48 protein-coding genes and 1 pseudogene (1 of these 49 cut by a window edge) are annotated in these 56,533 nt (G+C 65.6%); 20 read left to right on the forward strand and 29 right to left on the reverse strand.

Translation table 11 applies throughout. The features are described 5' to 3' along the window. Positions 1 to 95: 95 nt before the first annotated feature. The gene (locus tag AC6LJW_RS19580; protein WP_056561042.1) at positions 96 to 1,223 is read right to left on the reverse strand and encodes a branched-chain amino acid ABC transporter substrate-binding protein; all 1,128 of its coding nucleotides are present in this window, start codon (positions 1,221 to 1,223) and stop codon (positions 96 to 98) included. Between the two features lie 267 nt (positions 1,224 to 1,490). On the opposite strand from AC6LJW_RS19580, the gene AC6LJW_RS19585 reads away from it, so the two are divergent. Continuing rightward, entirely contained in the window at positions 1,491 to 2,084 is a 594-nt protein-coding gene (locus AC6LJW_RS19585; protein WP_056561039.1) for an RBBP9/YdeN family alpha/beta hydrolase, read from the forward strand. 101 nt (positions 2,085 to 2,185) lie between these two features. On the opposite strand, the gene AC6LJW_RS19590 is transcribed toward AC6LJW_RS19585, so the two are convergent. The 5 genes from AC6LJW_RS19590 to AC6LJW_RS19610 all read right to left on the reverse strand — a co-directional run bounded on the left by AC6LJW_RS19590 (position 2,186) and on the right by AC6LJW_RS19610 (position 7,425). After that, entirely contained in the window at positions 2,186 to 2,686 is a 501-nt protein-coding gene (locus AC6LJW_RS19590) for a Dps family protein (protein ID WP_105238812.1), read from the reverse strand. Positions 2,687 to 2,859: 173 nt separating this feature from the next. Then, positions 2,860 to 3,810 (reverse strand): LysR substrate-binding domain-containing protein, encoded by a 951-nt coding sequence (locus AC6LJW_RS19595; RefSeq protein ID WP_056561033.1) that lies wholly within the window; start codon positions 3,808 to 3,810, stop codon positions 2,860 to 2,862. A 79-nt stretch (positions 3,811 to 3,889) separates the two neighbouring features. Then, positions 3,890 to 5,977: an ATP-dependent DNA helicase RecG gene (gene recG / locus AC6LJW_RS19600; RefSeq protein ID WP_427987318.1), complete on the reverse strand. Its 2,088-nt coding sequence runs from the start codon at positions 5,975 to 5,977 to the stop codon at positions 3,890 to 3,892. 39 nt (positions 5,978 to 6,016) lie between these two features. After that, complete coding sequence (locus AC6LJW_RS19605) at positions 6,017 to 6,403, reverse strand: Rid family detoxifying hydrolase (RefSeq protein ID WP_056561027.1); 387 nt, start codon at positions 6,401 to 6,403, stop codon at positions 6,017 to 6,019. Positions 6,404 to 6,498: 95 nt separating this feature from the next. After that, positions 6,499 to 7,425, reverse strand: a complete 927-nt coding sequence (locus AC6LJW_RS19610) for a LysR family transcriptional regulator (protein ID WP_056561024.1) — start codon at positions 7,423 to 7,425, stop codon at positions 6,499 to 6,501. Positions 7,426 to 7,521: 96 nt separating this feature from the next. On the opposite strand from AC6LJW_RS19610, the gene AC6LJW_RS19615 reads away from it, so the two are divergent. The 3 genes from AC6LJW_RS19615 to AC6LJW_RS19625 are packed head-to-tail and all read left to right on the forward strand — an operon-like array spanning position 7,522 to position 10,260. Beyond that, positions 7,522 to 8,880 carry an acyclic terpene utilization AtuA family protein gene (locus tag AC6LJW_RS19615; RefSeq protein ID WP_498088051.1) on the forward strand — a complete coding sequence of 453 codons (1,359 nt, stop codon included), beginning with the start codon at positions 7,522 to 7,524 and terminating at the stop codon, positions 8,878 to 8,880. Beyond that, positions 8,877 to 9,260 (forward strand): AtuA-related protein, encoded by a 384-nt coding sequence (locus AC6LJW_RS19620; RefSeq protein WP_498088052.1) that lies wholly within the window; start codon positions 8,877 to 8,879, stop codon positions 9,258 to 9,260. The genes AC6LJW_RS19615 and AC6LJW_RS19620 overlap by 4 nt, the downstream gene beginning before the upstream one ends. A gap of 37 nt (positions 9,261 to 9,297) precedes the next feature. Further along, positions 9,298 to 10,260, forward strand: a complete 963-nt coding sequence (locus AC6LJW_RS19625; RefSeq protein ID WP_056561016.1) for a Bug family tripartite tricarboxylate transporter substrate binding protein — start codon at positions 9,298 to 9,300, stop codon at positions 10,258 to 10,260. Between the two features lie 192 nt (positions 10,261 to 10,452). On the opposite strand, the gene AC6LJW_RS19630 is transcribed toward AC6LJW_RS19625, so the two are convergent. Then, positions 10,453 to 11,229 (reverse strand): ferredoxin--NADP reductase, encoded by a 777-nt coding sequence (locus tag AC6LJW_RS19630; protein WP_427987324.1) that lies wholly within the window; start codon positions 11,227 to 11,229, stop codon positions 10,453 to 10,455. 347 nt (positions 11,230 to 11,576) lie between these two features. Here AC6LJW_RS19630 and AC6LJW_RS19635 point away from each other — a divergent pair, with 347 nt between their 5' ends. From AC6LJW_RS19635 to AC6LJW_RS19645, 3 genes are all read left to right on the forward strand, one after another. Further along, positions 11,577 to 12,620, forward strand: coding sequence for a Fe(3+) ABC transporter substrate-binding protein (locus AC6LJW_RS19635; RefSeq protein ID WP_056561010.1), 1,044 nt, complete (start codon positions 11,577 to 11,579; stop codon positions 12,618 to 12,620). A 143-nt stretch (positions 12,621 to 12,763) separates the two neighbouring features. Further along, the gene (locus AC6LJW_RS19640; RefSeq protein WP_498088053.1) at positions 12,764 to 14,434 is read left to right on the forward strand and encodes an ABC transporter permease; all 1,671 of its coding nucleotides are present in this window, start codon (positions 12,764 to 12,766) and stop codon (positions 14,432 to 14,434) included. A gap of 5 nt (positions 14,435 to 14,439) precedes the next feature. Beyond that, the gene (locus tag AC6LJW_RS19645; protein ID WP_056566461.1) at positions 14,440 to 15,216 is read left to right on the forward strand and encodes an ABC transporter ATP-binding protein; all 777 of its coding nucleotides are present in this window, start codon (positions 14,440 to 14,442) and stop codon (positions 15,214 to 15,216) included. A 27-nt stretch (positions 15,217 to 15,243) separates the two neighbouring features. Here the strand turns inward: AC6LJW_RS19645 and AC6LJW_RS19650 are convergent, their stop codons facing one another. Continuing rightward, entirely contained in the window at positions 15,244 to 16,221 is a 978-nt protein-coding gene (locus tag AC6LJW_RS19650) for a Bug family tripartite tricarboxylate transporter substrate binding protein (protein WP_498088054.1), read from the reverse strand. A gap of 207 nt (positions 16,222 to 16,428) precedes the next feature. On the opposite strand from AC6LJW_RS19650, the gene AC6LJW_RS19655 reads away from it, so the two are divergent. Both AC6LJW_RS19655 and AC6LJW_RS19660 read left to right on the forward strand, forming a co-directional pair. After that, positions 16,429 to 17,175, forward strand: a complete 747-nt coding sequence (locus tag AC6LJW_RS19655) for an SDR family NAD(P)-dependent oxidoreductase (RefSeq protein WP_498088055.1) — start codon at positions 16,429 to 16,431, stop codon at positions 17,173 to 17,175. 55 nt (positions 17,176 to 17,230) lie between these two features. Next, on the forward strand, positions 17,231 to 17,695 hold the full coding sequence (locus AC6LJW_RS19660; RefSeq protein ID WP_427987791.1) for a RidA family protein: 465 nt from the start codon (positions 17,231 to 17,233) through the stop codon (positions 17,693 to 17,695). A gap of 6 nt (positions 17,696 to 17,701) precedes the next feature. On the opposite strand, the gene AC6LJW_RS19665 is transcribed toward AC6LJW_RS19660, so the two are convergent. The 5 genes from AC6LJW_RS19665 to AC6LJW_RS19685 form a co-directional block, all read right to left on the reverse strand. Continuing rightward, a complete protein-coding gene (locus AC6LJW_RS19665; RefSeq protein WP_056560997.1) occupies positions 17,702 to 18,607 on the reverse strand; it encodes a LysR family transcriptional regulator in 906 nt (301 codons plus the stop codon). 54 nt (positions 18,608 to 18,661) lie between these two features. Next, positions 18,662 to 19,534: an alpha/beta fold hydrolase gene (locus tag AC6LJW_RS19670; protein WP_427987794.1), complete on the reverse strand. Its 873-nt coding sequence runs from the start codon at positions 19,532 to 19,534 to the stop codon at positions 18,662 to 18,664. Between the two features lie 308 nt (positions 19,535 to 19,842). Further along, positions 19,843 to 20,433, reverse strand: coding sequence for a CGNR zinc finger domain-containing protein (locus AC6LJW_RS19675; protein WP_498088056.1), 591 nt, complete (start codon positions 20,431 to 20,433; stop codon positions 19,843 to 19,845). Between the two features lie 103 nt (positions 20,434 to 20,536). After that, positions 20,537 to 21,442, reverse strand: coding sequence for a pirin family protein (locus AC6LJW_RS19680; RefSeq protein ID WP_056560988.1), 906 nt, complete (start codon positions 21,440 to 21,442; stop codon positions 20,537 to 20,539). 102 nt (positions 21,443 to 21,544) lie between these two features. After that, on the reverse strand, positions 21,545 to 22,243 hold the full coding sequence (locus tag AC6LJW_RS19685) for a pirin family protein (RefSeq protein WP_056560985.1): 699 nt from the start codon (positions 22,241 to 22,243) through the stop codon (positions 21,545 to 21,547). A gap of 182 nt (positions 22,244 to 22,425) precedes the next feature. Here AC6LJW_RS19685 and AC6LJW_RS19690 point away from each other — a divergent pair, with 182 nt between their 5' ends. Then, positions 22,426 to 23,337: a LysR family transcriptional regulator gene (locus AC6LJW_RS19690; protein ID WP_056560983.1), complete on the forward strand. Its 912-nt coding sequence runs from the start codon at positions 22,426 to 22,428 to the stop codon at positions 23,335 to 23,337. Between the two features lie 15 nt (positions 23,338 to 23,352). On the opposite strand, the gene ntrC is transcribed toward AC6LJW_RS19690, so the two are convergent. From ntrC to rdgB, 5 genes are all read right to left on the reverse strand, one after another. Further along, positions 23,353 to 24,858 (reverse strand): nitrogen regulation protein NR(I), encoded by a 1,506-nt coding sequence (ntrC, locus tag AC6LJW_RS19695; RefSeq protein WP_056560980.1) that lies wholly within the window; start codon positions 24,856 to 24,858, stop codon positions 23,353 to 23,355. Further along, entirely contained in the window at positions 24,858 to 25,922 is a 1,065-nt protein-coding gene (gene glnL / locus AC6LJW_RS19700; RefSeq protein ID WP_056560977.1) for a nitrogen regulation protein NR(II), read from the reverse strand. Before glnL ends, ntrC begins: the two co-directional genes overlap by 1 nt. Before the next feature lie 186 nt (positions 25,923 to 26,108). After that, entirely contained in the window at positions 26,109 to 27,521 is a 1,413-nt protein-coding gene (gene glnA / locus AC6LJW_RS19705) for a type I glutamate--ammonia ligase (RefSeq protein WP_056560974.1), read from the reverse strand. A gap of 182 nt (positions 27,522 to 27,703) precedes the next feature. Next, a complete protein-coding gene (gene hemW, locus AC6LJW_RS19710) occupies positions 27,704 to 28,924 on the reverse strand; it encodes a radical SAM family heme chaperone HemW (RefSeq protein ID WP_056560971.1) in 1,221 nt (406 codons plus the stop codon). A 34-nt stretch (positions 28,925 to 28,958) separates the two neighbouring features. After that, a complete protein-coding gene (rdgB, locus tag AC6LJW_RS19715) occupies positions 28,959 to 29,582 on the reverse strand; it encodes an RdgB/HAM1 family non-canonical purine NTP pyrophosphatase (protein WP_056560968.1) in 624 nt (207 codons plus the stop codon). Between the two features lie 202 nt (positions 29,583 to 29,784). Between rdgB and AC6LJW_RS19720 the strand changes: the two genes are divergently transcribed. Then, positions 29,785 to 31,638: an EAL domain-containing protein gene (locus tag AC6LJW_RS19720; RefSeq protein WP_369818936.1), complete on the forward strand. Its 1,854-nt coding sequence runs from the start codon at positions 29,785 to 29,787 to the stop codon at positions 31,636 to 31,638. 150 nt (positions 31,639 to 31,788) lie between these two features. Here AC6LJW_RS19720 and AC6LJW_RS19725 read toward each other — a convergent pair. Next, positions 31,789 to 33,318 (reverse strand): annotated as a pseudogene (locus tag AC6LJW_RS19725) (methyl-accepting chemotaxis protein); the annotation flags it as partial. Positions 33,319 to 33,454: 136 nt separating this feature from the next. On the opposite strand from AC6LJW_RS19725, the gene AC6LJW_RS19730 reads away from it, so the two are divergent. Both AC6LJW_RS19730 and AC6LJW_RS19735 read left to right on the forward strand, forming a co-directional pair. Further along, positions 33,455 to 34,615, forward strand: coding sequence for an acyl-CoA dehydrogenase family protein (locus tag AC6LJW_RS19730; protein ID WP_056560962.1), 1,161 nt, complete (start codon positions 33,455 to 33,457; stop codon positions 34,613 to 34,615). A gap of 16 nt (positions 34,616 to 34,631) precedes the next feature. Next, positions 34,632 to 36,005: an MmgE/PrpD family protein gene (locus AC6LJW_RS19735; protein ID WP_498088057.1), complete on the forward strand. Its 1,374-nt coding sequence runs from the start codon at positions 34,632 to 34,634 to the stop codon at positions 36,003 to 36,005. A gap of 272 nt (positions 36,006 to 36,277) precedes the next feature. Here AC6LJW_RS19735 and rph read toward each other — a convergent pair whose 3' ends face one another. Beyond that, positions 36,278 to 37,012 (reverse strand): ribonuclease PH, encoded by a 735-nt coding sequence (gene rph, locus AC6LJW_RS19740; protein WP_056560956.1) that lies wholly within the window; start codon positions 37,010 to 37,012, stop codon positions 36,278 to 36,280. A 184-nt stretch (positions 37,013 to 37,196) separates the two neighbouring features. Between rph and AC6LJW_RS19745 the strand changes: the two genes are divergently transcribed. Beyond that, positions 37,197 to 38,129 (forward strand): YicC/YloC family endoribonuclease, encoded by a 933-nt coding sequence (locus tag AC6LJW_RS19745; protein WP_056560953.1) that lies wholly within the window; start codon positions 37,197 to 37,199, stop codon positions 38,127 to 38,129. 38 nt (positions 38,130 to 38,167) lie between these two features. On the opposite strand, the gene AC6LJW_RS19750 is transcribed toward AC6LJW_RS19745, so the two are convergent. Together AC6LJW_RS19750 and AC6LJW_RS19755 are read right to left on the reverse strand one after the other, a co-directional pair. Next, positions 38,168 to 39,727 (reverse strand): amino acid permease, encoded by a 1,560-nt coding sequence (locus AC6LJW_RS19750; RefSeq protein ID WP_082578944.1) that lies wholly within the window; start codon positions 39,725 to 39,727, stop codon positions 38,168 to 38,170. A gap of 158 nt (positions 39,728 to 39,885) precedes the next feature. Then, complete coding sequence (locus tag AC6LJW_RS19755; RefSeq protein ID WP_369818934.1) at positions 39,886 to 41,385, reverse strand: AMP nucleosidase; 1,500 nt, start codon at positions 41,383 to 41,385, stop codon at positions 39,886 to 39,888. A gap of 367 nt (positions 41,386 to 41,752) precedes the next feature. On the opposite strand from AC6LJW_RS19755, the gene AC6LJW_RS19760 reads away from it, so the two are divergent. After that, positions 41,753 to 42,349, forward strand: coding sequence for a C40 family peptidase (locus AC6LJW_RS19760; RefSeq protein ID WP_056560950.1), 597 nt, complete (start codon positions 41,753 to 41,755; stop codon positions 42,347 to 42,349). A gap of 96 nt (positions 42,350 to 42,445) precedes the next feature. Here the strand turns inward: AC6LJW_RS19760 and AC6LJW_RS19765 are convergent, their stop codons facing one another. Then, entirely contained in the window at positions 42,446 to 43,216 is a 771-nt protein-coding gene (locus AC6LJW_RS19765) for an SDR family oxidoreductase (RefSeq protein ID WP_056560947.1), read from the reverse strand. Positions 43,217 to 43,454: 238 nt separating this feature from the next. Between AC6LJW_RS19765 and gmk the strand changes: the two genes are divergently transcribed. Genes gmk through AC6LJW_RS19780 form a run of 3 tightly spaced genes read left to right on the forward strand, consistent with a single transcriptional unit; the run spans position 43,455 to position 46,652 of the window. Beyond that, a complete protein-coding gene (gene gmk, locus AC6LJW_RS19770; RefSeq protein ID WP_082578802.1) occupies positions 43,455 to 44,087 on the forward strand; it encodes a guanylate kinase in 633 nt (210 codons plus the stop codon). Between the two features lie 44 nt (positions 44,088 to 44,131). Then, positions 44,132 to 44,335 (forward strand): DNA-directed RNA polymerase subunit omega, encoded by a 204-nt coding sequence (gene rpoZ, locus AC6LJW_RS19775; RefSeq protein ID WP_006219679.1) that lies wholly within the window; start codon positions 44,132 to 44,134, stop codon positions 44,333 to 44,335. Positions 44,336 to 44,357: 22 nt separating this feature from the next. Beyond that, a complete protein-coding gene (locus AC6LJW_RS19780; RefSeq protein WP_056560941.1) occupies positions 44,358 to 46,652 on the forward strand; it encodes a RelA/SpoT family protein in 2,295 nt (764 codons plus the stop codon). A 60-nt stretch (positions 46,653 to 46,712) separates the two neighbouring features. On the opposite strand, the gene glnQ is transcribed toward AC6LJW_RS19780, so the two are convergent. The 3 genes from glnQ to glnH form a co-directional block, all read right to left on the reverse strand. Then, complete coding sequence (glnQ, locus tag AC6LJW_RS19785) at positions 46,713 to 47,441, reverse strand: glutamine ABC transporter ATP-binding protein GlnQ (protein ID WP_056560938.1); 729 nt, start codon at positions 47,439 to 47,441, stop codon at positions 46,713 to 46,715. Next, positions 47,438 to 48,094 (reverse strand): glutamine ABC transporter permease GlnP, encoded by a 657-nt coding sequence (glnP, locus tag AC6LJW_RS19790; protein WP_056560935.1) that lies wholly within the window; start codon positions 48,092 to 48,094, stop codon positions 47,438 to 47,440. Before glnP ends, glnQ begins: the two co-directional genes overlap by 4 nt. 104 nt (positions 48,095 to 48,198) lie before the next feature. Beyond that, a complete protein-coding gene (glnH, locus tag AC6LJW_RS19795; RefSeq protein ID WP_056560932.1) occupies positions 48,199 to 48,951 on the reverse strand; it encodes a glutamine ABC transporter substrate-binding protein GlnH in 753 nt (250 codons plus the stop codon). 168 nt (positions 48,952 to 49,119) lie between these two features. On the opposite strand from glnH, the gene AC6LJW_RS19800 reads away from it, so the two are divergent. Further along, entirely contained in the window at positions 49,120 to 50,154 is a 1,035-nt protein-coding gene (locus AC6LJW_RS19800) for a C45 family autoproteolytic acyltransferase/hydrolase (protein ID WP_056560929.1), read from the forward strand. 25 nt (positions 50,155 to 50,179) lie between these two features. Here the strand turns inward: AC6LJW_RS19800 and AC6LJW_RS19805 are convergent, their stop codons facing one another. From AC6LJW_RS19805 to nudC, 3 genes are all read right to left on the reverse strand, one after another. Further along, positions 50,180 to 53,803 carry a hydantoinase B/oxoprolinase family protein gene (locus tag AC6LJW_RS19805; protein ID WP_498088058.1) on the reverse strand — a complete coding sequence of 1,208 codons (3,624 nt, stop codon included), beginning with the start codon at positions 53,801 to 53,803 and terminating at the stop codon, positions 50,180 to 50,182. Positions 53,804 to 53,891: 88 nt separating this feature from the next. Next, positions 53,892 to 54,401 (reverse strand): winged helix DNA-binding protein, encoded by a 510-nt coding sequence (locus tag AC6LJW_RS19810; RefSeq protein ID WP_191578669.1) that lies wholly within the window; start codon positions 54,399 to 54,401, stop codon positions 53,892 to 53,894. A gap of 136 nt (positions 54,402 to 54,537) precedes the next feature. Next, the gene (gene nudC / locus AC6LJW_RS19815) at positions 54,538 to 55,308 is read right to left on the reverse strand and encodes an NAD(+) diphosphatase (protein ID WP_056560922.1); all 771 of its coding nucleotides are present in this window, start codon (positions 55,306 to 55,308) and stop codon (positions 54,538 to 54,540) included. Positions 55,309 to 55,602: 294 nt separating this feature from the next. On the opposite strand from nudC, the gene AC6LJW_RS19820 reads away from it, so the two are divergent. Beyond that, positions 55,603 to 56,533, forward strand: partial view of a TRAP transporter substrate-binding protein gene (locus AC6LJW_RS19820; protein ID WP_056560919.1) — the 5' portion only. The gene runs 44 nt beyond the window's last position; 931 of the gene's 975 nt are visible here — the first part of the coding sequence; its start codon is at positions 55,603 to 55,605; the stop codon falls past the right edge of the window.

The raw sequence follows: 56,533 nt of genomic DNA on the forward strand, positions 1-56,533 counted from the left end.
GGCCGCAAGCGATCAGCTTGCGGCCCGGTTTTTTGTGGCGCAGGACAAGCGCCTTTCGCGTGCGGCGAGCCTGCGGCGGCCCGCCGTCCTGCGATTTACTTGTAGACGGTCTTGGAGCCGTCCTTGTGCCAGGTGAACACGTCGAACTGGAAGTTCGTCAGGTCACCCTGCTTGTTCCACGACACCTTGCCAATCGGCGTGTCGAAGGAATTGGCGTGCAGGTACTTGGCGACCTTGGTGGGATCGTCCGAGCCAGCGCCCTTGATGCCGTCCGCGATGACCTGCGTGGCCGCGTAGGCGGTCATCTGGAACGCGCCGCTGGCGTTGCGCTTCTTGGCTTCGAACGCCTTGACGATGTCGGCGTTGGCGGCGTTCTGCGTGAAGTCGGCCGGCAGCGTCAGCAGCATGCCTTCGACGGCGTCGCCCGCGATGGCGTTGATGTCCGGGTTGCCCGTGCCTTCCGGACCCATCCACTTGGCCTTCACGCCCTGCTCGGCCGCCTGGCGCAGCAGCAGGCCCATTTCGGGGTGGTAGCCTCCGTAGTAGACGAAGTCCACGCCCTGGCTCTTGAGCTTGGTGATGACCGCCGAGTAGTCGCTGTCGCCGGCGTTGATGCCTTCGAACACGGCGACGGCCACGCCGCCCTTTTCCAGGTCGTTCTTGACCGCGGTGGCGATGCCCTGGCCGTACGACTGCTTGTCGTGCAGCACGGCGACCTTCTTGGGCTTGATCTTGTCGAGGATGAACTTGGCGGCGGCGGGACCTTGCTGGTCGTCACGGCCGATGGTGCGGAAGATGAACTCGTAGTTCTTGCCGTCGGTCAGGGCCGGCGACGTGGCCGACGGGGTGACCATGACCACGCCTTCGTTGTTGTAGATGTCGGCGGCGGCGATGGTGGCGCCCGAGCACACGTGGCCCACGACGAAACCGATCTTGCTGTTGACGACACGGTTGGCGGCGTTGGGACCCTGCTTGGGTTCGCAGCCGTCGTCGATGACCACGGTTTCCAGCTTTTTGCCATTGATGCCGCCAGCGGCGTTGATGCGCTCGACCGCGGTATCGACCCCTTCACGGACCATATCGCCATACTGCGTGACCGCGCCGGTGGTGGGGCCGACAACGCCGATCTTGATCGTCTGCGCGTGCGCGGCCGCGCCAAACGTCAAACCAGCGGCGACGCCCAGTGCTGCGATGACCGGGGTCAGACGGAAAACTGGCTTCATGAGTGGACTCCTCGAATGACTTGTAATCGTTGATCCATCAACGGGCTGACGGCCGGAAACGTAGATGTCATGCCCGTTGGCGGTGCATTTGCACGGCAAGCATACACTGAAATATCTCGGCTTTTGGGTGGGTTGGCGCAGGGTTTTCCGGGGTTTTGTGATGCACTGCGGCATCGTTCGGGGCGCCCCGCCTTATTCCGAACGCCGTATATGCAAAAGACCATTAATTCGTTTGAGTTACTAAACGGCGGCGGCATCATGTGCCGCATGAGACTCCAACCGATAATCGTCCCGGGCTGGAAAAACTCCGGCCCCGACCACTGGCAGTCCCGGTGGCAGGCCCTGTTGCCCAACGCTCGGCGCATCGAGCAGCACGACTGGGAAAACCCCAGCGCGGCCGATTGGATATCCCGCCTGACGGCCGAGGTCGACGACGCCCGCAGCCCGGTCCTGCTTGTGGCGCACAGCCTCGGCTGCCTGATCAGCGCCGCCCTCCCGGTCCCCTTGCGCGCCAAGGTCGCCGGCGCGCTGCTGGTCGCGCCCGCCGACGTCGAACGCGCCGATACGCCCGATTGCCTGCGCGGCTTCGCGCCCATCCCGCGCCAGCCGCTGCCTTTCCAGAGCGTGGTGGTCGCCAGCGACAATGATCCCTATTGCGCGCTGGAACGCGCGCGCGTCTTCGCGGCGGACTGGGGCAGCCGCGTCGTGGTCCTGCCCGGCGCCGGCCATATCAATGCGGACAGCGGCCTGGCCGACTGGCCGCAGGGGCTGAAACTGCTGGGCGCGCTGCGCCGCAGAGCGTCGTGGCGCATTCCGCCGCCGGCCAAACGTATTCCGCCCATTCCGGTTTACGACCTGTAGGGCACGCACGCAAGGCAAAAAAATGGCCGCCCCTCTGGGCGGCCATTTAGCTCAAGCCTAAAGAACCGGCCGCTTTCCTCGAGGAAAGCCGGCCGTCCCGATCACTGCAGCAGGCTGCGCAGCATCCAGGCGTTCTTTTCATGCACGTCCAGGCGCTGCGTCAGCAGGTCGGCCGTGGGCTGGTCGTTGGCGGCGTCGGCCTTTTCGAAGGCAGCGCGCGCGGTCTTGGCGACCGACTCGTTGCCGTCGACCAAGAGGCGCACCATTTCCAGCGCGTCCGGCACCGTTTCCGGTTCGGCGATCGACGACAGCTTGGCGTATTCGCGATACGTGCCCGGCGCGTAGTGGCCCAGCGCACGAATGCGCTCGGCGATGCTGTCCAGCGCGTTCCATTCTTCGGTGTACTGCGTCATGAACATCTGATGCAGCGTGTTGAACATGGGCCCCGTGACGTTCCAGTGGAAGTTGTGCGTCATCAGGTACAGCGTGTACGAATCGGCCAGCAACTTGGACAGTTCGCCGGCAACCGCGGCGCGGTCCTTGTCCGAAATACCGATGTTGATGCGCGGAACGCTCGAGGTCTTCTTGGTGGACTTGGCCATTGCTAGCTCCTATGGAAAAAGGCGGAAATAAGAATACCACTGCAAACACGACAGAACGGCCGTTGTGGCGAAGCCGTTCTCACAATGGGCTGCGACCGATTGACGCGGCGTGCGGACGCCCCGCGTGAGGACGCCCCGCGCAAAGGCCCCAATGGCCGGCTACGGCCGCCGCGTCAATCCTGCACGGCCGCTGCTTCGCCCGCCAGCATCTTCACCCCGGGCAGTTCGCATTCATAGACGGCCTGCGCCAGCGCCTCGATGGCGGCCAGGCGGGGAAAGCTGCGCCGCCATGCGAGCACCACGCGGCGCTCGGGCACGTGGCCTTCGAACGGCACGTAGCGCAACAGGCTGTTGGCGGGCGGATTTTCGGGCACGGCAGTGATCGGAAGCACCGTGACGCCGATGCCGGCCGCGACCATGTGGCGGATGGTCTCGAGCGACGAGCCTTCGAACGTGCGCTGGATGCCATCGCTGGCCGCCGAGAAGCGGGACAGTTCGGGACAGACTTCAAGGACCTGATCGCGGAAGCAATGGCCGCTGCCCAGCAGCAGCATGGTCTGCTGTTTCAGGTCCTGGGCGTCGATGGACTTGCGCTGCGCGAGCTCATGGTCGTTGGGCACGGCCACCACGAAGGGTTCGTCATAGAGCGGCTGCATGACCAGGCCGGCTTCGGGCAACGGCAAGGCCATGATGGCGCAATCGATTTCGCCCTGGCGCAGCAACTCCACGAGACGGACGGTGAAGTTTTCCTGGAGCAGCAGCGGCATCTGCGGCGTGCGGCCGATCTGAACGGGCACCAGCTTGGGCAGCAGGTACGGCCCGATGGTGTGAATGACGCCGACGCGCAGCGGGCCGGCCAGCGGATCGTGGCCCTGCCTGGCGATCTCCTTGATGCTGGCGCTTTCCTCGAGCACCTTCTGCGCCTGCGCGACGATGCGCTGGCCGATGGGCGTCACGCCGACTTCCGAGCCGCCGCGTTCGAACAGGGTCACGCCCAGCTCGTCCTCCAGCTTGCGGATGGCCACGGACAGCGTCGGCTGGCTGACGAAACAGGCCTCGGCCGCGCGGCCAAAGTGCCGCTCGCGGGCGACGGCGACGATGTACTTGAGTTCGGTGAGAGTCATGGTGGACTACGCCCCCGGGGTTATGGCGCCGGCCCCGTGGCCGGCGCTTGAGGATTCAAGAGGGTTGACGGGCCGCATGTCAGGTCCGCAGGAAGTCTTCGCGGCCGCGCATCCAGCGCGCCAGATGCGCCTCGACGGCGGCGGGATGTTCGGTGCGCAGCCACGCGGCAGCGTCGCGCGCGTCTTCGGCGATCGCGGCATCGGTTTCCAGGTCGGCAAACCGCAAGAGCGCCATGCCCGACTGGCGCGTGCCCAGGAATTCGCCGGGGCCGCGCTGTTCCAGATCGCGGCGGGCGATCTCGAAACCATCGGACGTTTCAAACATGGCGCGCAGGCGTTCGCGCGCGACCTGCGACAGCGGCGTCTGATAGAGCAGCACGCACACGGACTCGGCCGTGCCCCGCCCCACGCGCCCGCGCAACTGGTGCAGCTGCGCAAGGCCGAAGCGCTCGGCGTGTTCAATCACCATCAGCGAAGCATTTGGCACGTCTACCCCGACTTCGATGACGGTCGTGGCGACGAGCAGATCGATCTCGCCGTCGCGGAAAGCCTGCATCACGGCGGCCTTCTCGGCCTGCGGCAGGCGGCCATGCACCAGGCCGATCCGCAGGTCCGGCAGATCGGTCCGCATGCCTTCGTAGGTGTCGACGGCGGTTTGCAGTTCGAGGGCTTCGCTTTCCTCGACCAGCGGACAGACCCAATACGCCTGCTGGCCGCCGCGCGCGGCCTGCGCGATATGGGCGATGACCTCTTCGCGCCGCGCGTCCGAAACCAGCTTGGTCACCACGGGGCTGCGGCCGGGCGGCAGCTCGTCGATCACGGACACGTCCAGGTCCGCGAAGAAGGTCATGGCGAGCGTGCGCGGGATGGGCGTGGCGCTCATGTTGAGCTGGTGCGGCACGATGCGGCCGCGCACGGTTTCGCCCTTGCGCGTCAGCGCAAGGCGCTGGCCGACACCGAAGCGATGCTGCTCGTCGACGATGGACAGGCCCAGCCGGTGGAATTCAACATGGTCCTGGATCAGCGCCTGCGTGCCGACGACAAGCTGCACGCTGCCATCGGCGGCGGCGGCCACGGCTTCGCGCCGGGCCTTCGCGGTCAGGCTGCCGCTCAACCACGTGACGCTCACGCCCAGCGGCTGCAGCCAGGACAACAGCTTGCGATAGTGCTGCTCGGCCAGGATTTCGGTGGGCGCCATCAGCGCAACCTGCGCCCCGCCCGCGATGGCCTGCGCCGCCGCCAGGGCCGCCACGACGGTCTTGCCGCTACCTACGTCGCCCTGCAACAGGCGGTGCATGGGATAAGGCTTGGCAAGATCCGCCGAAATCTCCTGCACGACGCGCTGCTGCGCGCCAGTCAGCTTGAAGGGCAGCGTGTCGTACAAGCGTGCCACCAGCCCGCCTGCCCCGTTCTGCACGGGCAGCGATTCGGCTTCCTTGATGCGGCGCGCCGCGCGAGCGGCGGCGAGCGAGAGCTGCTGCGCCAGCAACTCGTCGAACTTGATGCGCCGCCAGGCCGGATGCACACGGTCCAGCAGGGCCTGTTCGGATTCACCCTGGGCGGGCGTGTGCAGCGCGCGGATCGCGGGTTCGAACGGCGGCAGGTCGTAGCGGGCGCGCGCCGCATCGGGCAGCGTGTCCGACAGGTTGGCGGTGTTCAGCGCCTGCGCAATGGCCCGCCGCAACGCCGGTTGCGGCAGCCCTTCGGTGGTGGGATAGACGGGCGTGAGCGCGGTGGGCAGCGGCGAATCCGCGTTGGTCAGCCGCGGATGCACCATCTCGCGGCCGAACAGCCCGCCGCGCACTTCGCCGCGGGCGCGCAGGCGCTTGCCCACGGTCACTTGCTTTTGCTGGCTGGGGTAGAAGTTCAGCCAGCGCAATTGGAGTTCGCCGCTCTCGTCCGCCAATGTGGCGGTGAGCTGGCGCCGGGGCCGGTAGAGGACCTCGGATTTGGTGATCTCGCCTTCGACCTGGCCGGCAAAGCCCGGACGCAAGGCGCTGATCGGAATGACGCGCGTTTCGTCTTCGTAGCGCAGCGGCAGGTGCAGCACGAAGTCCTCGGGCAGCACCAAACCCAGGTTACGAAGCTTGCGCTCCGTATCCGTCATCTTGCCGGCGCCGTTTTTGTCGGCGCCGGTACGCTTGGAGGCCACGGCTGCGGCCGTCATGTAGGAACGAACCCCTGGAATGAAACGTCCGGGCGCGCCTTACAGGACCATGATGGCTTCGACTTCGAACTGCGCGCCCTTCGGCAAGCTGGCCACACCGATCGTGGAGCGCGCCGGGAACGGCTGGGGAATGATCTCGGCCATGATGGCGTTGGCCGCCGTGAACTTGCCCAGGTCGGTCAGGAAAAGCGTGAGCTTGACCACGTTTTCCAGCGTGCCGCCCGCAGCCTTGATGACTTCCTGCATGTTGGCAAACGCCTGACGCACCTGCGCGTCGAAGTTTTCAGATACCAGGTCGCCGGTGCCGGGCTCCAGGCCGATCTGGCCCGAGAGATAGACAGTCTTGGTGCCGCTGACGGCAACCGCTTGCGAGTAAGGGCCGACGGCGGCGGGCGCGGTGTCGGTATGAATGATTTGCTTGCTCATGGGCGGAATCCTTCTAGTGACGGATAGAAGCTACAACTATCGGAGTTTATCCAGCAATAGACTTTTGCGAAAGTAGCGGTTCGCCGTAAGCGGGTTTAGGACTGATCTTGCGCACCCGGCGGATGCCCGGCGCCGCCGATATCGCCCCGATGCGCAATCAGCAATTCGGCCAGTGCCTGCGCAGCCACCGACAGACTGCGGCCCTTGCGGCGGACCAGATACAGCGGCCGCGTCAAAGCGCGGCCCGCCAGCGGCACAACGCGCAGGTCGTCGCTGCGGAAATGGAACAGCGTCATCGCGGGCACGACCGACACGCCAAGACCGGCCCGCACCAGACCCGTGACGGTCGCCAGGTGCTCGACCTCGAAAACGGGCAACGGCGCCTCCGCGCCCAGCGCTTCATCCAGATGTTTGCGCACACTGCTGCCGCGTGCAAGCTGGATGATCGGGTGCCGCAACACGTCGCGCAGCCGCACACGCGGTTGGTCCGCCAACGGATGGTCCACGCGGCACACCAGAAAGTAGCGATCCGCGTGCAGGAATTCGCTATCCAGATCGGTCATGTCGGGCCGCCGGGACGCCACGGCAAAATCGGCCACGCCGCTTTGCACCATGTCCAGGCAGGGATCGAGCAAGGCATCCCGCAGGTCAAGCGCGATGCCCGGATGATCATGCCGGAAGCGGGCCAGCAGATTCGGCAGCCATCCCGCCGCAAGGGACGGCAGCGCGGCCAGCGTTACCCTGCCCCGGCGCCGTTCCGCCAGATCCCGCAGATCGCCCATCGCAAGGTCCATATCCGCCAACAGCCGCCGCGCCGTGGCATCCAGCACGCGGCCTTCGGCAGTCAGCTCGACATGCCGCGTGCTGCGGTCAAAGAGCCGCACGCCGGCGCTGTCTTCAAGCGAACGGATCAGGGCGCTGAACGCCGGCTGCGTCAAATGGCAGCGCTGGGCGGCGCGCGTGAAGTGCCTTTCGTCGGCAAGCGCGACAAAGGCACGCAATTGGCGGGACGATAGATTCATGGCTTTCTTGTATTAATCAATCCGATTTTTCTATTTTACGGATGATCGCGCCTTGCCTATAGTCGTTCCAACCCCTTGAACGCGCCTGGACTGCTCATGTCTCAATCTCCCTTGCTCATCGGCTGCGCCTCCGGATTTTCCGGCGACCGCAGCGATGGCGCCGCGGCCGTGGTCCGCACCCTGGCCGCCCAAGGCGGCGGCACGCTGATCTTCGAGACGCTGGCGGAACGGACGCTGGCGTTGGCGCAGCTGGCGCGCAACGACGACCCCCGCCGCGGCTATGAACCGTTGCTGGACGAACTGGTGGGTCCGATCCTGGCGGATTGCCTGCACCACGGCATCAACATCGTCAGCAATTTCGGCGCGGCCAACCCGCCCGCTGCCGCGCGTCGCATCGCAGAACTGGCGCGTGAACAGGGCCTGCCTGCCCCACGCATCGCCGTTGTGCATGGCGACGCGCTGAACGGCGCCGAGCATCGCGACCTGCTGGCGCAGCGTCTGGGCGCCGCGCTGGACGGCCTGGACATCGTGAGCGCCACCGCCTATCTGGGCGCCTCAGAAATCGCCCAGGCTCTGGCCGCCGGCGCGCAGATCGTGGTTGCCGGCCGCGTGGCCGACCCCTCGCTGACGCTGGGTCCGGCGCTGGCGCATTTCGGCTGGGATCCCGCCGACTGGCCGCGTCTGGGACGCGCCACCATGGCAGGCCACATGCTCGAGTGCGGGCTGCAGGTGACCGGCGGCTATTTCTGCGTGCCGGGGCTGAAGGAAGTCCCGGACGTGCATACGGCCGGCTTTCCCATCGCCGAGATCCAGGCCGACGGCGAATTCGTGATCGGCAAGGCCGACGGCACGGGCGGTGCGGTCGATGCGCGCACCGTGAAGGAACAATTGCTGTATGAAGTCCATGATCCGGCCCGCTACCTGACCCCGGACGTGGTTGCGGACCTGAGCCAGGCGCGCGTCGTCGAGTTGGGCGGCAACCGGGTTGCCGTCCATGGCATCACGGGCCATGCCCGGCCCGCCGAGCTCAAGGTCAACGTCTGCTATCGCGGCGGCTGGCTGGCGGAAGCGGAGATTTCCTACGCTGGCGTGCAGGCCGAAGCACGAGCACGCCTGGCCGCCGATATCGTGCAAAAGCGTCTGGGCGCCGATTACAAGCTGCGCGCCGACCTGATCGGCGCGATCAGCATCCTGGGCGACGACGCGGGCGAAATGCGCCGTGCACTGCCCGACAGCCGCGCCCGCGACGTGCGGCTGCGGCTGGCCACGGAAAACGCCGATCGCGCGCAGGCCGAACGCGTGCTGCGCGAAGTGACCGCGCTATACACCTGCGGCCCGGCCGGCGGCGGCGGAGTTCGCACCGCCCTGCGCCCGCGCCTGAACATGATGTCCTGCACCATTCCCCGCGAAGCCGTAAAGAGCGGCTGGAACTTCCTGGAGGAGATCGCGCCATGAACCACACCCTGCTCGCCGTGCCGTTGTACCGGCTGGCCCACAGCCGCTCCGGGGACAAGGGAGATATCTCGAACCTGAGCCTCATCGCCTGGGACCCCGAATGCTATGACGTGATGGCCGCGCAAGTGACCGAAGCGCGCGTCGCACAGTGGTTCGCCTACCGCCATCCCAAGCGCGTGACGCGGTTTTCGCTGCCGATGCTCAACGCCATGAACTTCGTGCTGGAAGGTGTACTGGACGGCGGCGTCAACGACGCGCTGAACCTCGACACGCACGGCAAGAGCCTGTCTTTCAGATTGCTGGACATGACGGTGGAGGTCAGCTCCGGGCTGGCGAGCCGTCTGCCAGACATACCCGGCGACCGCCCAGCGGCCGCCTGATTTCAGTTCCGATAAAAAAACACCACAGGAGACACACATGCGCATCACGACCAAGGGCCGGCTGGCCCTGCTATTGGCCGCCGCCCTGCCCCTATCGGCCATGGCGCAATTTCCGGCCAAGCCCATCACCTTCATCGTGCCGTTCGCCGCGGGCAGCGCCACCGACCAGATCGGCCGTGCCATCGGCCAGGGCGTCACCGAACAGACGGGCCAGGCCGTCGTCATCGAGAACAAGCCCGGCGCCAGCGCGATGATCGGCGCGGCAGCCGGCGCGCGCGCAGCGCCAGACGGCTACACGGTCCTGATCACCACCAACACCACACATGCGGCCAACGAGCACCTGTACAAGTCGCTGACCTACGATCCCGTCAAGGATTTCGCGCCGCTCACGCTGCTGGGCAAGGGTGGGCAGATCATGGTCGTCAATCCCAGTTCGTCCGCCAAGACGGTGGGCGACTTCCTGGCCCAGGCCAAGCAGTCGCCGGGCAAGCTGAGCTTTGGCAGCGGCAGCTCCAGCAGCCGCATCGCCGGTGAATTGCTGCAGCAGATGGCCAACGTGCAACTGCTGCACGTGCCCTACAAGAGCAACCCGCTCGCCGTCACCGACCTGCTGGGCGGCCAGATCGACATGATGATCACCGACACCGCGACGGGCCTGCCGCAGGTCAAATCCGGCAAGCTGCGCGCGCTGGGCGTCACGGGCCAGGCGCGCTCGCCGCTGGCGCCCGACGTGCCGACCATTTCGGAGGCCGGCGTGCCCGGCTACGAGATGGGCTATTGGTTCGCGGCCTACGCCCCGGCCGGCACGCCGCCCGACGTGGTCAAGCGCCTGAACGAATTGCTGGTCAACGCCACCAAGGCCAAGCCGGCCCAACAGTTCTACGCGCAGACCGGCACCGACGCCGCCTCCTCCACGCCCGACGAGCTGACCAAGTTCCAGCAGGCGGAATCCAAGAAGTGGGGCGACATCATCAAGAAGGCCGGCATTCAGCCCGAATGATTTACGCAGGTTGAGTTGCCGGCGCTGCATACAGGTGTCTGACACCCATGAGTCGCCTTAGCAGGCTTGCGGCAGCTCTCCCCCGGGTGTCAGACACCGCTGGCTCGTGCAGCGGTAAAAACACCAAAGCAAAAAACCCATCGCGCATGCGATGGGTTTTTTGTTGGAGCCACAAAGCCGAAACCGCTTGGCTTATTTGTCCACGAAGGCGCGTTCGACGACGTAGTCACCCGGCTGGCCCACGCCCGGCGACACGACGAAGCCGCGGCTGTCGAGCATGGCGCTGATGTCAGCCAGCATATGCGGGCTGCCGCAGATCATGGCGCGATCGGTTTCGGGATTGATTTGCGGAATGCCGATGTCGGCGCACAGTTTGCCGTTTTCGAGCAGCTCGGTGATGCGGCCTTGATTGCGGAAAGGCTCGCGCGTCACGGTGGGGTAATAGACCAGCTTGTCGCGCACGATATCGCCGAAGAATTCGTTGTTCGGCAGCTCGTTTTCGATGTAGTTGGCGTAGGCCAGCTCGCTGACCCACCGCACGCCGTGCACCAGGATGACCTTGTCGAAGCGTTCGTAGATGTCCGGGTCTTTGATGATGCTCATGAAGGGCGCGAGACCGGTGCCGGTGCCGAACAGGAACAGGTGCTTGCCGGGCTTGAGGTCGTCCACGACCAGGGTGCCGACGGGCTTGCGGCTGACGAGGATGGTGTCACCCTCTTTCAGGTGCTGCAGGCGCGACGTGAGCGGGCCGTTCTGCACCTTGATGCTGAGGAATTCGAGGTTTTCTTCGTAGTTGGCGCTGGCGATGCTGTAGGCCCGCAGCAGCGGCTTGCCTTCAACTTCGAGGCCGATCATCACGAAGTGGCCGTTGTGGAACCGCAAGGCCGAATCACGCGTCGTGGTGAAGGAAAACAGGGTGTCGTTCCAGTGGTGCACGCTAAGTACGCGCTCAGTGTTGAAAGCAGCCATGTCGTATTCAGTAAGGGCGGGCGGTGGCCGGGCGAAGCCCGGCTATGCCGCGAGGTCATTCCGAGCCGCAAAAAAAGGCCGCGGTCGGCATTAGGGTTGTCCCTATTCTACAGGGACTTGATGATAACTGCTCTCATTATTCCGTAATACCCTTATTCCAACTTGACGGGGATCAACGTCTTGAACCCTATGCTTACTGATAGTTGAACGGGTCAATGCTTCCTGTTATCGTCGCGTTCTCACTTGATAATCATTTTCGTTAGCAGACCGCTTTTCGCGGCGGTGCGTCGCTGTAAATGGCGGCGCCCCGCGGCAACCTTCGTTTCGGCCCTAGCTGGAGTTCCTTCATGATCAAGCGTCCCCAATTGAATTCGCTGCTGCGCGCGCTGGCGCTCGCCGGCGCTGCTGCCTTCACCGTGTCGGCCAACGCCGCCGAGGAAGTCAGCCTGTACACCACCCGGGAACCCAAGCTGATCCAGCCGCTGCTGGATGCCTTCACGAAGGAAAGCGGCATCAAGGTCAATACCGTCTTCGTCAAGGACGGCCTGCTGGAACGCGTCAAGGCCGAAGGCGCCAAGTCGCCCGCCGACGTGCTGATGACGGTGGACATCGGCAATCTGCTGGATCTGGTGGACGGCGGCGTGACGCAGTCCATCAAGTCCGACACGCTCAATTCGGTCATTCCGGACAACCTGCGCGGCGCCGATGGCAAATGGTACGCCCTGTCGCTGCGCGACCGCGTGCTGTACGTGGAAAAGGACCTGAAGCTCGAATCCTTCCGCTACGAAGATCTGGCCGATCCCAAGTGGAAGGGCAAGGTCTGCATCCGCTCTGGCCAGCACCCCTACAACACCGCGCTGGTCGCCTCCATGATCGCGCATGACGGCGCCGAAGCCACCGAAAAATGGCTGCGCGGCGTGAAGGCCAACCTGGCCCGCAAGGCGGCCGGCGGCGACCGCGACGTGGCGCGCGACATTCTGGGCGGCATCTGCGACATCGGTCTGGCCAACGCCTACTATGTCGGCCACATGAAGAACGCCGAACCCGGCACCGACGCGCGCAAGTGGGGCGATGCCATCAAGGTCATCCGCCCGACCTTCGCCAATGCCAAGAGCGGCGGCACGCACGTGAACGTCAGCGGCGCAGCCGTCGCGGCGCACGCCCCCAACAAGGCCAACGCGGTCAAGCTGCTGGACTTCCTGGTTTCGGAACCGGCCCAAGCCCTGTACGCGCAGGCCAATTACGAGTACCCCGTCCGCAAGGGCGTGAAGCTGGACCCGGTGATTGCCAGCTTCGGCGAACTGAAGGTCGATCCCCTGCCCTTGACCGAGATCGCCAAGCATCGCAAGCAAGCCAGCGAACTCGTCGACAAGGTCGGCTTCGACAACTGATAAGCTGCCGGACCGCCTGCCCCCGGGCATGGCGTGACCCTGCTGTAGTGACACGCGCGCGCCTGATTGGGCGCAAAGCGTAGGGCCTGTTCCCGCTTTTTTGGGGGAGCAGGCCTTGCCATTGATGCAACCGACTTTGAAGCATGCATACAGAATCCTTGCCCAGGCCGCTGCGGCTACGCTGGTCTGAACGCGGAACCGGCTGGCTCGTTGGCGCGGCCCTGATCGCGCTGGCGGTGCTTGCGCCGGTCTTGACGCTGGGCTGGTGGGCGTTGGGCGGCAGCCTGGAACATTGGCACCACCTGGCCAGCTATGTGTTGCCGCAAGCCTTCGCCAATACCGTCATGCTGCTGGCCGGTGTGGGCATCGTCGTGACCTTGCTTGGCACGGGCGCCGCATGGCTGGTGACCGCGTACGAGTTTCCCACCCGCCGAATCCTGACCTGGGCGCTGCTGCTGCCGCTGGCGGTGCCCACCTACATCATCGCCTTCGCCTACCTGGACTTGCTGCATCCCATCGGGCCCATCCAGACGGCGATCCGCGCCATGCTGGGTTTCGACAGCCCGCGCCAATTCCGCCTGCCCGACCTGCGCTCCATTTATGGCGCGATCTTCGTGCTGGGTTTCGTGCTGTATCCCTATGTCTACCTCAGCACCCGCGTCATGTTCATGACGCAGGCCGCCAGCCTGCTTGAAGCCGCCCGCACGCTGGGCGCGGGCCGCGTGGCGGTGTTCTGCCGCGTCGCGCTGCCCCTCGCCCGTCCGGCGATCGTGGTGGGCGTCAGCCTGGCGCTGCTGGAGACCCTGAACGACATCGGGGCCTCCGAGTTCCTCGGCGTGCAGACGCTGACCGTCTCTGTCTACACCACATGGGTAACCCGTTCTGACCTGGCCGGCGCAGCGCAGATCGCGCTGACGATGCTGGCGATCGTCATTGGTCTGATCCTGCTTGAACGCCATGGCCGCAAGCGGCAGCGCTACGCCAACACGCAGCGCATGCGCCCGATGCAGCCGCGCCGGCTGCATGGCGCGGCGGCCGCCGTGGCCGCCGTACTGGGCTGGATTCCCGTCCTGATCGGATTCGTCGCGCCGGCGTTGTATCTCGTCGTTGAAACCTACAAGCGGCTTCACCTGGTGGGCGGCGTGTCCGACCAGTTGATTGGCGGCCTGAGCAACACCCTGATCGTCGCGTCCAGCGCCACGGTGGTCACTTTGCTGTGCGGGCTGATCGTTGCGTGGGCGGGCCGCACCCTGCGTGAAAGCGCCGGCTTCAACCCGGGCCGCGCCTGCGCGCGCATCGCCAGCCTGGGCTACGCGGTGCCCGGCACGGTGCTGGCCATCGGCCTGCTGACGCCGTTCGTGTGGATCGACACCGCAGTCGCACGCGTGTTCGGCGGCACGGGCTTGTTCATGATGGGTTCAATGGGCGCGCTGGTGTGCGCCTATGCGATCCGCTTCCTGGCGATTTCGACCGGGGCGCTGGAAGCCGGCCTGGCGCGCATCCCGCCATCGCTGGAACAGGCATCGCGCCTGCTGGGCGAGACGTCGGGCGGCACGTTGCGCCGCGTCCACCTGCCCTTGCTGCGCCCCGCGCTGGCCGCGAGCGCGCTGCTGGTGTTCGTGGACGCCATGAAGGAACTGCCCGCCACCCTGCTGTTGCGCCCCATGAATTTCGACACCCTGGCCACGTGGCTTTACGCGGAAGCCGCGCGCGGCACATATGAAGAAGGCGCCGTGGCCGCGCTGGCCATCGTGCTGGCCGGCCTGCTGCCGGTCATCCTGCTGGCGCGCACCAATCTGAAAATGGGACATTGATCACCGTGCCCGATCTGCTTGAAATCGACCACATTTCCCTCGCCTACGACACGCCCGCTGGCTTGAAGCCCATCGTGCAGGACTTGTCGCTGGGACTGCCCGCCGGTCATATCGGCTGCCTGCTGGGCGAGTCCGGTTGCGGCAAGACCACCGTGCTGCGTGCCATTGCCGGCTTCGAGCCGGTGCGCGCCGGCCGCATCCTGCTGGATGGCTCGGTCATCTCGTCGCCCACCGAACAGGTCGCGCCCGAGCTGCGCCGCGTGGGCATGATGTTCCAGGACTACGCGCTGTTTCCTCACCTGACCGTGGCGCTGAACGTGGCGTTCGGCCTGCGCAAGCTGCCCCGTCCAGACCGTGCGCGCCGCGTCGAAGAAATGCTGGAACTCGTCGGTTTGGCGCACGCCGCCAACAGCTATCCGCACGAGATCTCCGGCGGCCAGCAGCAACGCGTGGCCCTGGCCCGTGCGCTAGCGCCCTCGCCCGACCTGCTGCTGCTGGACGAACCGTTTTCGAACCTGGACGTGGACACCCGCGAGCGGCTTGCCTTCGAGGTGCGCGAGATCCTGAAGACCACGGGACACACAGCGATCCTGGTCACGCACAACCAGGCCGAAGCGTTCGCCATTGCCGACCGCATCGGGGTGATGGCCAAGGGCCGCATCGCGCAATGGGACACGCCCTACAACTTGCACCACAACCCGGCCGACACCTTCGTACGCGACTTCATCCGCCGCGAGGCGCTTGAAGAACAGCGCGAACAGGCGCTGGCGCGCGGCCGGTAGCGGAACGCGCGGGCGCCGCCCGGCGGATCAATCCGTCGACAGCTTCACCTTCTGCGACAAGGCCTTGAAGGCCTCGTGCTGGCTTTGGGTCAGCCGCTCGACTTCCTGCGGCGTCGAGCCATAGGGCATAAAGCCGGCCTTCTCCAGCTTGTCCTTGACGTCCGGCATCGCAAGCGCCGCCTGGAAGGCGTCGCTCAGCACGCGCGTCACGTCAGGCGACATGCCGGCTGGGCCATAGACCGCGAACCACGGATCCACCACCGCGCCCGAATACCCCAGTTCGGCCAGCGTCGGCACGTCCGGCAACGCGGGCGCGCGCTTGCTGCCGGTAACAGCCAGCGCGCGGACCTTGCCCGCATTGATGTGCGGCAGCGACGCGGGCAGGTTGTCGAACATCACCGGCAGGTGGCCGCCCAGCAGATCGTTCAGCGCCTGGGCGCTGCCCTTGTAGGGCACGTGTTGCATGCCGGCGCCGGTCAACTGGTCGAACATCACCCCCGCAAGGTGCATGGACGTGCCCGTGCCGGGCGTGCCGTACGACGTATTGGGATTCGCCTTGGCGTAGGCGACCAGGTCCTTGACGCTGTCCACCTTGACCGACGGGCCCACCTCCAGCACCACGGAGGACGCCCCCAACATGCTGATCCCCGTGAAATCCTTGGTCGGGTCGAACGGCATTTTCGGGTACACGAACGGATTGAGCGCGTTCGTGGATATTGCGCCAAAGCCGATGACATAGCCGTCCGGCGCGGCCTTGGCGACCGCGTCCATGCCGATGTTGCCGCCCGCGCCGGGACGGTTCTCGACGATGACCGGCTGCCCGAGTTTCTCTGCCACTTTCTGACCCGCCGTGCGCGCAACCAGATCGGTCGTGCCGCCAGCCGTGTACGGCACGATGAAGGTGATGGGCTTGGCCGGATAGCCCGCGGCGTGCGCGGGCACGGTGCACTGGATCAGCGCCAGCGCGGCCAGGCCGCGCAGCGCATTGTGGGTGTAGCGATGCATGATGTCTCCCTCCCGTTTGTCGTTATGCACGGGTAGCGCATCTTATCGCCGGACAGCGCGGGCGCACAGCGCGATCGCTCCGGCTTGTTCCGCCAGGTATCAATTCATGTTCCGCCGCGGGCATTTATCGCCGGCCCGCCCGCTCCTATAGTTCGTTTCACTGTCTGAGCGCGCAGGCACCCTCAAATGCCAAACCGGAGTATTGAAATGTCGAACAAGACTGTAGTGATCACGGGCGCGTCCAGCGGAATCGGATTTGCCCTGGCGCAGGAATACCTGCGCCGCGGCGACAACGTGGTGGGCAACGCCCGCAGCCAGCAGGGATTGGATGCGGCCGCCGAACGCCTGGCGCAGGAAGGCCTGGGCCTGCCCGACCGCTTCCTGGCCGTGGCCGGCGACATCGCCCTGGCCAGCACCGCCCGCGACATCGTGCACCAGGCCACCGAGAGGTTCGGCCGCATCGACGTGCTGGTCAACAACGCCGGGATCTTCATTCCCAAGCCCCTGGGCGAATACACCGACGAAGACCTGGATCGCATCATCGACACCAACCTGAAGGGCTTCTTTCACATCACCCAGCAGGCGGCGGCGCACATGTCGGAATACCGCGACGGCCACATCGTCAACATCACGGCCAGCATCGCCATGCAGCCCAGCAGCCGCGTCCCGGCGCTGCTGCCGGTGCTGATCAAGGGCGGCCTGAACCACGCCACGCGGGCCCTGGCGATCGAACTGTCGGACCGGAACATCCGCGTCAATGCGGTGGCGCCCGGCATCATCGAGACGCCCATGCACGACCCCGCCACATTCGGCTTCCTGAATTCGTTGCAGCCGGCCGGCCGCATAGGCAAGGTGGAAGACATCGTCGGGGCGGTCACCTATCTGACGGACTCGGCCTACACCACCGGCGCGATCCTTCCGGTCGATGGCGGCGCCGCCGCCGGCCACTGGTAGCAACCCAAGCGGACGCCCGCCGCGCGGCGGGCGTCCCATCACCGAGAGATCCACCATGTCCATTGACGCCAGATTGGCCGAACTCGGCCTGATTCTTCCACCCGCGCCCCAGCCGCTGGGCCAGTACACCGCCGTCAGCCAGGCGGGCGACCTGCTCTTTATCTCGGGCCAATTGCCGCTGCGCGATGGGCACGTGGCGTGGCAGGGCCGAGTCGGGACGGAGCTTACCGTCGACCAGGGCCGGCAGGCCGCCGAACTGGCCGCGCTGAACGTGCTGGCGCAGATCCGCCAGCACACCGGCAGCTTCGACCGCCTGGACCACCTTGTCCGCGTCGAAGGCTATGTCGCCAGCGCGCCGGGCTTTCTGGATCAGCCCGCCGTGCTGGATGGCGCATCCGGCCTGTTTGCGCGGGTGCTCGGCGAGAAGGCCGGCCACGCGCGCACCGCCAATTCGGTCGCGCAGCAGCCGGGCAACGCGGCGGTGATCCTGGTGGTCATTGCCCAGCTGAAAGGCGCCTGACCCCGCTCAGTCCGCCAGCTTGTCGACCAGAAAATCGACAAACGCCCGAACCCGGCGCGATACGTGCCGGGCATGCGGGTACAGCAACACGAACGGCCGGGTGCTGCCGCCATGCTGGGGCAACACCTCGGCCAGCCTGCCCTCGCGCAGGTCGTCTTCGACCACAAAGCGATAGGTCTGGAACAGGCCCGCGCCCGCCCGGGCCAGCGTGACGCCGCCCAGCACGTCCTCGCCCGTGCCATAGGCGCCGTCGGTCACGATGTCGACCGCTTCGCCCTCCACCTGAAACGTCCACGGAATGCGGCGCCCGCTGCTGGGCCGGTCGAACTGGATGCAATCGTGCGCGGCCAGATCTTCCAGCGATTGCGGCGTGCCGCGCCTGCGCAGGTACCCGGGCGCGCCGACCACCACCAGCTCCGCGTCCTCCAGCTTGCGCGCGATCAGCGCCGAGTCGTCGGGCGCGCGCCCGCGCACCGACAGGTCATAGCCGTCGTCGGCAAAATCGACATTGCGGTTGCTGATGTGGACGTGCACGTCCACGTTGGGATATTGCTCGCGAAACGCGGGCAGCAGCGGCAGGACGCGGTAATGCGCATAGGGCGTGGGCAGGCTGATGCGCAGCCGCCCCGCCGCGCCCTGCCCGCCCACCTGACGTTCGGCGTCGACCAGTTGAGCAATGGCCGGGCGCACCTGCTCGAAGTAGGCGCGGCCCTCGTCGCTAAGCCGGATGTGCCGCGTGCTGCGCACGAACAGCCGGATGCCCAGCCGCGCTTCCAACCGCGAGACGCTGCGGCTGACGGCCGCCGGCGTAACGCCCGCGGCGTTGGCGGCGGCGGTGAAACTGGTGAGTTCCGCCGCCAGGCAGAACATCTCGATGCTGCCCAGCTGAAGGTCGTCAAAGTGGCGCGTCATGCGGGCTCCTGCCGTGAAGACCGGGCGGTGGGACCATCGGGCCGCCCTCGCCGGTCAGCGTCCCAACACATCGACGATGCGCTGGGCGATGTAATGGCCGTGAGTTTCCAGCGCGAAGTGGCCGGTGTCCAGCAGTTCGACCACGGCATCCGGGTTGTCACGGCGATAGGCCTCTGCACCGGGCGGTATGAAGAACGGATCGTTGCGGCCCCAGATCGCCAATGTGGGCACCTGGGCCTGGCGGAAGAACGCCTGGAATGCCGGGTACTGCGTCAGGTTGTTCGCATAGTCCAGAAACAGATCTAGCTGGATGTCCTTGTTGCCCGGACGTTCAAGCAGGGCCGCGTCCAGCGTATAGCCTTCGGGCGCGACGCTGTCCGGATCGCCCACGCCATGCACGTACTGCCACTTCGTGCCTTCGAAGTTCAGGATGGCGTCGTGAATGGTCTGGCGGTTTGCGGGCGTCGGATCGTTCCAGTAGGCGCGGATGGGCGCCCAGGCATCGCCCAGGCCGTCGAGGTAGGCGTTGCCGTTCTGCGAAACCAGACCGGTCACGCGCTCGGGGTGCGCCACCGCCAGCCGCAATCCGGTCGGCGCGCCGTAGTCAAAGAAATACATCGCGTAGCGGGTCAGCCCCAGTTCGTCGACAAACGCTTCCAGCGATTTGGCCAGGTTGTCGAAGGTGTAGCGATAGCCGCGCTCGGCCGGGACTTCGGTAAAACCGAACCCGGGCAGATCGGGCGCGATGACGCGAAAGTGCTTGGCCAGCTGCGGGATGACGGTGCGGAACTGATGCGACGACGTGGGAAAGCCATGTAGCAGCAGAAGCACGGGCGCTTGCGGATCGCCGGCTTCGCGATAGAAAAACCGCAGGCCGTCGGCTTGCGCGTGGCGGTAATGGACGATGTTGTCGGACTGGGCGTTCATGATGGTCTCCGGGAGGGATTCGGAATTCGAAAAGAAGCGGGTGTCTGCCGTTGTTGCGCTGTCGCAATGTAGGTGTCTGACACCCGTTGAGGCGTTACGGCAGGCTGGAGATCATCTCCCCAGGGTGTCAGACACCGGCATCCTGCGACGGGTTGGATGTTTCACGGCACAGTCTACGCATTTCTAGTAACCTGTCAACGACCATTTTACCAGTTACGCACGGTTTTCCGAATTGCCGCCCCCAGCCTTCCCGGCAGCCAACCATGAAAAAGCCCGGCATGAGCCGGGCTGGGAGTCGTCGCGTGTTGTCATTTCGCCTTGGCGCTGGCGTCTGCCGCCTCGCGCTGCCGGAACGCCGCCACCTTGTGCCGGTTGCCGCACAGCGCCATGCTGCACCAGCGACGCTTGTGCGACCGCGTCCGGTCGTAAAACCACAACGAGCAGGTATCGCTTTCGCATTTACGCACCAGCCCAAAATCGCCATGCGCAAGCAGATCGGCCGCCGCCTCTGCCACCGGGAGCAACCATTGCGCCGCCGTGTGCGAGGGATAACGGCGCGACATCACCAGGCTGCCATCGTCTGCCGGCGCAAGCTCGAGGTGACTGCCGCCCGCCGCCAGCGCGCGATTCAGCGCCGATAACGCCAGCGGCGCATGCGCCTTGCGCTGGGCCACCAACGCTCGGACGGTTTCGCGCAGTCCGCGCGCGCTTTCCAGCAGACCGGAAGGCGCGGCGCCCTGCGCGGCGGCAACACCCTCAAGCGACAGCCAGCCCGCCACGTCCGCATCCGACTGCCATCGGTCGACCGGGCCGGCGCTGTTCTGCTCGACGGTGTTGATCATGTCCAGGGCGACGTGATCGCCCAGCTGTCGGAATTCGGGTGCGTGGCTGGTGTTCATAGTGATCTCCGGCGACAGTGTAACCCTCAAAAATAAACAATAAAAGTTACACGATCATGGGGCGGCATGACATCCCCCATCACGCATTGTCATCCCACCCCGCTCAGGCGCGGGCTTCGGGCAGCGGGATGAACTCGGTTTCGTCGCCGGGCACGATCTGATCGAAGCGCGTGCGCTGCCAATCCTGCTTGGCCTGCTCGATGCGGTCCTTGCTGCTGGACACAAAGTTCCACCACACGAAGCGCGGACCGTCGAGCGGCTCGCCGCCCAGCACCGCGAAACGTGCGGCCGTCCTGGCGCGGATCTGCACCGGCTTGCCCGGGGCAAAGACAACCAGGCGCCCGCTCTCGTAGGTCTGGCCGTCGATTTCCACCTCGCCTTGCGCCAGGTAGGCGGCGCGTTCTTCATGCTCCGCCGGCAACACCGTGGTCGCGCCGGCCTGCAGTTGCAGGTCGCCATAGAACAGCGGCGACAGCGTCTTGACCGACGACGTCTTGCCGAACAGCGAACCGGCCACAACCTGGGCGCGCACACCCTCGCCTTCGATCACCGGCTGTGCATCCAGCCCGTAGTGTGTGAAGCCCGGATCGGTTTCTTCGTGCGCCTTGGGCAGCCCGACCCAGATCTGCAGTCCACAGAGGCGTTGCGGCGCCAGCCGGCTTTCTGGCGACGAGCGTTCGGAATGGACGATGCCGCGGCCGGCGGTCATCCAGTTCACTTCGCCCGGCAGAATGGTCTGCGTGTTGCCCGCGCCGTCGCGGTGGACCATGGAGCCTTCGTACAGATAGGTCACGGTGGACAGACCGATATGCGGGTGCGGCCGCACGTCGATGCCGGCGCCGACGTCGAAGTCCGCCGGTCCCATCTGGTCCAGGAAGACGAACGGACCAACGCTGCGGCGCTGCATGGAGGGAATGGCGCGGCGGACGGAAAATCCGCCCAGGTCGCTGGTGCGCGGCACCACTACGGTTTCGATCTGGCTTTCGCCGGCTTGGGACAGGGTCGACATGGTGCAATGCTCCGCATGGATAGGCCTGGGGCCATCTTAATGGCCTCGCGGCCGGTAATGTGTGAAACCGGGCGGATTCCAGAATCCGCCCGGCCGTTGGCGTCAGGCCAGGTCGAACACCAGCACTTCGGCGTCCTTGCCGCCCGACACGTCGACGCTGCCGGCGTCGGTGATCGCCACGGCGTCACCGGCATTCAGCGCGGCGCCGTTGACCGTCACACTGCCGCGGGCCACGTGGACCCAGGCGCGGCGGCCGGCAGCCAGCGGCAGCGAAGCCGACTCGTCGCCGTCGAACAGACCGGCGTACAGCCGGGCGTCCTGATGGATCTTCATCGACCCGTCAGCGCCGTCACCCGTCACCAGGGCTTGCAGACGGCCGCGCTTTTGCTCATCGCTGAAGGCGCGCTCTTCGTATTCCGGCGCGATGCCGGTCACGTTCGGCTCGATCCAGATCTGCAGCATGTGCGTTTCGGCGTCCGGCCGGGGGTTGAACTCGGAGTGCATCACGCCGCGGCCGGCGCTCATGCGCTGGACGTTGCCCGGCTGGATTTCCGAGCCGCTGCCCATGCTGTCCTTGTGGGCGATCGCGCCGTTCAGCACGTAGGTGATGATCTCCATGTCCCGATGCCCGTGCGTGCCGAAGCCGCGGCCGGCGGCGATGCGGTCGTCATTGATGACACGCAGCGCGCCGAAGCCCATGTGAGCCGGGTCGTAGTAGTTGGCAAAGGAGAAGGTATGGAACGAATCGAGCCATCCATGGTTGGCGTGACCCCGTTCAGCAGCGCGGCGAATCGTAAGCATCTTGAACTCCTGTTTCAATAATATGAATGATTAGGGGGTGCATCCCGGCTTGGCTTTCTGCCTTGCCGTTTGTCTGCATCCCCGGCATGAGTGGTATTCTGCGCGCCCTGCGGCTTGGTTTTGGCGCTATATTTTGATGACTTCGTTCAAATTATTTGAATACCTTCACTTGCCGCCATTCCATGCAGCCCATCACCCCTGAACTCCTTGTCCTGGTCGACGCGATCGCGCGCCACGGCAGCTTTGCCAAGGCGGCGCGCGAACTGGGCAAGGTGCCCTCCGCCGTCACCTATTCCATCCGCAAGCTCGAAGACGGGCTGGACGTGCTGCTGTTCGACCGCTCCGGACATCGCGCACTGCTGACCCCCGCGGGCGAGGCGCTGCTCAAGGACGGGCGGCATCTGTTGCAGTCGCTGGACGAGCTGGCCAGCCGGGTCAAGCGCATCGCCACGGGCTGGGAAGTGCAGCTGCGCATCGCCGTCAGCGCCGTGATTCCGTGGCGCCCCATCTACGACCTGATCGACGAATTCCATGCGGTGGGCAGCGCCACCACGCTGCGCTTTTCCACCGAGGTCCTGAGCGGCAATTGGGATGCCTTGACGTCCGGCCGCGCCGACCTGGTGATCGGCGCGGGCGCGGCGGGCGAACCCACGGGCCCTTACCGCTCGCAGGCGATCGGCGTGATGCAGTTCGGGTTCTGCGTGGCGGCGAACCACCCGCTGGCCTCGCTTCCCCAGCCGCTCAGCCGCGCGGACATCACGCGCTACTGTGCCGTGGTGATTGCCGATACCTCGCGCAACCTGCCCGTGCAGTCGCGCGGCATTCTGTCAGAGCAGCCGACGCTGGTGATGCCGTCGATGCAGGCCAAGATCGACGCGCAGGTGCGCGGCCTAGGCTGCGGTTATCTGCCGCTGACGCTGGCCGCGCCTTACCTGGCGCAGGGATTGCTGGTGGTGTGCGAAACGGATGAAGGCATGTCCCTGACGGAACACGTGGCGTACGCCTGGCGGGCAGAGCCGCCGGGCGAAGCCATGAAGTGGTGGCTGCAGAAACTGAAGTCGCCGCGCCTGTGCGAGAGCCTGCTCGGGATGTAGGCCCGCCCCGGGGGACTATTCGTCTTCGATACCCAGCTCGCGCAGCTTGCGCGTGATGGTGTTGCGCCCGATTCCCAACCGCGATGCGGCTTCGACGCGGCGGCCGCGGCTGGCATCCAGCGCGCTTTGCAGCAGGATCTTCTCGAACTGGCGCGTCAGCGTCGCCATGACCGCCGGCTCACCGCGCTCCAGCCGGTACTGCGCATCGCGCAGCAGCGAATCCTGCCAGTTGCGCGGCGCGCCGTCCTCTGCCGGTTCGGACGAATAAGCGCTGGCCTGCACGACCGTGCCCACGCCCGCCACCGTCACGGGAGGCCGCGATGGCGCAAGGCCTGCCTGCGGCTGGTGCTCCATGGCCCGGATCTCGGGCGGCAGGTCGGCGCGGTCGACCGTCTGGCCGGGCGCCATCACTGTCAGCCAATGGCAGAAGTTCTCAAGCTGGCGCACGTTGCCGGGGAAGTCGAACTTGGTCAGCACGGCCAGCGCCTCGGGCGTCAACCGCTTGACGGGCACACCCAGCGTGCGCGCGCTAGCGGTCAGGAAATGCTGCGCCAGCGCGGGAATGTCCTCGACCCGCTCGCGCAGCGGCGGCAGCCGCAGCCGGATCACGTTCAGGCGGTGAAACAGGTCTTCGCGAAACAGGCCCTGCTCGACCCGCTGCTCCAGCGGCTGGTGCGTGGCGGCCACGATGCGCACGTCCACGCGTACGGGCTGGGCGCCGCCGACACGGTAAAAGCTGCCCTCGGCCAGCACGCGCAACAGACGCGTCTGCAGCTCGATCGGCATGTCGCCGATTTCGTCCAGGAACAGCGTGCCGCCGTGCGCCTCTTCAAAGCGGCCGCGGCGCAGATTATTGGCGCCGGTGAACGCGCCGCGCTCGTGGCCAAACAGTTCAGCCTCCAGCAGGTCGCGCGGGATGGCCGCCGCGTTCAGCGCCACAAACGGTCCGCTGGCGCGCACGCCGTGGCCGTGCAGCGCGCGGGCCACCAGTTCCTTGCCCGTGCCGGATTCGCCGGTGATCAGGACGGTGACCTTGGACTGCGCCAGCCGGCCGATCGCGCGAAAGACTTCCTGCATGGCGGTGGACGACGATTGCGTCATCATCCAGCGCTCGTTGTTCTGTGCGGCTTCCCCCTGCCCGTCCGGGCTTTCCGGCTGGGTCGATTCCTGCATGGCACGCTGGATCAGCGCGACGGCCTCGTTCACGTCGAACGGCTTGGCCAGGTAATCGAACGCGCCGCCCTGGAAGGCGGAGACCGTGCTGTCCAGGTCGGCAAACGCGGTCATCACGATGACCGGCAGGCCAGGATGCCGCTCCTTCAGTTGGCGCAACAGCTCGAGGCCGTTGCCGCCGGGCATGCGGATATCGGACACCAGCGCCACGGGCGTCTCACGCGAAAGCGCCTCGAGCACGTCGGCCGATTGGGAAAAACTGCGGGTGGTGACGCCAGCGCGGGCCAGGGCCTTTTCGAGGACCCAGCGGATGGCCTGGTCGTCGTCGACGATCCATACGGGTTTCATCAGTTTGCGGGCTCCATCGGGAGGACCAGGCGAAACTCGGTGCGCCCCGGTCGGGATTCAAATTCGATGATGCCGCCGTGCTGTTGCACGAAGTCCTGCGCCAGGCTCAAGCCCAGGCCGGTGCCGCCAGCCCTGGCTGTGACCAGCGGGTGGAAGATGCGGTCACGGATGTGGTCCGGCACGCCCGGACCGTTGTCGATGATGGACAGCACGAGCGCCAGGCGGTGCTGCCGATGCGCCAGCATGACCTGCCGCGCAACGCGGGTGCGCAGCGTCACCACGCCGGGTTCGGTCTGCGGGCCTTGCGGGCGCGCCACCAGTTCCTGCGCGGCATTGCGCGCCACGTTGAGCACGGCCTGCATCAGGCGGGCGGCGTCGCCCTTCAGGTCCGGCACCGAAGCGTCGTAGTCGCGCTGGATCGTGACGTCGTTGCGGAATTCGGCCTGGATCAGCGCGCAGACGCGCTCGCAGATTTCATGGATGTTCACCGGCCGCGCATTGAGCGGCACACGTTGCGGGCCGCTCAGGCGGTCCACCAGGGCCTGCAGGCGGTCGGCTTCGGAAATGATGACCTGGGTGTATTCGGCCAGGGCTGCGCTGGGCAGCTCGGCTTCCAGCAGTTGCGCGGCGCCGCGCAGTCCGCCCAGGGGATTCTTGACTTCATGCGCGAGGTTGCGCAGCAATTCGCGGTGGGCTTCGATCTCGTCCACCAGCCGGTGGTTGCGGTCGGCCAGCACGCGTTGCTCGATTTCGCGGGTCTCGATCAGCACCGGCCAACGCTGGCCGGTCAGTCCCACGGTGGTCACCGCAACTTCCACGGATTCGGCGGCGCGGCGCAACGAGGCCAGTTGCCTCACGTCGGCGTACCTGCCGCCCGCGGCGCGGTCGATGGATGACTGGATATTTTCAGGGTTGTCGAACAGAGTGGCGGCGGAATGCCCGCCCAGTTGCTTGCGCGATCGGCCGAACAGGTCCTCGGCGGCTGCGTTGGCGTATTCGATGTGGCCGCGCTCGTTGACCAGGAAAACTGACGTGGCTAGCAGATCGAGAGCTTCAACATTCATTTTCAACGTACCCGAATGGACAGGGGAAAGCGGAACGCGTCCGCGACGGGCGCGCCTGCCCGGCGCCCTGCCCGCCGGCGCGGGGCCGGGCGGGCAATTCGTCGGGGGGCTACCTGGTGGTGCGCGTGGTGTGGGCAAAGTTTCTGCCTACCTCATCGCGCGCCCCCCAGCCACGGCCTCACACCATCAGAGGCTGTAGTACATGTCGAATTCGACCGGGTGCGTCGTCATGCGCAGACGCGTCACATCGGCCATCTTCAGGTCGATGTAGGCGTTGAGCATGTCGTTGCTGAACACGCCGCCACGGGTCAGGAACTCGCGATCCTTGTCCAGGGACTCCAGCGCTTCTTCCAGCGAGGCGCAGACGGTCGGGATCTTCGCGTCTTCTTCCGGCGGCAGGTCGTACAGGTTCTTGTCGGCCGGATCGCCCGGGTGGATCTTGTTCTGGACGCCGTCCAGGCCGGCCATCATCAGGGCCGAGAAGGCCAGGTACGGGTTGGCCAGGGGGTCCGGGAAGCGCGCTTCGACGCGGCGGCCCTTCGGGTTGCCGACGTACGGAATGCGGATCGAAGCCGAACGGTTGCGGGCCGAGTAGGCCAGCTTCACGGGCGCTTCGAAGTGCGGGACCAGACGCTTGTACGAGTTCGTGCCCGGGTTGGTGATGGCGTTCAGGGCCTTCGCGTGCTTGATGATGCCGCCGATGTAGTACAGGGCGAACTCGGACAGACCGGCGTAGCCGTTGCCCGCGAACAGGTTCTGGCCGTCCTTCCAGATGGACTGGTGGACGTGCATGCCGGAACCGTTGTCGCCAACGATGGGCTTGGGCATGAAGGTGGCGGTCTTGCCGTAGGCGTGGGCCACGTTGTGCACGACGTACTTGACGATCTGGGTCCAGTCGGCGCGCTGCACCAGGGTGCTGAACTTGGTGCCGATTTCGAGCTGGCCGGGGGCAGCCACTTCGTGGTGGTGCACTTCAACCGGCACGCCCATCTGTTCCATCAGCAGGCACATTTCGGAACGCATGTCCTGGAACGAGTCGACCGGCGGAACGGGGAAGTAGCCGCCCTTCACGCCCGGACGGTGGCCGGTGTTGCCGCCTTCGAATTCCAGGCCGGTGGACCACGGCGCTTCTTCGGACTTGATCTTGACGAACGTGCCCGACATGTCGGTGTTCCAGGTCACACCGTCGAACACGAAGAATTCGGGTTCCGGACCGAAGTAGGCGGTGTCGCCCAGGCCGGAGGACTTCAGGTAGGCTTCGGCGCGCTTGGCCAGCGAACGCGGGTCGCGGTCATAGCCCTTCAGGTCCGACGGTTCGACCACGTCGCACGACAGGATCAGCGTCGGCTCTTCGCGGAACGGATCCAGGTTGGCGGTGGCGCAGTCAGGGATGAGGAGCATGTCAGAGGCTTCGATGCCCTTCCAGCCCGGGATCGACGAACCGTCGAAAGCCTGCCCGCTTTCCAGCTTGTCTTCATCGATCGCAGTGGTGGGCACGGAAACGTGGTGCTCACGGCCAACCGTATCGGTAAAGCGGAAATCCACGAATTTCACTTCGTTATCGGCGATCTGTTTCAGGACGTCTTTCGGGCTTGCCATGTCATCTCCATTAGATAAAAGGGTCGAGGGCTTTGCCCGTCGACTGGCATAAAAGAGGGAAGCAATAAGCGTGCCAGGTTTAGCCCCGGTATTCCCGGGGGAGGCATGTCAGGCTTGAGGGAATGTAGCACCATCGTGGTGCAAAAGGTGGGGCATGACCGCCCCACCTTGGTGCGTGCACCTTACAGGAACATTTCCTGAAGGTCATTGAGGAAGCGCCAGCCCAGAGACGTCGCGCGCAGGCGCGTGGGGTCGGCGTCGAGCAGGCCCCGTTTCGAGGCTGCCTCCAATTGGTGCGCAATGACGGCAAGCGACAAACCGGTGCGTTCGTTGAACGCCGTGGCAGCCACGCCGTCTTTCAGGCGCAAGGCGTTGAGCATGAACTCGAACGGCAGCTCGTCCGGACCGACCTGGCGGCTCTCGGCCAGATGGCTCCCGTCGCGCGCCATGGCGGCCTGCATCCAGGAATCCGGACCACGAAGACGCGCCTCGCGCACGATGCGGTCGTGAAACGACAGCTTGCCGTGCGCGCCGGGGCCAATGCCCAGGTAGTCGCCGAATTCCCAGTAATTCATGTTGTGGCGGCTGCGGGCGCCCGGCTTGGCGTACGCCGACACCTCGTAGCGCGCCAGACCCGCCGCGGCCAGCTCGGCTTCCACCGCGTCCTGCATGGCAGCGCTGGTGTCGTCGTCGGGCAGGTCTTCGGGTGGAAACTTCGCGAAGACCGTGTTCGGTTCCATCGTCAGGTGATACAGCGACAGGTGCTCGGTGCCGAACGAAATCGCCTGACGCAGATCGGCCGTACAGGCTTCCAGCGTCTGCCCAGGCAAGGCGAACATCATGTCCAGGTTGACCCGGGCCGCCGCCTGTTGCGCCATGTCGATGGCCGCGCGCGCCTGCGCGGCATCGTGGATGCGGCCCAGCTTCTTCAACTGCGCATCGTCAAAGCTCTGGATGCCCAGCGAAAACCGCGTCACGCCGCTGGCCGCGTAGTCGCGGAAACGGCCCGCCTCGGCCGTGCCGGGATTGGCCTCCATCGTGATCTCGGCGTCCGGCCACAGATTCAGATAAGCCCGCAGCATCGCCAGCAGCTCGTCCAGGCCAGCGGCCGACAGCAGGCTGGGCGTGCCGCCGCCGATGAAGACGGAAATCACCTGACGGCCCCAGATGGACGGCAATGACTGTTCCAGATCGCTGCGCAGCGCATCCAGATAGGCGCGTTCGGGAATCTCGCCAGGCGCCGCATGCGAGTTGAAGTCGCAATACGGGCACTTGCGCACGCACCACGGCACGTGGACGTAGACCGACAGCGGCGGCAGGCTGGTCAGCGTGGCGCCGGCGGGAACAACGAGGCGCGACTTGGTCGCGCCCATGTCGTTGCGGATGGGAATGGTGATGGACATGCAAAAAATTCCTGGCGCCTTGGCGGCGCCGTGGTCAAGCGTGGCTCAGCTTGCTGAGCAGCTCGCGCAGCGCGCGGGCGCGATGGCTGACCCGGTTCTTTTCGTCGGGATCCAGCGACGCGGCGGTCAGCGCCATGTCGGGCAGGTAGAAGTGCGGATCGTAGCCAAATCCGTTGGCGCCTTCAGCTACGTCGATGATCTCGCCGTGCCACAGGCCTTCGCCGATCAGCGGACGCGGGTCGTTCTCGGAACGCACCAACGCCAGCACAGCGACATACCAGGCGCTGCGGTCGGCGACGGACGCCAGGTTGCGCACCAGCAACGCGTTGTTGGCCGCATCGGACTTTTCGCCGCCGTGCATCTTGGCATAGCGCGCCGAATATACGCCGGGCGCGCCGTCCAGCGAGGCCACGCACAGGCCGGAGTCGTCCGCCAGGGCCGGCAGCCCGGTCAGGCGGCTGGCATGGCGCGCCTTGGCCAACGCGTTTTCGACGAAGGTGACGTGCGGCTCTTCGGCTTCCGGCACGCCGAGGTCGCCCTGCGGCACCAGCTCGATGCCCAGCGGCGCGAACAAGGCGGAGAACTCGCGCAGCTTGCCGGCATTGTTGGAGGCCAGGACAACGCGGCGCAGGGAGTCGGGAATCTTGGGGGAAGTCATAGAGCGGATTGTATAGGGCCGGGCCGGTCGCAGGCCGGCTTCCCACAATATTGGCGCGGGTACCACCAACGTGTGAATTCGTTGTTGACACTTTTGTAACAGCGACTGAAGATTGCACGACACGATTTGTCGCAACAACGCAGACATATTTTGTTGTCAATATGACCTATCTTGTCACTGATCGTATCTCAATGCCCCGGCGATGAACTCCATTCACGCTTTGCCACGGCCGGCTGCGGCCCGTGCTCCCCGCAATTCCCCTGACGGAGTGTCCGCCCACGCCAGTCTGGCTGGCATCCTGCGCGAAAGATTGTTGCGGCCGCGCTTTCAACCGGTGGTCGACCTCTCGCACAGCCGCATCTACGGCCACGAAAGCCTGATCCGTGGCCCCGCCGACACCCCCTTGCACTTTCCCGACGCCTTGTTCGCCGAAGCGCGCCGGCAGGGGCTGCACCCGCAGCTTGAACTGGCCAGCTTCCGCGCGGGCGCGCGCGGGTTTGAACAGAACGACGCCTGCGGCAAGCTGTTCCTGAACCTGTCTGGCTCTGCCCTGCTCCATTACTGGACGCTCTGGGGCCACGACATGCCCAGCCGGCTGCTCAAGGACTGCGCGCTGGAGCCCGCCAGCATCGTCGTGGAACTGACCGAACAGGATCCGCTGTCGGACCGCATGGCCGAACTGCACAACGCCTTTGCCTGTCTGCGCGAGGCCGGCATGCGCATCGCGCTCGACGATTACGGCGTCGGCAATTCCAACCTGCAGCTCTGGGCCGAAACCCAGCCCGAGCTGGTCAAGATCGACCGGTATTTCTTTGACGGCATCGGCCACGACGAGCGCAAGCAGAACATGGTGCGCGCCATCCTGAAGGTGGCGCAACACCTGGGCACGTCGATCATCGCCGAAGGCATCGAAACCGCCGAGGATCTGGCCGTCGTGCGCGAGCTGGATATCCGCTACGCGCAGGGGTGGTTCCTGGGCATGCCCGACGAAACGCTGCTGACCGAGCTGACGCCGCCGCTGCGCGATTCACTGCGCTCGCGCACGTCGGCGCCGGTATCGCAGCGCGCCGCCGGCGGCACCGCCGTCAGCCTGCGGGTCGAGGCGCCGGCCGCCCTCTTGACCAAGCACACCAACGATGACGTGCATCGTCTCTTCATCGAGCACAAGAACCTGCACGCCGTGGCGGTCGTCGACGCCGACAACCGGCCGGTCGGCATCATCAACCGGCGGGACTTTTCCGAACACTACGCCCAGCGCTACACGCGCGAGCTCTTCGGCCGCGACGCCTGCTCGACCTTCATGAACGCCGAACCGGTGCTGGTGGACGTAAATGTGTCCATCGACCAGCTGAGCCACGTGCTGATTTCCGAAGACCAGCGCTACCTGATGGACGGGCTCATCATCACGCGCGACGGCCGCTACGACGGCCTGGCCACGGGCGAAACCCTGGTGCGCTCGGTGACCGAGATGCGCATCGAGGCGGCGCGCTACGCCAATCCGTTGACGTCCCTGCCCGGCAACATCCCCATCAGCCGGCACATCGCCACACTGCTGGAAGACGCCGCGGACTTCACGATCTGCTATGGCGACCTGAACAATTTCAAGCCCTTCAACGACGTCTACGGCTACTGGCGCGGCGACGACATGATCATGCTGACCGCCGACGTCATCAAGCGTCACTGCGATCCGCAGCGCGATTTCGTCGGGCATGTGGGCGGCGACGACTTCGTGGTGCTGCTGCGCAGCCCGGACTGGATGGCGCGCATCGAGCGCATCATTGCCGAGTTCAACGAGGGCGCCATGTCCCTGTACGACGAGCAGGGCCGCCGCAACGGTGGCATCGAGGCCGAGGACCGTTACGGCGTGCCGCGCTTCTTTCCGTTCGTGACGCTGGGCGTGGGCGCCCTGACCGTCACGCCCTCGCTATGCGAGCGCATCCGCCCTGAGGACATCGCCTCGGCGGCCGCCCATGTCAAGCACAAGGTCAAGCACGGGAACCTGTCGCTCGTGGCCGAGCGCTACACAGGGGCCGTCCTGCCGGAGCTCGCCGGCTGAGGCCTCGCGCGCCGCTGCCTGCGCGCCCTGCGCAATCTGGAATTTGGCCACGGCCCGGCGCAGTCCTTGCGCCTGAGCTTCCAGCGCCGCCGCGGCAGCCGCCGTCTCTTCGACCATGGCGGCCGTTTCCTGCGTGGATCGCTCGATATCGGCCACCGCGTCGTTCACCGACGCAATGCCGGCCGCCTGTTCGGCGGCGGCGCTGGAAATCTCGGCCACGATCTGTGTCACGCGGTCCACGGAAGCCACCATGTCGCGCATGGTGTCGCCCGCCAGATTCACATGACGCACGCCGGCATCCACGCGCGCGGCCGAGTCTTCGATCAGCCCCTTGATCTCGCGCGCCGCCTGGGCACTGCGCTGCGCGAGCGACCGCACTTCGCCCGCCACCACGGCAAAGCCCTTGCCCTGCTCGCCCGCACGGGCCGCTTCCACGGCGGCATTGAGCGCGAGGATGTTCGTCTGGAACGCGATGCTGTCCACCACGCCAACGATCTCGCCAATGCGCCGCGCGCTGTCGGCGATGCCCTGCATGCTGTGCACGACTTCATCGACGGCCTGGCCGCCGCGCTGCGCCAATTGCGTGGCGCTGACCGCCTGACGGCTGGCCAGGTCCGCATTGCCGGCGGTCATCTGGACGGTGTGCGCCAACTGCGTCATGTTGGCCGCCGCTTCCTGCAGCGAGCCTGCCTGCCGGGCCGCGCGGTCCGACATGTCCGCGCCGCCAGCAGCGATTTCGCCCGACCCGGTATGGATTTCCTCCACGCCCAGCCGCACCGACGCCACCGCGGCCGACAGTCCCGTCTGCATGCGGCGCATGGCCGAATACAGCACGCCGATCTCGTTGTCGCCACGCTGCGTGATCACGCGCGTCAGATCGCCGTCCGCGATACGGTCGAAGTGCGCCCCCGCCTCGTTCAGCGGCCGCACGATGCTGCGGCGGAACCCCAGCCGGATCAGGATGGCCGCCACCAGGACGAAACCCAGCATGGCCGCCGCCACCACGATCACGCGTTCCAGGGTACGGCTTGCGCTGGCCACCGCTTGCTGCCCGTGTTCGCGGGCGTAAGCCTGGTAGGTCTCCACCTGCTTGACATAGCCCGCGCCGCTGGCGGGCAGCGCCTTATCCGTCAGCCGGTTGACCTCGATGCCGTTCCAGCCCAGGATCGCCTTGCTCATCGGCGCCAGCGTCTGGTCCGCGAAGGCGGCATAGGCGGTCAACACCTGCGCGAACAGCGGCGCGCCCTGCGCACTGTCGTCAGGGTTGGCGCGCAGACGCGCAAGGCTCGTGGCCGCCTGCTTGAGCAGCGCATCGGCCTGCGCCAGCGAGGTATTGCGCGCTTCCTCCAGCCCGCCTTCCATCGCCGTCTTGGCGTCCGTCAGCGCCGCACGCGCCTGGAACAGCCGGCTGGTCATGTCGGCAAGATCGCTCGCCCTTTCGATGCTTCCCCGGCCCAGGGCCTCGATATCCGCGCGGTTGTCACGCAAGACCGTGATGCCCGCCGCCGCAGCGACGGCGAACAGCACGACGAACAACGCAAGAATGGCCGACAGCGCCGTCGTGACCTTCAGATTTTTCCGCATATCCATCCGTGTATAGCCTGAGCCGCCTTTCGCGGCAGTGCCATGGATTATGGAGATGCAGTTTGGCAATTTCTTGACACAACTCGGCGAGGACATGACGCACGGCCGTCATGAAGGTGCGCTTTTGCGTTCAGGAACCCCGTATTAATGATTTGTGAATTGGCACGTGCTCGCCCTTGCGGCACATTCGACCCTGTACCGATCCAATCCTTCAAACAGAACAGTCAGCCAAATGCACCAAGCCTCCCACGCCTACCAGGACATCCGCGAAGCCGTGCGCGACCTCTGCGCGCAGTTTCCCTCCGAATATTTCCGCAAGGTCGACGAAGAACGCGGCTACCCCGAGGACTTCGTCCGCGCCCTTACCGAAGCCGGCTGGCTGGCAGCGCTGATCCCGCAGGAATATGGCGGCTCGGGCCTGGGCCTGACCGAAGCCTCGGTCATCATGGAAGAAATCAACCGCAGCGGCGGCAACTCCGGCGCCTGCCACGGCCAGATGTACAACATGGGCACGCTGCTGCGCCACGGCTCCGAAGCCCAGAAGCGCGAATACCTGCCCCGCATCGCCGCCGGCGAGCTGCGCCTGCAGTCGATGGGCGTCACCGAACCCACCACCGGCACCGACACCACCAAGATCAAGACCACCGCCGTCAAGCGCGGCGACCGCTATGTCATCAATGGGCAGAAGGTCTGGATTTCGCGCGTGCAGCACTCGGACCTGATGATCCTCCTGGCGCGCACCACGCCGCTCGACCAGGTCACGCGCAAGTCCGAGGGCATGTCGATCTTCCTGGTCGACCTGCACCACGCGGTCAAGCATGGCATGTCGATCCGCCCGATCCCCAACATGGTCAACCACGAGACCAACGAGCTCTTCTTCGACAACCTGGAAATCCCCGAAGAAAACCTGATCGGCGAAGAGGGTAAGGGTTTCAAGTACATCCTGGACGGCCTGAACGCCGAGCGCACGCTGATCGCCGCCGAGTGCATCGGCGACGGCTACTGGTTCGTCGACAAGGTCACCGCGTACGCCAAGGAACGCATGGTGTTCGGCCGCCCCATCGGCCAGAACCAGGGCGTGCAGTTCCCCATCGCGCGCGCGCACATCAACGTCGAAGCGGCCAGCCTGATGCGCTACGAGGCTTGCCGGCTGTTCGACGCCCACGAGCCCTGCGGCGCGCAGGCCAATATGGCCAAGCTGCTGGCCGCCGATGCGTCCTGGGAAGCCGCCAACGCCTGCCTGCAGTTTCATGGCGGTTTCGGCTTCGCCACCGAATACGACGTCGAGCGCAAGTTCCGTGAAACGCGCCTCTATCAGGTGGCGCCCATTTCGACCAACCTGATCCTGTCGTACGTCGCCGAACACATCCTGGGCCTGCCCCGCTCCTTCTGACACGCCACCTTCCGACATGACCGCAGACAAAGACACCCCGCACCTGAGCGCCGAACTTGCGGCCTTTGCCGCCAACCTGCGCTACGAAGACATCCCGGCCCCGGTGCTGCGCCGCGCGGAAGACCTGCTGCTCGACTGCCTGGCCTCCATCCTGGCCGGCGCGTCGGCCCGCGCAGTCCAGGTGATCGACCGCTATGCCGCCGCGATGGGTCCGGCGGACGGCCCCAGCGAAGTCCTGATTACCCGCCGCCGCACCACGCCGCTCTTTGCCGCGATGGTCAATGCGGCCGCCGCGCACGTGGTGGAACAGGACGACGTGCACAACGGCTCGGTCTTCCATCCCGCCGCCGTCGTGTTCCCCCCTGCCCTTGCAGTGGCACAGGCGCTGGGCGCTTCGGGCCGCGATCTGCTCACCGCCGCCGTGGCCGGCTACGAGGTCGGCATTCGGGTCGGTGAGTTCCTGGGCCGCTCGCACTACAAGATCTTCCACACGACCGGCACGGCGGGGACGCTGGCCGCTGCGGTCACCACCGGCCGGCTGCTCGGCCTGTCCCCGGAACAGATGCTGCACGCGCTGGGTTCGGCCGGCACGCAAGCTGCGGGCCTGTGGGAATTCCTGCGCGACGCCGCCGATTCCAAGCAGTTGCACACGGCCAAAGCGGCTGCGGACGGCATCACCGCCGCGTACCTCGCGCGCGAAGGTTTCACGGGTGCGCGCCACATCCTGGAAGGCCCGCAGGGCATGGCGGCCGGCATGTCCACAGACGCCGATCCCAGCCGCCTGTGCGACCGCCTGGGGCAGCGCTGGGCGCTGGCCGAAACCTCGTTCAAGTTCCATGCCTCGTGCCGCCACACCCATCCGGCCGCCGACGCGCTGCAGCAGGCGTTGCGCGACAACCACCTCACCGAGGACGACGTCGAACGCGTCGTGGCGCATGTCCATCAAGGCGCCATCGACGTCCTCGGGCCGGTCGTCAATCCGCAGACGGTGCACCAGTCCAAATTCTCGATGGGCACGGTGCTGGCATTGATCGCACGCCAGGGCCGCGCGGGCCTGGCTGAATTCGACGCGGGCCTGGACGACCCCGGCGTCGCCGCCTTCCGCGGCAAGGTGGAAATGGCGCTCGACGCGGAAGTCGACGGCGCTTATCCGCAACGCTGGATCGGCAAGGTCACGGTTTACACCCGCGACGGCCGCGTGCTGCATGGCCGCGTCGACGAACCCAAGGGCGACCCGGGCAACACGCTCAGCCGCCCTGAGATCGAAGACAAGACGCTCAGCTTGGGCCGCTACGCGGACGCGGCAACGGAAAAAGAACTGCGCGAATTGATTTCCACGATCTGGGGGCTGGAAAAAGTGGGCAAGGTGGAGGCGCTGTTGCCGAAGTAACTCGCGATTGCCTGCGACTTACGCACTAAAAAAGCCGCATCTGCGGCTTTTTTTGCGTTGTGGCTACGCGGCAGGTGTCTGACACCCTGCGGGCACATCCGTCAGCTGCCGGTTATCTCACAAGGGTGTCAGACACCGTGTTCAATGCCACGCCAGCCGCCCCCCAGATCACGCTGCAGGTGTCTGACACCCGCAGGCACGCCCGTCAAGTGCCCGCTATCTCACAAGGGTGTCAGACACCGTGTTCATTGCCGCGCCACCCGCCCGGCAGATCAAGCCAGCGCGGCGCGCTGCGCCTTCACCAGATTGGCAATACCGCCTTCGGCGAGCACCAGCATCCTGTCCAGCTCAGCCCGCGTGAACGTTGCGCCTTCACCGGTGCCCTGCACTTCCACGAAGGCGCCGCTGCCCGTCATGATGACGTTCACGTCGGCATCGCACGCCGAATCTTCCAGGTAGTCCAGGTCCAGCACCACCTGGCCGTTGACCAGGCCTACCGACACGGCAGCCACGGCGTCGCGAATCGGACTGACCGCCAGGTCGCCGCGCTTCATCAGCAGCCCGACCGCATCGGCCGCCGCCACCCAGGCACCGGTGATGCTGGCGCAACGCGTGCCGCCGTCGGCCTGCAGCACGTCGCAGTCCAGGTGCAGGGTGCGTTCGCCCAGTGCCTTCATGTCGAACACGGCGCGCAGGCTGCGGCCGATCAGGCGCTGGATCTCCTGCGTGCGGCCGCTCTGCTTGCCGCGCGCAGCCTCGCGATCGCCGCGCGTGTGCGTGGCCCGCGGCAACATGCCGTATTCAGCCGTTACCCAGCCTTCGCCCTTGCCCTTGAGAAAAGGCGGTACCTTGTCCAGGACGCTTGCCGTGCAAAGCACATGGGTGTCGCCTGCCTTCACCAGCACGGAGCCTTCGGCGTAACGCGTAAAGCCGCGCTCCAGGCTGAACGGTCGCAGTTGGTCGGCGGCGCGGCCCGACGGCCGGGCTTGGGTGGGGATGGTGGTCACAACAGGCTCCAGACTTGGCTTAGATTCGCGGCATTGTACGGGCAGGCGCCACCGGAAAATCACGCTTGGAGTATCCTGCCGCGATGTATCCGGTTGAAAACACAGACCCGCTGCCCAGGACCTGGGCGCCGCGGGCCCCGGCGCAACCGGCTTCCATTCCAAGAATCACCAGGACACGCACACCATGATCCGCAGCATGACCGCCTTCGGCAACGCCCGAGCAGACTTAGAACAAGGCACTCTCGCCATAGAACTGCGCAGCGTCAACAGCCGTTTTCTCGACCTGTATTTCCGCCTTCCCGATGAACTGCGCCACGTGGAAACGCCCCTGCGCGAACTGCTGACCGCGAATCTGGCCCGCGGCAAGGTCGAAATCCGCGTGTCCTTCACCCGTGCGGCCAATGCCGATCTGTCCAAGCTGGATCCCGCCTGGCTCGACAGCCTGGCCGAACAGCTCCAGGCCGCGCGCCGCATCATCCCGGACATCGCGTCCCCGCGTCTGGCGGAGTTGTTCAATTGGCCCGGCCAGCGCGGCAATGATGCGCTGGATCCGCAGATCTGGGGCGCCGCGTGCCTGCAGGCTGCCCAGCAGGCCCTGACCCAGCTTCAGGAAGGCCGCGAGCGCGAAGGCGAACGCCTCGCCGGCATGATGCGCGAATGCGCCGATGGCGTCGCGCGCGTCGTGGATATCGTGCAGGCGCATCTGCCGCAGTTGCTGGCCGACCACCGCGAGCGCCAGGCCGCCAAGCTGCGCGAAAGCGTCGAGTCCGCCTTCCCTGGCGGATTCACCCACATTTCCGGCGCGGAACTGTCCGAACGCCTGTCGCAGGAAGCCAACCTCTTTGCGCTGCGCATCGACGTAGCCGAGGAACTGTCGCGCCTGCGCTCGCACCTGGAAGAACTGCGTCACCTGCTGTCCGACGGCGGCGGCAAGCCCGCAGCAGGCAAGAAGAATGCCGGCAGCGCAGGCAAGCGGCTGGACTTCCTGTTCCAGGAAATGAACCGCGAAGCCAACACGCTGGGCTCCAAGGCGGGCAGCATGGAAGTCACCCGCGCCGCCATGGACCTGAAGCTGCTGATCGAGCAGATGCGCGAGCAGGCGCAGAACATCGAATAAGGGGCACGGGGGTTGCTACCCCCGCTTGATGCCCGCCGTTACCGGACCTCGCCCGCCGCCGGCTCGCCCCGCAGCGCCGAATCCAGATATTCGCTGCGGGCGCGAGCGTCCGGAAAGCGCATGTCGCGGTAGCTGACAAAGCGCGAACCGCGCGTCAGGCGGTAACCGGCCCAGATCAGCAAAAAGAGCGGAATGCCGATGTAGGTGGCGACCACGCCGCCCCACTGGATCTTGTCCTCCAGGAACGCCTGGTAGTTCTGGCCCAGCGTGATGATCAGGCACAGCACGAACGCAAAGATCGGACCAAAGGGAAAGAACGGGGACACGTACGGCAGATCCGCCAGGCTGTTGCCCTGCTTCACATACCCGCGGCGAAAGCGGTAATGGCTGATGGCGATGCCCAGCCACGCAATGAACCCGGTCATCCCCGACGTATTGAGCAGCCAGATATACACGTCGTTGGGGCTGAAGATGAAGGTGAAGAAGCACAGCGCCGCGACAACGGTGGTGGCCAGCAGCGCCCACAGGGGAACACCGCTGCGCGAGATACGACCGAAGATCCGCGGCGCCTTGCCTTCACGCGCCAGGCTGTAGAGCATGCGCGTGGCGGCGTACATGCCCGAATTACCGGCCGACAGCACCGAGGTCAGCACCACCGCGTTCATCACCGAGGCGGCGCCCAGCAGCCCCGCGCGTTCGAAGATCAGCGCGAACGGGCTGACGCTGATGTCCTCGACATCGTTGCGCAGCAGGTGCGGGTCGGTATAGGGAATCAAAAGGCCGATGACCAGGATGGCGGCCACGTAGAACAGCAGGATGCGCCAGAACACCTGACGCACGGCGCGCGGCAGATTGCGTGCCGGATCCTTGGATTCCCCCGCTGCGATGCCGATCAGTTCTGTGCCCTGGAACGAAAAGCCCACCACCATGGCGACGCCGATCAGCGCGGCAAAGCCGCCCGCGAACGGCGCGTCGCCCACGGTCCAGTTGGCCAGGCCGCCCGTCTCGCCGCCCCGGATGATGCCCAGCAGCATCATCACGCCCATGGCGACGAAGGCCAGCACGGCGATCACCTTGATCAACGCAAACCAGAACTCTGCCTCGCCGAAGCCGCGGGCGGACATGGCGTTCAGTCCGAAAGTGATGGCCAGGAACAGCGCACTCCAATAAAAGCCGGGTACGTCGGGGAACCAGTACGCCATGACGAGCTGCGCCGCGACCAGGTCGACGGCCACCGTAACCGCCCAGTTGTACCAATAGTTCCACCCCAGTGCGAAGCCGAAACCGTCTTCGACGTACCGCGCGCCATAGGTCGAGAACGAGCCGGACACGGGCATGGCAGCCGCGAGCTCGCCCAGGCTGGTCATCAGGAAATAGACCATGATGCCGATCAGCACGTAGCCCAGCAGCGCGCCGCCGGGGCCGGCCTTGGCGATGGTCGCGCCCGACGCCACGAATAGCCCGGTGCCGATCGACCCGCCCACCGCGATCATGGTCAGGTGGCGCGCCGACAGCGTGCGCCGCAATTCGGACGGCCTGTCCGCCTGCGCGTTGCGCGTGCCGCCTGAGCGACGATCATCGTGTTCCGATGGTGCCAAAATGCGTTCCTTCACGTCTGGATGGCGCTTGCGCAACGGTCCGCAAACGCCCTGGGATTACCGAGCAACGCGCGAGAATAGCGCAATCGGCCCCGACATGAAAAATGGCCGGGCGCCGGGGACGGATCCGCCCCCGAGGCCTCCCGGTGGCGGACGTTTTATTGAAACGCCGTTTCCATAAACGTGCGCAGCTTGCGCGAATGCAGCCGCTCGGGCGGCATGTCGCGCAGCCGTTCCAGCGCCCGGATGCCGATTTCCAGATGCTGGTTGACCTGGCGCCGGTAGAAGGCGCTAGCCATGCCTGGCAGTTTCAGTTCGCCATGCAGCGGCTTGTCGGACACGCACAGCAAGGTCCCATAAGGCACCCGGAAGCGAAAGCCGTTGGCCGCGATCGTGGCCGACTCCATGTCGAGCGCAATCGCGCGAGACTGCGCAAATCGCTCCACCAGATCGACGTGGTCGCGCAATTCCCAGTTGCGATTGTCGATCGTCGCCACGGTGCCCGTGCGCATGATGCGCTTCAGGTCCCAGCCGGACAGCCCGGCCACCTCTTCGACCGCCTGCTCCAGCGCCACCTGCACCTCCGCCAGCGCCGGCACGGGCACCCAGGTGGGCAGATCGTCGTCCAGCACGTGGTCCTCTCGGACGTAGCCATGCGCCAACACATAATCGCCCAGCCGCTGGGAGTCGCGCAGGCCCGCGCAATGGCCCAGCATCAGCCAGGCGTGCGGCCGCAGCACGGCGATGTGGTCGGTGATCGTCTTGGCATTCGACGGCCCGACACCGATGTTGACCAACGTGATGCCCGAATGATCACCGCGCACCAGGTGGTACGCCGGCATCTGCGGCAGGCGCACCGCCTGGGCCTCGTCGCCGGGACCGCTCTCGCCGCGGCGCGTGATGCGGTTGCCGGGCTCGACCAGCATTTCGTAGTCTTCGTTGCCGCTGACCATCAGGGCGCGGGCCCGGGCGCAGAACTCATCCACGTAGAACTGGTAGTTGGTGAACAGCACAAAATTCTGGAAATGCGTGGGCGCGGTCGAGGTGTAATGCTGCAGCCGGTGCAACGAATAATCCACGCGCTGCGCGGTAAAGGGTGCCAACGGCTTGGGTTCGCCGTCCTTGCCGCGCCACGATCCGTTGACGATGGCGTCGTCGGTGACCGCCAGGTCCGGCACGTCGAACAGGTCGCGCAGCGGCCGCTTGAGGGCCTCCAGGTGTTCGCCTTCCACGTAGGCGCCCTCGGGAAAGGCGAAATGCAGCGGTATCGGCGAATCGGACTCGCCCACTTCGACCGCCACCCGATGGTTCTGCAACAACTGGCCGATCTGCTCGATCAGGTAGTCGCGAAACAACGCCGGCTGCGTGATGGTGGTCTGGTAGTAACCCGGTTCGGCCACGTGGCCATAGGAAAGCCGGGTGTCGATGGGATCGTAGGTTTCCACGACGATGCGGATGGCCGGGTAGTAGGCGCGGAATCGCGCGCTGCCATTGCCCGAGCCCTTCAGGACCTCGCGGAATGCGGTACGCAGGAAAGCCGTATTGCGCGCATAGATTTCCGCCAGCCGGTCAACGGCGGACAGCGCGTCCTGGAAGGGTTCAAACGGCAGGGCCTCAGGCCGGTTCATGGACGACAAAGGGTGTACTGCGTTCATCATTGAGCTCTACTCCGCCTTCTTATCTGTCTTGGCTGCATCGACCGCGCGCGGCGGCAACACCGGGGGCCGATGCGGTCGATTATGCCCGAGGCGTTGGGCAATGAAATGTCATCCGGCACACCAGTGTGGGTATCGCGCTGGTTGCGTCGCAGAGACGCGATGCGCGGCTCCGCGGTTACGTGACGCGGTGGGCGGGCCGTAACAGCACGCCCGCGATAATGCTGCATTGCACTACAAATGTAATGAAACATTATTACACTATAATCTTGAGGCGTTTCTTGCTTTCCGCCTGTAAACCGCTCCCCTTTCCGCCGGCTTGCCTCCCAGGCAAAGCCATGCCGCCCACTCCGATTTCTGAAGTGACGTAATGACGCCGCCCACGCGAAAGTTTCGCTTTGCCCAATTCCGCACGCCCGCATTTCTGTCAGCGCCCCTGCTGGCCCTGACGCTCTCCTGGATTCCCGGCGCCGCTCAAGCATCGCTGGCCTCCGACCAAGCCCGCCCCACCCTCAGCGGCTTACGCCTCGCGCAAGAGCCCACCGTCCTGACGCTGCGCGAGCGCGTCGTGCAGGCCGGCCTGGAGGCTATCGGCACGCCCTATAGCTGGGGCGGCGATGACGCCGAGGGCTTCGATTGCAGCGGCCTCGTTCTGTATGTCTTCCGGGAAATCGCCGGCCTGGAGCTGCCGCGCACTGCGCGCGCCCAGCGCAGCGAAGGCAAGACCGTGTCCGCCAAGAAGGAACTGCGCCCCGGCGATCTGGTGTTCTTCGCCACGCGCGGACGCGGCGTCACCTCGCACGTCGGCATCTATATCGGCCAGAACAAGTTTGTCCATGCCCCGCGCCGCGGCACCAAGGTGCGCGTCGACGACATGAAGACCGCCTACTGGTCCAAGCGCTACCTGGGCGCTCGCGCGTACCTGGATACCCCGCCCAAACAGCTGCTGGCGCAGGCTTCGCGCTAAGCGCAAGGCTGGCGGACGGCGCCAGGCGGGCGCCAGGGGATAAACGTAAAAACGCCGGCACGCGGGTGCCGGCGGTTTCGTTCCTGAAAGAAGTGCTCAGCCTCGGCCAACGAACGGCATGTTGGTCGCCATGATCGTCATGAACTGCACGTTGGCGTCCAGCGGCAGACGGGACATGGCAGCCACGGCCTGCGCCACGTGCGCGACGTCCATGCGCGGCTCGACCTTGGTGCTGCCGTCGGCCTGCAGGATGCCGGCTGCCATGCGCTCGGTCATATCCGTGGCGGCGTTGCCGATGTCGATCTGGCCGCACGCAATGTTGTACGCCCGGCAATCCAGGGAGATCGACTTGGTCAGCCCGGTCACTGCGTGCTTGGTCGCGGTGTAGGCAATGGAAAACGGCCGCGGCGCGTGCGAGGAAATCGAACCGTTGTTGATGATGCGGCCGCCTCTCGGGTTCTGCGCCTTCATGATGCGGATCGCGGCCTGCGCGCACAGGAACATGCCCGTCAGGTTGGTGTCGACCACTTCACGCCACACGGCAACCGGCAATTCCTCGATCGGCACGGCCGGCGCGCCCCGGCCGGCATTGTTGAACAGCACGTCCAGGCGTCCGTATTCGCGCTGGGCGGTATCGAAGAGATCCCGGACTGCCTGCTCGTCCGATACGTCCGTGGGCACGACGAGCGCCCGCAGGCCATCTTCGCCCGCCGCCGTCCGGGTGGCTTCCAGCGGCTCTCGCCGGCGGCCCGCCAGCACGACGCGGTAGCCCTGCGCCAGGAGCTCCAGCGCGACTGCGCGGCCTATGCCGGTGCCGGCGCCCGTGACCAGGGCGACGCGGGGCGGATCGATCTCGTTCGTGTTCATCGGATTCTCCGTCTTATGAATGCGCGAAATCCTACCCGAATCGTCTTACGGATGCTGCAAGCGAAGGTTCCAAGCCCGACACACTTTCAACATTCCCGCCAAAGGGATGACCCTCGCGCCGTTTCGCACCCAATGCCCCGTTGCGCCAGCGCAGATTCACCAGCCCGCGGCGCGCGCGGCCAACCGCGCGATTTGCTATTCTTCGAGTCTCAGCATCACACGCCGGTCACATTCATTCATGCACGCCACTCCCGGAAACGTCTTCATGGTCGTCGCGCCCAGCGGCGCCGGCAAGTCCAGCCTTGTAAAGGCCCTGCTTGCCCAGGACTCCTCCATCCTGCTTTCCATTTCCTGCACCACCCGCGCACCCCGCCCCGGCGAAGAAGACGGCCGCGAATACCGGTTTGTGTCGATCGACGATTTCAAGCAGATGCGCGAAGCGCAGAACCTGCTGGAATGGGCCGAGGTCCACGGCAATTTCTATGGCACGCCGCGCGACCGCATCGACGAAGCCACCAGCCAGGGACGTGACGTGCTACTGGAAATCGACTGGCAAGGCGCGCGCCAGGTGAAGCAGCGTTTTCCGCGCGCGATCGGCATTTTCGTGCTGCCGCCGTCCATCGACGAACTCGAAAGCCGGCTCAAGGCGCGCGGACAGGATGCGCCGCAAGTCATCGCCCGCCGCCTGATGGCCGCGGGCGGCGAAATCGCCCACGCGCCTGAATGCGAATATGTTATTATTAATCAAGAATTTAGCGTAGCCCTGTCGGAGCTGACCCAAATCGTCAGCGCTGCTCGGCTGCGTTTTTCGTCTCAGGCCGCCCGTCACGCCGAGTTGTTTGCGCAACTGGGCATCCCGGCCGAACACTGAGCCGAACGCATTCTCCCCATCATCCATCAGCACCAGGTGTCCTAATGGCTCGCATCACTGTCGAAGACTGTCTGAATCAAATCCCCAACCGTTTCAAGCTCACGCTGGCCGCGACGTATCGCGCCCGTGAATTGGCGCAAGGCCACGCCCCGCGCCTGGACAGCAAAGACAAGCCCACGGTCACGGCACTGCGCGAAATCGCTGGCGGACTCACCGGCGTGGAAATGCTGCGTAAAGTTCCCACCTGATACGCGCCGGGGGGCTGCAAGCATGGCTTTTCCCGGGCTGAAGTACGCTTCATCTGGTCTGCTTGCCGCCCTGCGTGCCGGCTCCCGTCTCGGGCGCCGCACGGGCAAGAAAGACAAGAATTCCCCCACGCCACCGTCCGTCGCCGCGCAAGAAGCGGCGGACGCGACCGGATCCCCGGTCGCCTCGCTGGCGCCGCTGACCGAAATCATCGGCAGCTATCTCGACAAGAACGATGTAGAGCGCGTGCGCGAAGCCTATCGCTTTGCGGACCAGGCGCACTTGGGCCAGTTCCGCGCCAGCGGCTCGCCCTACATCTCTCATCCCATCGCCGTCACCGAAATCTGCGCGGGCTGGAAGCTCGACGTCAACGCGCTGTCTGCCGCCCTGCTGCACGACGTGATGGAAGATCAGGGCATCGCCAAGCACGAGCTGGCCGAGAAATTCGGACCTGAAGTCGCCGAGCTGGTCGATGGCCTGTCCAAACTGGACCGCCTGGACTTCGCCACCAAGGCCGAGCAACAGGCCGAGAGCTTCCGCAAGATGCTGCTGGCGATGGCGCGCGACGTGCGCGTCATCCTCATCAAGCTGGCCGACCGCCTGCACAACATGCGCACGCTGGACGCGGTCAATCCCGAAAAGCGCCGCCGCATCGCCCGCGAAACGCTGGACATCTATGCGCCGATCGCGCATCGGCTGGGCCTGAACCTGCTGTTCCGCGAGCTGCAGGACCTGTGCTTTGCCGCGATGCACCCGAACCGCTACCAGGTCCTGTACAAGGCCGTCCTGGCGGCGCGCGGCAACCGCCGCGAAGTCATCACCAAGATCGCCGACTCCGTGCGGGCCGCCCTGCCCGCCGCTGGCATCGAGGCCGAAGTCAGCGGCCGCGAAAAGACCCTGTTCGGCATCTATCACAAGATGGTCGACCAGAAAAAGTCCTTCTCGGACGTGCTGGACATCTACGGCTTTCGCGTCGTGGTCCACACGCTGCCCGAGTGCTATCTGGCGCTGGGCACGCTGCATCAGCTCTTCCGTCCGGTGCCCGGCAAGTTCAAGGACTACATCGCCATCCCGAAGGTGAACGGCTATCAGTCCCTGCACACGACGCTGGTTGGCCCGTACGGCACGCCGGTGGAGTTCCAGTTCCGCACGCGCGACATGCACCACGTCGCCGAGGAAGGCGTTGCCTCGCACTGGCTGTACAAGGGTGCGGACCTGACGCTCAATGACCTGCAAAAACGCACGCACCAGTGGCTGCAATCGCTGCTGGACATCCAGAGCCAGACCGGCGATTCCGGCGAATTCCTCGAGCACGTCAAGGTCGACCTGTTCCCGGACGCCGTCTACGTGTTCACGCCGCGCGGCAAGATCATTTCGCTGCCCCGCGGCGCCACGCCGGTCGACTTTGCCTACGCGATCCACACCGACATCGGCAACCAGGCCGTCGCGGCCAAGGTCAATGGCGAGTTCGTGCCGCTGCGCACCGAACTGAGCAGCGGCGACACCGTGGAAATCGTCACGTCGCCGGCCTCGCGCCCCAATGCGCAATGGCTGAATTACGTGCGCACCGGCCGGGCGCGTTCTGAAATCCGCCACTACCTGCGCACCGTCAAGTACGAAGAGTCGGTGGCTTTCGGCGAACGGTTGCTGGCCCAGGCAATGCAGGAGCTGCATATGCCCCTGCCCGCCACCGACGACCCGGGCTGGCAGAAGCTGGCGCGCAGTACCGGCGCCAGTTCGCGCGAGGAAATCCTGGCCGACATCGGGCTGGGCAAGCGGCTTGCCGCGGTGGTGGCCCGCCGCTTCGCACCGGAACACCAGCTTGTCGCCACCACGGCCGCCGCGGTGGACGAACTGACCTCTGCGCGCAGCGCGCCCATCCTGATCCAGGGCAACGAAGGCCAGGCGGTGCAACTTGCGCCCTGCTGCGGTCCGCTGCCCGGCGATCCCATCGTGGCCGGAATGCGCATGGGCCATGGACTGGTGGTGCACACGGCGGATTGCCCCGTCGCGTTGCGCCAGCGCCTGCGCGAGCCGGAGCGCTGGATCAACGTGGGTTGGGACGCGCAGACAGCCAAACACCTGGCGACGCGCCTGGACATCGTCACGCGCAACGAGCGCGGTGTGCTGGGGCGGTTGGCGGCGGAAGTCACGGCCGCCGACGCGAACATCGTGCACGTCACGATGCACGACGACGCCGTGTCCACCGTGTCGCTGCACCTGACCATCCAGGTCGACAGCCGCAAGCATCTGGCCCAGGTCATCCGCGCCATCCGGCACGTGCCGCAGGTGCAGAAGATCGTCCGCGTGAAGGGCTGAGGGCCTCCTTCCGCGCACACAGAAAAGGCGTCCGGCCACAAGCCGGACGCCTTTTTCACGTCAGGTCACGTGCTGCAGAAAGTCCTTCAGGCGCTGGCTGGGCGGATTGCTCAGCAGCTCTTCGGGCGGCCCGTCGTGAGCAATCTTGCCGGCATCGATGAAGATCAGACGGCTGCCAACCTTGCGCGCGAATTCCATTTCGTGCGTGACGACCACCATCGTCATTCCCTCCTCGGCCAGGTCGCGCATGACCTTCAGCACTTCGTGGCGCAGTTCGGGATCCAGCGCGGAGGTGGGCTCGTCGAACAGCATCAGCTTGGGCATGATCGCCAGCGCACGGGCAATCGCAACGCGCTGCTGCTGGCCCCCGGAAAGCTCCGAAGGATAGTGATTCATGCGTTCGGCAAGGCCCACCTTGGCCAGCAGGCTTTCGGCAAGCTGGCGCGCCTCGGCGCGGCCTTGGCCCCGCGTGTGGACGGGGCCGAACATGACGTTCTCCAGCGCCGTCATCTGCGGGAACAGATTGAACTGCTGGAACACCATGCCGGCCTCGCGCCGGATCTCGCGTATCGTCGCCGCGTCGCCCTTCACGCTGAGGCCATCGACCAGCAGATCGCCGTCGTTGATCGTTTCCAGCACGTTGATGCAGCGCAGGAAGGTGGACTTGCCGGAGCCCGACGGCCCGACCACCACCACGACTTCACCGGCGTCGATATTGAGCGAGATGCCGTTGAGCACCGTCGAGTCGCCAAAGCGTTTGGTGACGTTATGAAATTCAACCATGCTCATATGATGCGCATCCTCTTTTCGACCAGATGCAGGGTCAACGCCATCAGGCCCGTGAGGATCAGATAGATGATCGCCACGGCGGACCAGATTTCGACCGCCCGGAAATTGCTGGCCATGATTTCCTGCCCTTGACGGGTCAGTTCCGCCACGCCGATCACGATGAACAGCGACGAATCCTTCAGACTGATGATGCACTGGTTGCCCAGCGGCGGAATCATCCGCCGGAACGCAACCGGACCGATGATGTGCAGCAGGATCTTATGAAAAGGCAGGCCCATGGCCTGCCCTGCTTCCTTCAGGCCCTTGTGGACCGACAGCAGCGCGCCCCGCACGATTTCCGAGATGTACGCCCCCGAATTGATGATGAGCGTGGCGATCGCCGCGAATTCGGCGTCGACCCGGATGTCTGCCAGCAGCGGCAATGCAAAGTAGATGAACATGACCTGCACCACGATCGGCGTGCCGCGGATGACCGCGACATACACTTGCGCAATGCCCGACACGATCGCGTTCCCGTAGGCTCGCGTCACGCCCGAGAGCGCGCCGAGCAGGAAGCCGCCCACCAGGCCCCAGAACGTGATCTTGATGGTCATGAGCGTACCCGTCAGCAGATTGGGTAACGCGTCCTCGATGACAGCCCAGTCAAACTCCACGATCTTCCCCCTATGGCGCGCAGCGGCGCGCCCGCATCATGGCGGACGCGCCTCGCGACCTGGAGCGGTGGCGCGTCCGTGAAAAGTACCGCTTGGCGAGCCGGTCAGGGCTTCTTGCCGAACCACTTGGTGTAGATCGCGTCGTACTCGCCGCTGGCCTTCAGGTTGGCGAGCGCCTTGTTGACCTCGGGGACCAGTTCGCTGCCCTTGGGGAAGGCGATGCCGTAGAAGTCGCCGCTCTTGACCGAGCCGACCACCTTCACGCGGCCCTTGCCGGCCGTATTGGCGTAATACTGAACGTTGGGCGTATCGTGCACGGCGGCGTCGACCCGGCCGGTCGCCAGTTCGAGGTACGCGTTGTCGATGTTGGGGAACAGCTTGAGCTTGGCGTCGGGCACCTGAGCCTTCAGGAAGTCCACGGTCGCGGTGCCCGTCTTGACGGCGACGGTCTTGCCGGAGAGTGACTTGGCGTCCTTGATGTCGGTGTTCTTTTCGCCCACCAGGATGGCCAGGCCGCTTTCGTAATAGGGATCCGAGAAGTCGATGACCTTCTTGCGGTCGTCGCGGATGGTGATGCCCGCCAGCGCGGCGTCGATATTCTTGGTCTGCAGGCCGGGAATGATGCCGGCGAAGTCCATCGGCTGCAGCTTGTACTTGAGGTTGAGTTCCTTCGCGATGGCCGCCCACAGATCGACGTCGAAGCCGACATAGGTGTTGCCCTGCTTGAATTCGAACGGCACGAAAGCGGTATCGGTGGCCACCACCAATTCCCTGCCCTGGGCCTGAGCGGCCGAAGCGGCGCCGAACAGGGTCAGGGACAGGCCCACCATTGCGGCGGCGACTTTACGTTTGATCATGAAACTCTCCTCTTGGGGAGCGCCAGGCACCCCGGGCTTGTTGTAAGGGCATGATTCCTGGGCTGCGCCGGGTTCGCCGGTGCAACTTATCGACGATCTTAACGCATCAGGTGGAGCCCGGCGGAAGGACGGACCCCTTACAATCCGCGAGACATCCGGAGGTTTTCGATGGCCTGCAAATACGTACGCATCGCTGGAAACCGCCGCCAGGTCGGCCTGGCGCTGGGCAAGCTGGCCCGCCCCGTCATGGGGTCGTATCTGAAACAGAGCGGCACCTGGGAAGCGCTGCGGCCGTGGCGGGGCCATCCTTTCGTGGATGAGCTTGCGCAGCAGGCAGAGGCCGCCTTGCCGCAGATCTGGGAAGAACTCGACGGCCTGGCCGAAGGTCTGCGCATGCCGATCAAGGATGTGCTGCTATGGCATTGCCGCGGCGATCTGCTGCACAGCAGCACGGATGGCTGCACGTCGGCCGCCCTGCGCACCGCCGACGGCACGCGCTGGATCGGCCACAACGAGGACGGCGATCCGTATCTGTATGGCCGCTGCCATCTGGTGGACGTCGCGCTGGACGATGCGCCGGGTTACCTCAGCTTCTACTACCCGGGCTCCCTGCCCGGCCACACCTTCGCCGCCAATCGCGCGGGCCTGGTCCAGACGATCAACAACCTGCGCAACAAGCAGCGGCATGCGGGTGTGCCGCGCATGTTCGTGGCGCGTGCGGTCCTGGATTGCGCCACGCTGGACGAGGCGGTGGCGCTGCTGCGCGACCTGCCCCATGCCGGCGGCTTTCATCACACGCTGGGCGCGGCGTCAGACGCGCGCCTGCTCAGCGCCGAGGTCACGCCGGGTTCGGTGTCCGTGCTGGACATCGGCCGGCGCTACGGGCACGCCAACCACATGGTGCACGCCGCCACCCGGGGCCAGGCGCAGATCATCACCGATTCGTCGCGGGCGCGGCAGAACCGGATCGAAGGCCTGGTGGATGCGTGGCTGCCGGAATCCGGCAGCGCCGACATGCTGGCAGCCCTGCTCGATACCGAGGGAAAGCTGCCGATCCTGCGCACCGCCAAGGACGATCCCGACGACGAGAACACCCTGGCGACGGCAATGTTCGAGATCACCGATGACGCGGTCGCCCTGCGCGTCTACGACCGCAAGGCGCGCCCCGATATCGCGCTGGACGTGATGTCCGACCCCGAGTGATCGGGACCGGACATCGGGGCGTGCATCACTGCGCGCCGAAGCCGCCGCCTCCCGGCGTTTCCACGACGAACACATCACCTGGGCGCAGTTGCGCGCTGTCCTGCGGACCCAGTTCCTCGATAGTGCCGTCCACGCGTTCAACGGTGTTCCGGCCCATCGCACCCGGCTCGCCGCCAGCTAGACCGAAGGGAGCAAACCGCCGGTTGTTGGACAGGATGGCCGCGGTCATGTCTTCCAGAAAGCGAACGCGGCGCACGCCGCCGTCGCCGCCGGCATACCGGCCCTTGCCGCCCGAACCCTTGCGGATCTCGTAGGACTCGAGACGGACCGGGAAACGGAACTCCAGCACTTCCGGATCGGTCAGGCGCGAATTGGTCATGTGCGCCTGCACGACCGACGTGCCCGCAAAGCCCTCGTCATGCGGACCGGCCGCGTCGATGCGCACGGGACCGGCGCCGGTGCCGCCGGAGATGGTCTCGTAGTACTGATGGCGCGCGTTGCCGAACGTGAAGTTGTTCATGGTGCCCTGGCTGGCGGCCAGCACGCCCAGCGCGCCGTACAGCGCGTTGACGATGCACATGGACGTTTCCACGTTGCCCGCGACCACCGAGGCGGGCGGGTTCGGGCGCAGCATCGAGCCTTCCGGCACGATGATGGACAGCGGCACCAGGCAACCGTCGTTCAGCGGGATGTCGTCGTTGACCATCGTGCGGAACACGTACAGCACGGCGGCCACGGCGATCGCACCCGGCGCGTTGAAGTTGTTGTCCAACTGCGCCGAGGTGCCCGTGAAGTCGACCACGGCGCTGCGCGCCTCGGTATCCACGCGCACGGCCACGCGAATGACCGCGCCGTTGTCCAGCGGGTACTCGTAGCTGCCGTCCTTCAGCACCGAGATCACGCGGCGCACCGCCTCTTCGGCGTTGTCCTGCACGTGGCCCATGTAGGCGCGCACGACGTCCAGACCGAAGTGATCGCACATGCGCAAGAGTTCCTGCACGCCCTTTTCATTGGCGGCGATCTGCGCGTGCATGTCGGCGATGTTCTGATCCGGGTTGCGCGCCGGCCACCGGCCCGATCCCAGAATCCCGCGCGCCGCCGCTTCGCGGAACTCGCCGTTCTTGACGAGCTGGAAGTTCGTGAACAGCACACCTTCGTCTTCGACCGTCTTGGAATCCGGCGGCATCGAGCCGGGCGTCGTCCCGCCGATATCGGCGTGGTGGCCGCGCGATCCCACGTAGAACAGGATCTCGCGCCCGGCCTTGTCGAACACCGGCGTGATGATCGTCACGTCGGGCAGGTGCGTGCCGCCGTGGTACGGATCGTTCACGACATACGCGTCGCCGGGCATCATCCGGCCAGCGTTGGCGTTCATGACCGTGCGCACGGACTCGCCCATGGACCCCAGGTGCACCGGCATGTGCGGCGCGTTGGCGATCAGGCGCGCCTGCGCGTCGAAGATGGCGCAGGAGAAGTCCAGGCGTTCCTTGATGTTGACCGAGTACGCCGTGTTCTGCAGGCGGTAACCCATCTGCTCGGCGATCGACATGAAGAGGTTGTTGAACACCTCGAGCATGACGGGGTCGGCCTGGGTGCCGATCTTGCGCTGTTCACGGCGCGCTTCCACACGGCGGATCACGAAGTGGTCCTGCCCCGTCAGCTCGGCCTGCCAGCCGGGCTCGACGACCGTGGTCTGGTTGGGCTCGGAAATGATGGCCGGGCCCGACACCACGTCGCCGCCGGCCATGTCTTCACGCACGTACAGCGGGGTGTCGCGCCAGGCGCCCGCGCTGTACATGCTGACCACGCGGCGGGCCGTCAACGCGCCCTCGCGGGTGCGCGACGTCGACGCTTCGCCGACTCGCTCGCCGCCGCCGGTCGCCTCGACCGAGATGGTCTCGACCACGAGTTCGCGGTTGGGCATCAGGAACGAATAGCGTTGGCGGTAGGCGGCCTCGAAGTCGCGGCGCGCCTGGTCCAGGTCCGAGAACGCCACTTCCAGCGCGGTGTCGGTGCCGCGGTATTTCAGATGCAGGCGACGTTGCACGGAGATATCGGCTTCGGCCACGTGCTGGCGGCGCAGTTCCCCGACGGCCTGGCCTGCCAGGACGTCCAGTTCATCCTTCAGCTCACCCATCAGGGCGGCGTCCAGCACCTTCTCAACCGTCTTCTGGCGCATGTCGGTCTGGTCCGCCAGGCCCATGCCATAGGCCGACAGCACACCACCCAGCGGATGCGCGAAGACCGTCGTCATGCCAAGCGCGTCGGCCACCAGGCAGGCGTGCTGCCCGCCCGCGCCGCCGAACACGGTCAGCGCGTATTCGGTTACGTCATGGCCGCGCTGCACCGAGATGCGCTTGATGGCTTCGGCCATGTTGCCCACGGCGATCTCGAGAAAGCCTTCGGCAAGCTGCTCGGGCGACATCTCGCGGCCCGTGGCGGCGCGCACTTCGTCGGACATGGCGGAAAAACGTTCGACCACGGCATCGCGGTCCAGGGGCTCGTTGGCCTCGGGTCCGAACACCTTGGGGAAGAAATCGGGCTGGATCTTTCCCAGAAGGACGTTGCAGTCCGTCACCGCCAGCGGACCGCCGCGGCGATAGCACGCCGGTCCCGGATTGGCGCCTGCGGAATCGGGGCCGACGCGCAGGCGCGCGCCATCGAAATGCAGGATCGAGCCGCCGCCGGCCGCAACCGTATGGATGCTCATCATCGGCGCACGCATGCGCACGCCGGCCACCTGGGTTTCAAATTCGCGTTCGAACTCGCCCGCGTAGTGCGACACGTCCGTGGACGTGCCGCCCATGTCAAAGCCGATCACCTTCGGGAAACCGGCGATCTCGCTGGTGCGCACCATGCCGACGATGCCGCCGGCCGGGCCCGAGAGAATCGCGTCCTTGCCGCGGAAGCGGTGCGCGTCGGTCAGACCGCCGCTGGACTGCATGAACATGAGCCGGATTCCCGGCAATTCGCCAGCCACCTGATCGACGTAGCGCTTCAGGATGGGCGACAGGTAGGCGTCCACCACGGTCGTATCGCCGCGCGAGACGAACTTGATCAGCGGGCTGACCTCGTGCGACACGGACACCTGCGTGAAACCGATGTCGTTGGCGATGCGTGCGGCCTGCGCTTCATGGCCGGTGGCGTGCCACGCGTGCATGAAGACGATGGCGACCGCGCGGATGCCGCTGTCGTACGCCGCCTGCATATCGCGGCGCAGCGCAGCTTCGTCCAGCGGACGGATCACCTCGCCGTCCGCGGCGACGCGCTCGTCGGCCTCGATGACGGATTCGTACAGCATCTCCGGCAGCAGCACGTTGCGGTCGAAGAGCCGCGGACGGTTCTGGTAGGCAATGCGCAGCGCATCGCGGAAACCGCGCGTCGTGACCAGCAAGGTACGTTCGCCCTTGCGCTCCAGCAGCGCGTTGGTGGCCACCGTGGTGCCCATCTTCACGCACTCGACCTGATCGTCGGGCACGGGCTGGCCGGGCGCGATGCCCAGCAGCTTGCGAATGCCGGCCACGGCGGCGTCGCGGTATTGCTCGGGGTTTTCCGACAGCATCTTTGCGGTGGTGGTCGTGCCATCGGGACGGCGCGCCACGATGTCGGTGAAGGTGCCCCCACGGTCAATCCAGAATTGCCACTTCATAGGTGTCCTTGAAAACAAGAGATCGCCGGAGCGCGTTCGGCCACGGTCGGGTTGCTGACAGATCGGGGCCTTGCCCCGCATGTTGGGTTCAGAGCGACGTGGCGGCGCGGGCCGCCTGGTCGTACAGGCCGGATAGCGCGCGCAGCGTGTGCGCCAGTTGGCGGCTGAATTCCAGCCCGCCCCCGCCCGGGCCATCCAGGCCGGCGGTCAGGCATTGCTCGCGGATTTCGCCGTAGCGCTTGAGGATCGCCGCGCCTTCGGGCGTGACGCTGTAGAACACTTCCTTGCTGCTGCGCTCGCCGCGCACCACGCCCAGCCGGTCCAATTTCTTGAGCGCATAGCTGACGATGTGGGTGTCTTCGACGTTGAGCGTGAAGCAGATATCGGCCAGCTTCTTGGGCCGCTCGCGGTGGTAGACGTGGTGAAACACCATCACGTCGGTGGGCGTCAGATCCGGCAGGCCCGCGGCCGCCATGCACCGCACCGTCCAGCGATCGAACGCATGGCTGGCGATCATGAGACCGAACTCCACCTCGGAGAGATCGGGCGCGCTGCCGCCGGCAAGATGCGCCGACGATGCAATCAAAGTGGGGGTCATAGAGGCGAAAGCCGAGTGTTAACTGAACGAAATACTAATAATTTATATATATTTCATCAATAAAAAATACTCGGAAGCCGCAAAAAATCCCTCGTTTCGAGGGAATACCCCTACCGCGGCGGACGCCGCATCGGCCTTAAGGCGCGGTCCACCCCACGGGCAGATTGGCCCGGATCATCCAGCCGGCGATCGAGATGCGGGCCGCGATGTCGGGCATCTCGTCACCCGGGCCGAACCAGCGGGCGTCGGCGATTTCGTCTTCCTGGATGCGGATGTCGCCCGAGACGTAGTCGGCGGTAAACGCGACCATCAGCGAATGCGGGAACGGCCACGGCTGGCTGCCGAAGTACTGCAAGTTGCCGACCTTGAGGCCGACTTCCTCGTAGACCTCGCGGTGGACCGTCTGCTCGATGCTTTCGCCCGGCTCCACAAACCCGGCCAGCGCCGTGTAGCGCGCGGCGGGTCCGTTGGCATGGCGCGCCAGCAGGATGCTGTCGCCCTTGCGGATCAGCACCATCATGGCCGGCGAGATGCGGGGATAGGCGGAAAGGCCGCAGGCCGGGCACCGCAGGCAGAACTCGTGCGTCACGCGCTCGGCTGGCGTGCCGCAGGCGCCGCAAAACCGGTGGGTGCGCGCCCATTCGGCGATCTGATAGGCGCGGCCGGCCAGCGCCATCGATTCATCGTCGAACACGCCGAAGAGCGAACGCAGCTTCTTGAATGCGTAGCCTTCTGGCGCTTCGAGGCCGGGATCGACACATACCGTGCGATAAGGCGAACCTGTCTCCATCCAGACCGGCTGCAGGGCCGCGGCGGCAAGACCAATCCGTTCGCACAACGCCGTATCCGGCAACACGCTGGACGATGCTTCGACCAGCAACTCATCACGACGAAAAACGAAATTCACGCGGCCCTCTTCACAGCATCTTCGATTGCGCAATCTTAGAAGAAAAAGCGCGCGCCGGACGGCTTGCCTTCAGCGCGCGACGCAAACTTCGCGGCTTCATTGAACCTTCAACCAATGAACAACAGCGCCCCCCCTAGGAATTACCCGTAAAACAGCGATTTCCCGCGCTTTGTTACCGCACAGCAACATAGAATGGCACGGCGCTCAGGCGGCGCGACGCCGCGCCGCGCTTTCTTTTTTTCGCAATGCCTATCGGGCCAGACCCGTCTTCACCATTCGCAAAGAAGGACCACCATGTACAAGAAAATCTCGCTGTTGACCGGCAGCATCGTCCTGGCATTCAGCGCGGGCGCACAGGCCCAGACCAAGTGGGATCTGCCCAGCGCCTACCCGGCCAGCAACTTCCACGTCGAGAACCTGACGACCTTCATCAAGGATGTCGATTCGCTGTCGCAAGGCAAGCTCAAGATCACGCTGCACAACAATGCCTCGCTGTACAAGGCGCCCGAAATCAAGCGCGCGGTGCAAGGCAATCAGGCCCAGATCGGTGAGATCCTGCTGACCAACTTCGCCAACGAAGACCCGATTTACGAACTGGACGGCCTGCCCTTCCTGGCCACTGGCTACGACGCGTCGTTCAAGCTGTACCAGGCTCAGAAGCCGTTCCTGGAAAAGAAGCTGGCCTCGCAAGGCATGACGCTGCTGTACGCGGTGGCATGGCCGCCCCAGGGCATCTTCGCCAACAAGGACATCAAGCAGATCAACGACATGAAGGGCCTGAAGTGGCGTGCTTACAGCCCCGTCACGGCCAAGATCGCCGAACTGGTCGGCGCGCAGCCCGTGACCGTGCAGCAGGCCGAACTGGCCCAGGCGCTCGCCACCGGCGTGATCGACTCGTACATGTCGTCGGCTTCCACCGGCTACGACACCAAGACGTACGAGTACATCAAGAAGTTCTACGACACGCAGGCCTGGCTGCCCAAGAACGCCATCATCGTGAACAAGAAGGCGTTCGACGCGCTGGATCCGGCCACGCAGGAAGCCCTGAAGAAGGCCGGCGCGCAGGCCGAGGAACGCGGCTGGAAGCTGTCGCAGGAAAAGAACAAGTGGTATCAGGCCGAGCTCGCCAAGAACGGCATGGAAACCATCCAGCCCACGGTCGAACTCAAGGAAGGCCTGAGCGTGATCGGCAAGCGCATGCTGGAAGACTGGCTCAAGAAGTCTG

It is taken from the genome of Achromobacter sp. 1012554356, assembly GCF_059760815.1.

What these genes read in the sequence shown, in the direction of transcription:
- AC6LJW_RS19690 (WP_056560983.1), top strand. Translation starts at nt 22,426, where the DNA reads ATGCAGCCCATCACCCCTGAACTCCTTGTCCTGGTCGACGCGATCGCG.
- ntrC (WP_056560980.1), bottom strand. Translation starts at nt 24,858, where the DNA reads ATGAAACCCGTATGGATCGTCGACGACGACCAGGCCATCCGCTGGGTC.
- AC6LJW_RS19640 (WP_498088053.1), top strand. Translation starts at nt 12,764, where the DNA reads ATGCATACAGAATCCTTGCCCAGGCCGCTGCGGCTACGCTGGTCTGAA.
- AC6LJW_RS19780 (WP_056560941.1), top strand. Translation starts at nt 44,358, where the DNA reads ATGGCTTTTCCCGGGCTGAAGTACGCTTCATCTGGTCTGCTTGCCGCC.
- AC6LJW_RS19745 (WP_056560953.1), top strand. Translation starts at nt 37,197, where the DNA reads ATGATCCGCAGCATGACCGCCTTCGGCAACGCCCGAGCAGACTTAGAA.
- AC6LJW_RS19625 (WP_056561016.1), top strand. Translation starts at nt 9,298, where the DNA reads ATGCGCATCACGACCAAGGGCCGGCTGGCCCTGCTATTGGCCGCCGCC.
- AC6LJW_RS19660 (WP_427987791.1), top strand. Translation starts at nt 17,231, where the DNA reads ATGTCCATTGACGCCAGATTGGCCGAACTCGGCCTGATTCTTCCACCC.
- glnA (WP_056560974.1), bottom strand. Translation starts at nt 27,521, where the DNA reads ATGGCAAGCCCGAAAGACGTCCTGAAACAGATCGCCGATAACGAAGTG.
- AC6LJW_RS19720 (WP_369818936.1), top strand. Translation starts at nt 29,785, where the DNA reads ATGAACTCCATTCACGCTTTGCCACGGCCGGCTGCGGCCCGTGCTCCC.
- AC6LJW_RS19650 (WP_498088054.1), bottom strand. Translation starts at nt 16,221, where the DNA reads ATGCATCGCTACACCCACAATGCGCTGCGCGGCCTGGCCGCGCTGGCG.
- AC6LJW_RS19635 (WP_056561010.1), top strand. Translation starts at nt 11,577, where the DNA reads ATGATCAAGCGTCCCCAATTGAATTCGCTGCTGCGCGCGCTGGCGCTC.
- AC6LJW_RS19675 (WP_498088056.1), bottom strand. Translation starts at nt 20,433, where the DNA reads ATGAACACCAGCCACGCACCCGAATTCCGACAGCTGGGCGATCACGTC.
- AC6LJW_RS19595 (WP_056561033.1), bottom strand. Translation starts at nt 3,810, where the DNA reads ATGACTCTCACCGAACTCAAGTACATCGTCGCCGTCGCCCGCGAGCGG.
- AC6LJW_RS19735 (WP_498088057.1), top strand. Translation starts at nt 34,632, where the DNA reads ATGACCGCAGACAAAGACACCCCGCACCTGAGCGCCGAACTTGCGGCC.
- AC6LJW_RS19670 (WP_427987794.1), bottom strand. Translation starts at nt 19,534, where the DNA reads ATGAACGCCCAGTCCGACAACATCGTCCATTACCGCCACGCGCAAGCC.
- AC6LJW_RS19620 (WP_498088052.1), top strand. Translation starts at nt 8,877, where the DNA reads ATGAACCACACCCTGCTCGCCGTGCCGTTGTACCGGCTGGCCCACAGC.
- AC6LJW_RS19810 (WP_191578669.1), bottom strand. Translation starts at nt 54,401, where the DNA reads ATGACCCCCACTTTGATTGCATCGTCGGCGCATCTTGCCGGCGGCAGC.
- AC6LJW_RS19800 (WP_056560929.1), top strand. Translation starts at nt 49,120, where the DNA reads ATGGCCTGCAAATACGTACGCATCGCTGGAAACCGCCGCCAGGTCGGC.
- AC6LJW_RS19765 (WP_056560947.1), bottom strand. Translation starts at nt 43,216, where the DNA reads ATGAACACGAACGAGATCGATCCGCCCCGCGTCGCCCTGGTCACGGGC.
- glnL (WP_056560977.1), bottom strand. Translation starts at nt 25,922, where the DNA reads ATGAATGTTGAAGCTCTCGATCTGCTAGCCACGTCAGTTTTCCTGGTC.
- AC6LJW_RS19585 (WP_056561039.1), top strand. Translation starts at nt 1,491, where the DNA reads ATGAGACTCCAACCGATAATCGTCCCGGGCTGGAAAAACTCCGGCCCC.
- glnQ (WP_056560938.1), bottom strand. Translation starts at nt 47,441, where the DNA reads ATGAGCATGGTTGAATTTCATAACGTCACCAAACGCTTTGGCGACTCG.
- AC6LJW_RS19685 (WP_056560985.1), bottom strand. Translation starts at nt 22,243, where the DNA reads ATGCTTACGATTCGCCGCGCTGCTGAACGGGGTCACGCCAACCATGGA.
- AC6LJW_RS19605 (WP_056561027.1), bottom strand. Translation starts at nt 6,403, where the DNA reads ATGAGCAAGCAAATCATTCATACCGACACCGCGCCCGCCGCCGTCGGC.
- AC6LJW_RS19805 (WP_498088058.1), bottom strand. Translation starts at nt 53,803, where the DNA reads ATGAAGTGGCAATTCTGGATTGACCGTGGGGGCACCTTCACCGACATC.
- glnH (WP_056560932.1), bottom strand. Translation starts at nt 48,951, where the DNA reads ATGATCAAACGTAAAGTCGCCGCCGCAATGGTGGGCCTGTCCCTGACC.
- AC6LJW_RS19680 (WP_056560988.1), bottom strand. Translation starts at nt 21,442, where the DNA reads ATGTCGACCCTGTCCCAAGCCGGCGAAAGCCAGATCGAAACCGTAGTG.
- AC6LJW_RS19665 (WP_056560997.1), bottom strand. Translation starts at nt 18,607, where the DNA reads ATGACGCGCCACTTTGACGACCTTCAGCTGGGCAGCATCGAGATGTTC.
- hemW (WP_056560971.1), bottom strand. Translation starts at nt 28,924, where the DNA reads ATGTCCATCACCATTCCCATCCGCAACGACATGGGCGCGACCAAGTCG.
- AC6LJW_RS19755 (WP_369818934.1), bottom strand. Translation starts at nt 41,385, where the DNA reads ATGATGAACGCAGTACACCCTTTGTCGTCCATGAACCGGCCTGAGGCC.
- AC6LJW_RS19610 (WP_056561024.1), bottom strand. Translation starts at nt 7,425, where the DNA reads ATGAATCTATCGTCCCGCCAATTGCGTGCCTTTGTCGCGCTTGCCGAC.
- AC6LJW_RS19630 (WP_427987324.1), bottom strand. Translation starts at nt 11,229, where the DNA reads ATGGCTGCTTTCAACACTGAGCGCGTACTTAGCGTGCACCACTGGAAC.
- AC6LJW_RS19730 (WP_056560962.1), top strand. Translation starts at nt 33,455, where the DNA reads ATGCACCAAGCCTCCCACGCCTACCAGGACATCCGCGAAGCCGTGCGC.
- rpoZ (WP_006219679.1), top strand. Translation starts at nt 44,132, where the DNA reads ATGGCTCGCATCACTGTCGAAGACTGTCTGAATCAAATCCCCAACCGT.
- AC6LJW_RS19615 (WP_498088051.1), top strand. Translation starts at nt 7,522, where the DNA reads ATGTCTCAATCTCCCTTGCTCATCGGCTGCGCCTCCGGATTTTCCGGC.
- recG (WP_427987318.1), bottom strand. Translation starts at nt 5,977, where the DNA reads ATGACGGCCGCAGCCGTGGCCTCCAAGCGTACCGGCGCCGACAAAAAC.
- AC6LJW_RS19590 (WP_105238812.1), bottom strand. Translation starts at nt 2,686, where the DNA reads ATGGCCAAGTCCACCAAGAAGACCTCGAGCGTTCCGCGCATCAACATC.
- AC6LJW_RS19760 (WP_056560950.1), top strand. Translation starts at nt 41,753, where the DNA reads ATGACGCCGCCCACGCGAAAGTTTCGCTTTGCCCAATTCCGCACGCCC.
- AC6LJW_RS19580 (WP_056561042.1), bottom strand. Translation starts at nt 1,223, where the DNA reads ATGAAGCCAGTTTTCCGTCTGACCCCGGTCATCGCAGCACTGGGCGTC.
- rdgB (WP_056560968.1), bottom strand. Translation starts at nt 29,582, where the DNA reads ATGACTTCCCCCAAGATTCCCGACTCCCTGCGCCGCGTTGTCCTGGCC.
- gmk (WP_082578802.1), top strand. Translation starts at nt 43,455, where the DNA reads ATGCACGCCACTCCCGGAAACGTCTTCATGGTCGTCGCGCCCAGCGGC.
- AC6LJW_RS19655 (WP_498088055.1), top strand. Translation starts at nt 16,429, where the DNA reads ATGTCGAACAAGACTGTAGTGATCACGGGCGCGTCCAGCGGAATCGGA.